Genomic DNA, 52,819 nt, shown 5'->3' on the forward strand with positions numbered 1-52,819 from the left:
GAAAATCGTCTCTCAAAAACGCCTCTGGCGTTGTAAGGTTAAGCCTCACGGGTCATTAGTACCGGTTAGCTCAACGCATCGCTGCGCTTACACACCCGGCCTATCAACGTCGTCGTCTTCAACGTCCCTTCAGGACCCTCAAGGGGTCAGGGAGAACTCATCTCGGGGCAAGTTTCGTGCTTAGATGCTTTCAGCACTTATCTTTTCCGCACTTAGCTACCGGGCAGTGCCATTGGCATGACAACCCGAACACCAGTGGTGCGTTCACTCCGGTCCTCTCGTACTAGGAGCAACCCCCCTCAATTCTCCAGCGCCCACGGCAGATAGGGACCGAACTGTCTCACGACGTTCTAAACCCAGCTCGCGTACCACTTTAAACGGCGAACAGCCGTACCCTTGGGACCTACTTCAGCCCCAGGATGTGATGAGCCGACATCGAGGTGCCAAACACCGCCGTCGATATGAACTCTTGGGCGGTATCAGCCTGTTATCCCCGGAGTACCTTTTATCCGTTGAGCGATGGCCCTTCCATTCAGAACCACCGGATCACTATGACCTGCTTTCGCACCTGCTCGAGCCGTCACTCTCGCAGTCAAGCCAGCTTATGCCATTGCACTAACCTCACGATGTCCGACCGTGATTAGCTGACCTTCGTGCTCCTCCGTTACTCTTTAGGAGGAGACCGCCCCAGTCAAACTACCCACCAGACACTGTCCGCACCCCGGATCACGGGGCCACGTTAGAACATCAAACATTAAAGGGTGGTATTTCAAGGATGGCTCCACGCAGACTGGCGTCCGCGCTTCAAAGCCTCCCACCTATCCTACACATCAAGGCTCAATGTTCAGTGTCAAGCTGTAGTAAAGGTTCACGGGGTCTTTCCGTCTTGCCGCGGGTACACTGCATCTTCACAGCGAGTTCAATTTCACTGAGTCTCGGGTGGAGACAGCCTGGCCATCATTACGCCATTCGTGCAGGTCGGAACTTACCCGACAAGGAATTTCGCTACCTTAGGACCGTTATAGTTACGGCCGCCGTTTACCGGGGCTTCGATCAAGAGCTTCTCCTTGCGGATAACCCCATCAATTAACCTTCCGGCACCGGGCAGGCGTCACACCGTATACGTCCACTTTCGTGTTTGCACAGTGCTGTGTTTTTAATAAACAGTTGCAGCCAGCTGGTATCTTCGACTGGCTTCAGCTCCGGGAGCAAGTCCCTTCACCTACGCGCCAGCGTGCCTTCTCCCGAAGTTACGGCACCATTTTGCCTAGTTCCTTCACCCGAGTTCTCTCAAGCGCCTTGGTATTCTCTACCTGACCACCTGTGTCGGTTTGGGGTACGATTCTGTGTTACCTGATGCTTAGAGGCTTTTCCTGGAAGCAGGGCATTTATCACTTCAGCACCGTAGTGCCTCGTCGTCACGCCTCAGTGTAAAGTGAACCGGATTTGCCTGGAACACACACCTACACGCTTAAACCGGGACAACCGTCGCCCGGCTGATATAGCCTTCTCCGTCCCCCCTTCGCAGTAACACCGAGTACAGGAATATTAACCTGTTTCCCATCGACTACGCCTTTCGGCCTCGCCTTAGGGGTCGACTCACCCTGCTCCGATTAACGTTGAACAGGAACCCTTGGTCTTCCGGCGAGCGGGCTTTTCACCCGCTTTATCGTTACTTATGTCAGCATTCGCACTTCTGATACCTCCAGCATGCCTCACAGCACACCTTCGACGGCTTACAGAACGCTCCCCTACCCAACAGCGCATACGCGCCGCTGCCGCAGCTTCGGTGCATGGTTTAGCCCCGTTACATCTTCCGCGCAGGCCGACTCGACCAGTGAGCTATTACGCTTTCTTTAAATGATGGCTGCTTCTAAGCCAACATCCTGGCTGTCTGTGCCTTCCCACATCGTTTCCCACTTAACCATGACTTTGGGACCTTAGCTGGCGGTCTGGGTTGTTTCCCTCTTCACGACGGACGTTAGCACCCGCCGTGTGTCTCCCGTGATAACATTCTCCGGTATTCGCAGTTTGCATCGGGTTGGTAAGCCGGGATGGCCCCCTAGCCGAAACAGTGCTCTACCCCCGGAGATGAGTTCACGAGGCGCTACCTAAATAGCTTTCGGGGAGAACCAGCTATCTCCCGGTTTGATTGGCCTTTCACCCCCAGCCACAGGTCATCCGCTAATTTTTCAACATTAGTCGGTTCGGTCCTCCAGTTAGTGTTACCCAACCTTCAACCTGCCCATGGCTAGATCACCGGGTTTCGGGTCTATACCCTGCAACTTAACGCCCAGTTAAGACTCGGTTTCCCTGCGGCTCCCCTATACGGTTAACCTTGCTACAGAATATAAGTCGCTGACCCATTATACAAAAGGTACGCAGTCACCCCATAAAGAGGCTCCCACTGCTTGTACGTACACGGTTTCAGGTTCTGTTTCACTCCCCTCGCCGGGGTTCTTTTCGCCTTTCCCTCACGGTACTGGTTCACTATCGGTCAGTCAGGAGTATTTAGCCTTGGAGGATGGTCCCCCCATATTCAGACAGGATACCACGTGTCCCGCCTTACTCATCGAGCTCACAGCCTGTGTGTTTTTGTGTACGGGAGTATCACCCTGTACCCTGCGACTTTCCAGACGCTTCCACTAACACACAAGCTGATTCAGGCTCTGGGCTGCTCCCCGTTCGCTCGCCGCTACTGGGGGAATCTCGGTTGATTTCTTTTCCTCGGGGTACTTAGATGTTTCAGTTCCCCCGGTTCGCCTTGCAGCACTATGTATTCATGCTGCAATGATGCACTGAGTGCACCGGGTTTCCCCATTCGGACATCGACGGCTGTAGCGGTTCATATCACCTTACCGTCGCTTTACGCAGATTAGCACGTCCTTCATCGCCTCTGACTGCCAGGGCATCCACCGTGTACGCTTGGTCGCTTAACCTCACAACCCACAGGCGTTTTTCAACGCTGCAGACTGCAAGCATTTGAGAGACCCGACCGTATCGCCTTGTCACCCCTTATTACGGAGGGATGACGCGCTACGTCGTTTCAATTTTCAGCTTGTTCCGGATTGTTAAAGAGCAAATATCTCAAACGCGCCTCCGCCGCTTACGCAGCCGAACCGGTTTTGAGATACTGTGGAGACACCTTTCACCTGTCACCAAGCAGGTGGCGTCCCCTAGGGGATTCGAACCCCTGTTGCCGCCGTGAAAGGGCGGAGTCCTAACCGCTAGACGAAGGGGACACGATAGTGTCACGACTTCGCAGCCGTCCTGCTCATTACTTTCTATCAGACAATCTGTGTGAGCACTTCGCGGAGAGGTATCTTAAGGTAAGGAGGTGATCCAACCGCAGGTTCCCCTACGGTTACCTTGTTACGACTTCACCCCAGTCATGAATCACAAAGTGGTAAGCGCCCTCCCGAAGGTTAAGCTACCTACTTCTTTTGCAACCCACTCCCATGGTGTGACGGGCGGTGTGTACAAGGCCCGGGAACGTATTCACCGTGGCATTCTGATCCACGATTACTAGCGATTCCGACTTCACGGAGTCGAGTTGCAGACTCCGATCCGGACTACGACGCACTTTGTGAGGTCCGCTTGCTCTCGCGAGGTCGCTTCTCTTTGTATGCGCCATTGTAGCACGTGTGTAGCCCTACTCGTAAGGGCCATGATGACTTGACGTCATCCCCACCTTCCTCCGGTTTATCACCGGCAGTCTCCTTTGAGTTCCCGACCGAATCGCTGGCAACAAAGGATAAGGGTTGCGCTCGTTGCGGGACTTAACCCAACATTTCACAACACGAGCTGACGACAGCCATGCAGCACCTGTCTCAGCGTTCCCGAAGGCACCAAGGCATCTCTGCCAAGTTCGCTGGATGTCAAGAGTAGGTAAGGTTCTTCGCGTTGCATCGAATTAAACCACATGCTCCACCGCTTGTGCGGGCCCCCGTCAATTCATTTGAGTTTTAACCTTGCGGCCGTACTCCCCAGGCGGTCGACTTAACGCGTTAGCTCCGGAAGCCACTCCTCAAGGGAACAACCTCCAAGTCGACATCGTTTACGGCGTGGACTACCAGGGTATCTAATCCTGTTTGCTCCCCACGCTTTCGCACCTGAGCGTCAGTCTTCGTCCAGGGGGCCGCCTTCGCCACCGGTATTCCTCCAGATCTCTACGCATTTCACCGCTACACCTGGAATTCTACCCCCCTCTACGAGACTCAAGCCTGCCAGTTTCAAATGCAGTTCCCAGGTTAAGCCCGGGGATTTCACATCTGACTTAACAGACCGCCTGCGTGCGCTTTACGCCCAGTAATTCCGATTAACGCTTGCACCCTCCGTATTACCGCGGCTGCTGGCACGGAGTTAGCCGGTGCTTCTTCTGCGGGTAACGTCAATCGGCACGGTTATTAACCGCACCGCCTTCCTCCCCGCTGAAAGTACTTTACAACCCGAAGGCCTTCTTCATACACGCGGCATGGCTGCATCAGGCTTGCGCCCATTGTGCAATATTCCCCACTGCTGCCTCCCGTAGGAGTCTGGACCGTGTCTCAGTTCCAGTGTGGCTGGTCATCCTCTCAGACCAGCTAGGGATCGTCGCCTAGGTGGGCCATTACCCCGCCTACTAGCTAATCCCATCTGGGTTCATCCGATAGTGAGAGGCCCGAAGGTCCCCCTCTTTGGTCTTGCGACGTTATGCGGTATTAGCCACCGTTTCCAGTGGTTATCCCCCTCTATCGGGCAGATCCCCAGACATTACTCACCCGTCCGCCACTCGTCACCCGAGAGCAAGCTCTCTGTGCTACCGTCCGACTTGCATGTGTTAGGCCTGCCGCCAGCGTTCAATCTGAGCCATGATCAAACTCTTCAATTTAAAGTTTGATTTGCTGCAACGAGTGCAGCGGTGCTCATCTGTAAAACGTCATAATGAATTTCATTATGTGTTCACTCGTGAGGCTTTGATATTTTTTTGCGTCCAAAGACGCTGATATCAATCCTGCGAGTGCCCACACAGATTGTCTGATAAATTGTTAAAGAGCAGTGCGAACAGTGCGTTAGCGTCCTGTCGCGAGGTGGCGTATATTACGCTTTCCTCCTTCAGAGTCAACCTCTTTTTTCAGAAGTTTTCTCCGGCGGCGCAGTCTCCTGTGCCTTCAACGCGTTTCCCGTTGCCGGTGTGCCGTGTTGATGGAGGCGCATTATAGGGATCCCGTTTCAGAGCACAACCCTTTTTTTGGATCTTTTTTCTGAATGGTTATAAATGATCCAGATTGATGAGATCGCCAGCGATCCAGGCCAGAATTGGCTTGTCAGCTGGCTGAATTCGCATCAGGCTGACCAGAAAACAAGATAAAGGAGAACATAATGACTTCCGCTCTACGTCCCTATAAACATCTTTTTCCGCAAACCGGTCAGCGCGTCATGGTGGATCCCAGCAGCGTTGTCGTCGGCGATGTGGTTATGGCGGATGATGTCAGCATCTGGCCGCTGGTTGCTATCCGGGGTGATGTCAACCAGGTTCGCATTGGCGCCCGCACCAATGTTCAGGATGGCAGTGTTCTGCATGTGACGCACAGGTCCGCGTCTAATCCACAGGGCTTCCCGCTTATTATTGGTGAGGATGTGACGGTCGGGCATAAAGCCATGCTTCACGGCTGCACCATTGGTAATCGTGTGCTGGTCGGTATGGGATCCATTCTTCTCGATGGCGTAATAGTAGAAGATGAGGTGATGATTGGTGCCGGAAGTCTGGTGCCGCCGGGTAAAAGGCTGGAGAGCGGCTATCTCTATCTGGGGAGTCCGGTGAAACAGATCAGGCCGCTGAATGAGAGTGAGAAAGAAGGTTTACGCTACTCCGCTAACAACTACGTTACCTGGAAAGATGATTACCTGGCTGGCGACAGCCAGATCCAGCCCTGATCATCAATACGTTCCTGACGTATCGCCGCTTCTGCTTCATCTTCCAGATCCCAGCGATGGTGCTGAAACAGCGCCATCGCCTCTCCTTCACCAAAACGCGCCACCAGCGACTCAGCGCCAATGGCACAGTTCAGCCGCAAACCATTTACCAGCACCGGGAAACAGATAGCGTCGCGTTCTGCGTTATAGGTTTCCTCATCCGGAAACTGGATAGCCTGATTCACGGCTGCATAGCCTGCTTAAGCTGAACAATGACGGGCGCGATTTCCGGCATCACACCGTGCCACAGATAGAAGGCATGAGCAGCCTGGCCGACCAGCATGCCCACGCCATCGGCAAGGTGCTGTGCGCCGTGCGCCTGGCACCAGCGCAAAAATGGCGTCAGCCCGCTTTGATAGAACATGTCATAGCAGCGCACCCCGGGATGGATCAGTTCCGCAGGTAAAGGCGGCGTCTTGCCCTCTACGCCGCTTGAGGTGGCATTAATGATTAAATCGAAGTGCTGACTGGTCAGCTGGCCGAAATCAGAGGCGTGGATGGTGCCACTCTTATTAAACAGGCTGGCCAGCTCTTCTGCCCGCGCGGCGGTGCGGTTGACCACCGTCAGTGCAACGCCTGATGAAAGCAGCGGCAGAATGACCCCACGCGCCGCGCCGCCAGCGCCCACCAGCAACACACTGTCACCGGTCCTGATCATCCCCAGCCGTTCAAGATCGCTTAACAGGCCAATACCATCTGTATTGTCGCCCTGGATCAGTCCATCGCTGAGCTTCTTCACCGTGTTTACCGCGCCGGACAGCGCGGCACGTTCGGTGAGCCGATCGGCAAATTCAAATGCCTGCTGTTTGAAAGGCAACGTCACGTTAGCGCCACGCCCGCCCTGCTCAAAAAAAGCCGTCAGCGCCTGAGGAAATCCCTCTATCGGCGCGCAGATACGGCCATAGCGGTGTTCGATACCCGTCTGTTCAGCGAAAGCCTGATGGATCAGCGGAGATTTACTGTGGTTGATCGGATTACCGAAAACGGCGAAGTGGTCCATGCATTAACCCTGACGTATAAGTTCGCCGCTGATGACATCGCGGATCTCGGAAGGATTGAGTCGTCCGCCCGTCTTTCCTGACAGCACCGGGAAGTGCTCACCGAACTGGCGCTTCACCTCTTCTGCCGTGCGGCAGGGAGGCAGGCCGGTCAGGTTTGCGCTGGTTGATACCAGCGGCTTGCCAAATGCCCGGCAAATCGCCTGCACATCCGGATGGTCGCTGACGCGGATCGCCAGTGAATCAAACTGTCCGGTCAGCCAGCGCGGCGTCTGAGGGGGAACCGGAACAACAAACGTGACCGGGCCAGGCCAGCATGCAAACATCCGTTCCCGCTGGGTCACAGAGAGTTCGCGTGCGGAGATGTAAGGTTCCAGCTGGCTGTAATCCGCCGCGATCAGGATCAGCCCCTTCTCTACCGGACGCTGTTTCAGCGCCAGCAGGGCCATAACGGCGGATTCACTGTCAGGGTCACAGCCCAGACCAAATACGGCTTCTGTGGGATAGGCGATGACCGCCTGTCGATTCAGCTGCGCTAAGCAGGTCTCCAGGGAATCGGCGAGGTGTTGATTTTCCATGAACGATCAATTCTCTTCTGTAATGGCTTTGCCACAACGCTTACTGGCGCAGAAGCGTTTCACGCCCTGCGCGGTCTTTTTTTCAACTAACAGCGGATACTGGCAATAAGGGCAGACTCCGGCAACAGGCGTCAGGTTTACGACAAACTGGCAGGCCGGATAGCGATCGCATGAGTGAAAGGTTTTGCCATAGCGGGAACGTCGCTGAACCAGGTGGCCTTCATGGCACTGCGGGCAGGCCAGCGTGGTCTCATCCGGTTTGTCGATGGTTTCCGTATATCCGCATTCCGGGTAGTGGCTGCAGCCAATGAACATGCCAAAACGTCCCCGGCGCAGCACTTTATCTGCACCGCATTCAGGGCAGGCATGCCCTTCCAGCACTTTGACCACATGGCCATCAGCCTGACTTTTTAAAGGACGAATGTAGTCGCACGCCGGATAGTTCGCGCAGCCCAGGAAAGGACCGTGTTTACCGGAGCGGATAACCAGTTCTGCCCCGCAAGCGGGGCAGGGATCCTGTTTAGGCACCGTGAAAAGTGCAGCTTTACTCATAGCGATCAGTGCATGAAAGGAAATTTAATGCAGCATACCTTCATTGACGTCGAATAGCAGTTCTTCCATCTGCTGATAGGCGTTCTCACATCCCGGGATGTTGAACAACACCATCAGCACCACCCATTTGAGATCTTCCAGGTCAAACTCAGAAGTATCCAGCGCCATGACACGTTCGATAACCATTTCACGGGTTTCCAGATTCAGTACCTGAATCTGCTCCAGGAAGAGCAGGAAACCGCGGCTGTCAGCATCTAAACGCTTGCCCTCTTCATCGGTATAGATGCGCATAGAGAGCGGATCATTCGTCATTAAAACTGGCGCAACCAGTCCTTCCTGGTAATCCGCCAGTCTTTCCAGCCAGTTCAGCGCACTGTAGATATCTTCCCGATGAAACCCGGCATCCGTCAGGTCGTCTGTCAATCTGTCCTGATCAACACCCATTTCTGCTTCGTTGTGGATATATGTTTCAAACAAATACATCAGTACGTCGAACATGGCATGCCCTCCTCAATCGGACATAGCCGCCGGGTACAGCTGCGATCCATCCTGCTAACTCCAGTTCCAGCAACTGAGCTGAGATAACTGGCACAGATTGGCCGGCACGTTCAGCGACAACGTCAACAGGTGTAACCTCATCACCTACGTTAGCCAACACATCAGCAAATGGCAATGGAGCAGCGTCACTCATCTCAGAATAAATTTCACTGGTCTGGATCTGCGGTAGCCAGTTGAGTGCGCTGGCCAGGTCTTCGAGGATGTTATCAGGGTGGGCCACCAGCAGTGCTCCCTGCTGGATCAGCCAGTTTACGCCTTCACTGAGCGGGTTGCCGAGTGCGCCAGGTAAAGCGTAGACATTGCGGTTCTGCTCCAGCGCATAACGGGCCGTCACCAGCGAGCCACTCCTGAGTGTTGCCTCTGCCACCAGCACCCCATGACTCAGACCACTGATGATACGATTACGGCGCGGAAAGTTAAGCGGATGCGGGATGGCCGTCAGCGGAAACTCCGACACGACTGCCCCACCCTGTTCAACAATCTCTGCGGCCAGCCGGGCATGATTTTTGGGATAGAGCCGCTGCAGGCCACTGCCTAACACCGCCACCGTTTTTCCGCCCGCGCTCAGTGCAGCCCGATGCGCCACACCATCGATCCCCCGCGCCAGCCCGCTGGTGATAGTCAGACCGCTGAGCGACAGATGCCGGGTAAACCAGTCGCACCAGTAGCGGCCACTGTGTGAACCATTGCGGCTCCCTACCACGGCTAACTGAGGGGTACTGATTACGCCGGGATCGCCATGAATATAAAGTAGCGGGGGAAAGTGGCGTATTTCTCTGAGTTGAAGAGGATAGGCGGCGTCCAGCGCGCTCACCAGATGATGAGACGGGCTCTGCGCCAGCCAGGTGAAGACGCCGGCAATCGTCTGATCGCTGACGCCATCATATTGCTGACGCTGATTCGCATCTAAGCCAGCCCGGATCAGATGCTCAGGGTCAGTTGCACCGGCTTCGGTTTTCTGCACCGCATCCACCCAGCGTTTCCCGGTCATTCCACTCACGGCTGCCAGCCGCATATAGTGCGCTAATCTCTCCATCGTCTGCTCCCTGATCGCCCCGGCTTCCTGCCGCACAATGCTGTCAATCAGGCCCTGAAAAGTCTACAATATGGGGTAGTAATCTTTTCATAACCGAATACAGATCTGGATATTTATGTCAGTTTTGCAGGTATTACATTTCCCTGACGAGCGCCTGCGCAAAGTCGCCGCGCCCGTTAAAGAAGTTAACGCAGACATTCAGCGTATCGTTGATGATATGTTCGACACCATGTACGCCGAAGAAGGTATTGGTCTTGCGGCGACGCAGGTCGATATTCATCAGCGCATTATCGTGATTGATGTCTCTGAAAGTCGCGAAGAGCGTTTAGTACTGATTAACCCTGAGCTGCTGGAAAAAAGCGGTGAAACCGGTATCGAAGAGGGTTGCCTCTCTATTCCGGAACAGCGTGCTTTTGTTCCGCGCGCCGAACGGGTGAAGGTACGCGCGCTGGATCGTGACGGTAAAAGTTTCGAACTGGAAGCCAGCGAGTTACTGGCTATCTGTATCCAGCATGAGATCGATCATCTGGAAGGCAAACTGTTTATCGATTATCTGTCGCCGCTGAAGCGTCAACGGATCAAAACGAAGTTAGAGAAGCTGGCGCGACAGAACGCCCAGGCTTCCTGAGAACTTAAGAAGGGATAAACGTGTCTGCCCCGCTAAAAATCATCTTTGCCGGCACACCTGACTTTGCAGCGCGTCATCTTGACGCGCTGCTTGCTTCTGAACATCAGGTTATCGGTGTATTCACCCAGCCCGACCGCCCCGCAGGTCGCGGCAACAAATTAACGCCTGGCCCGGTCAAAACGCTGGCCCTGGCGCATGACATCCCGGTTTTTCAGCCTAAATCTTTGCGACCTGAAGAGAATCAGCAGCTGGTCGCTGATCTGCAGGCCGATGTGATGGTGGTTGTGGCCTATGGTCTGATTCTGCCGAAAGCCGTGCTTGATATGCCCCGCCTGGGCTGTATTAACGTTCATGGTTCACTGCTGCCTCGCTGGCGTGGTGCCGCACCGATTCAGCGCGCACTCTGGGCGGGCGACAGTGAAACCGGTGTCACCATCATGCAGATGGATGTGGGTCTGGATACCGGCGATATGCTCTACAAGCTCGCCTGTCCGATTACCGCTCAGGATACCAGCGCCACCCTTTATGACCGGCTGGCAGAACTCGGGCCGCAGGGGCTGCTGGAGACGCTGACGTTACTGAATACGCAGCAGGCCGCCCCGGAGAAACAGGATGAGACGCAGGTCAGCTACGCTGAAAAACTCAGCAAAGAAGAGGCACGTCTTGACTGGACGCTGTCTGCAGAACAGCTTGAACGTTGCATTCGCGCATTTAACCCCTGGCCGATGAGCTTTTTCACGGTAGGGGATCAACCGGTAAAAGTCTGGCAGGCAAGCGTTCTGCCGCACTGCGATCGTTCGCCAGGTGAAATCATCCATGCTGACAAGCATGGCATCCAGGTCGCAACGGCTCAGGGTGTTCTGAACCTGCTGCAGTTACAGCCCGCCGGTAAAAAACCGATGTCGGCTCAGGATCTTCTCAACTCGCGCCGGGAATGGTTTGAACCTGGAACCCTTCTGGACTGACTCTCTGGCCCGGTGACTCGCCGGGCTTTTTGTTTGATGACAAAACCCTATGACTAAATCAATTAACCTGCGTAGCCTCTCCGCTCAACTCATCGAGCGCGTTGTCGACAAAGGTGAATCCCTGAATACCGTCCTGCCTGCCGCTCAGAAAAAACTCTCCGATAAAGACAGTGCTTTAGTGCAGGAGATCTGTTTCGGCGTCCTGCGCACGTTACCGCAGCTGGAAGCGCTGATAGGCAAACTGATGGAGCGCCCGCTGACCGGTAAACAGCGGGTTCTGCACTATCTGATCATGGTCGGGCTGTACCAGCTGGAGTATACCCGTGTCCCTGCCCATGCTGCGCTGGCAGAAACCGTCGCGGGTGCCGAGGCTCTGAAGCGCACCAGTCTGAAAGGCCTGCTGAATGGCGTACTGCGCCAGTTCCAGCGTCAGCGGGAAACCCTGCTGGCCAGCATTCAGGATGGCCCACAGCGCTATCTGCATCCGGGCTGGCTGCTGAAACGCCTGCAGCACGCCTGGCCAGCGCAGTGGCAGCAGATTGTGGAGGCGAATAATCAGCGTCCGCCGATGTGGCTGCGGGTCAACCGCCAGCACCACAAGCGTGACGCATGGCTGGCTATGCTGGCCGAAAGCGGCCGCAGTGCACAGCCCGCTGATGATGTGCCGGATGCGCTGCGGCTCGATGCCCCGGCGCCGGTCAGCCAGTTACCCGGCTTCGACCAGGGCTGGGTGACCGTGCAGGATCTATCTGCCCAGCGCTGCGCCCTGCTGCTTGAGCCGCGAAATGGCGAACAGATTCTGGATCTGTGCGCGGCACCCGGTGGTAAAACCACCCATATTCTTGAAATCGCGCCCGAAGCCAGCGTGCTGGCGGTCGATGTGGATGCTCAGCGCCTGAAGCGGGTTCATGAGAATCTGACACGACTGGCCATGAAAGCCGAGGTGAAACAGGGTGACGGACGGACGCCACAACAGTGGTGCGGCGAGCGTCAGTTTGACCGTATCCTGCTGGATGCCCCCTGCTCTGCTACTGGCGTTATCCGCCGTCATCCTGACATCAAATGGCTGCGCCGGGATCGTGATATCGCCGAGCTGGCCGCGCTTCAGCGCGAAATTCTGGACGCTATCTGGCCTCACCTGAAACCTGGCGGTACGCTGATCTATGCCACCTGCTCTGTTCTGCCTGAAGAGAATCATCAGCAGATTGACGCTTTTCTCCAGCGTCAGCCTGACGCCCGGGCCGAACCGCTGCAGGGTGCGCCCGCGAACGGGCTACAGGTTTTCCCGCAGGCCGAAGGCGGAGATGGTTTCTTCTACGCGAAGCTGATAAAAAAATCGGGTACAAACTGAGATGAGTATTGATAAGCGATGAAAATAATCATTCTGGGTGCAGGACAGGTTGGCGGCACGCTGGCAGAGAATCTGGTGGGTGAGAACAACGATATCACGGTGGTTGATACCGACGCCTCGCGCCTGCGTCATCTGCAGGATAAGTTCGATCTTCGTGTGGTGCAGGGTCATGGTTCCCATCCGCGCATCCTGCGCGAGGCAGGCGCCGAAGATGCCGACATGCTGGTTGCCGTCACAAACTCCGACGAAACCAATATGATTGCCTGCCAGATTGCCTATTCGCTTTTCAATACGCCTAATCGCATCGCCCGTATTCGCGCTGCCGACTATCTGCGTGACGCAGATAAGCTGTTTATCCCTGAAGCAGTGCCAATCGATCACCTGATCTCACCTGAGCAGCTGGTGATCGAAAATATCTATCGCCTGATCCAGTATCCCGGCGCACTGCAGGTGGTGAACTTTGCGGAGGGGAAAGTGAGCCTGGCCGTGGTGAAGGCTTACTATGGCGGGCCGCTTGTCGGCAATCCGCTGTCGATTATGCGGGAACATATGCCGCATATCGATACGCGCGTCGCCGCTATTTTCCGTCAGGATCGCCCTATCCGTCCGCAGGGCTCTACCATCGTCGAAGCCGGTGATGAGATCTTCTTCATCGCGGCCAGCCAGAACATTCGTGCGGTGATGAGTGAAATGCAGCGGCTGGAGAAACCCTACAAGCGCATTATGCTGGTCGGCGGCGGCAATATCGGGTTTGGCCTGGCGCAGCGACTGGAAAAGCACTACAGCGTGAAGCTGATCGAACGTAATCCTCAGCGCGCCGCCGAACTTGCAGAACACCTGCAGGACACAGTGGTCTTCTATGGCGACGCCTCAGATCAGGAGCTGCTGGCGGAAGAGCATGTCGAGCAGGTCGATCTCTTTATCGCCGTCACCAATGATGATGAAGCCAACATCATGTCTGCGATGCTGGCGAAGAAGATGGGTGCCAAAAAGGTGATGGTACTCATTCAGCGCCGCGCCTATGTCGATCTGGTTCAGGGCAGCGTAATTGATATTGCGATTTCGCCTCAGCAGGCGACGATTTCTGCGCTGCTGGGTCATGTGCGTAAAGCCGACATTGTGGGTGTCTCTTCATTACGACGCGGTATCGCAGAGGCGATCGAAGCGATCGCGCATGGTGATGAATCGACTTCGCGCGTGGTGGGCCGCTCAATTGATGATATCAAGCTGCCACCCGGAACCATTATCGGCGCGGTGGTTCGTGGCGACGACGTGATGATCGCCAACGACAATCTGCGTATTGAACAGGGCGACCATGTCATCATGTTCCTGACCGACAAAAAATTTGTGTCCGATGTGGAACGTCTCTTCCAGCCGAGCCCGTTCTTCCTCTGACATTCTGCAGCATCGGCTGGCAGCATCAGCGGCAGACAAAACTGCCGCTTAATTCGCTGCGTTTATGGCAAAACCAGCCAGGTTTGTTAGACTTTATGGCATTGGCTTAGGCAAGGAGATAAGTATGAGTTTAATCAAAGAGTTTCGTGAGTTTGCAATGCGCGGCAATGTGATAGATCTGGCCGTCGGTGTCATCATTGGCGCCGCTTTCGGTAAGATCGTTTCATCACTGGTCGCCAACATCATCATGCCGCCGCTCGGCTTGCTGATTGGTGGTGTCGATTTTAAATCTTTTCAGTGGGTGCTGAAGCCTGCAACTGGCGATGCGCCAGCCGTGGTCATGCAGTATGGTATTTTCCTGCAGACTATTTTCGATTTCGTGATTATCGCGTTTGCCATCTTTATGGCCATTAAGCTGATGAACCGTCTGTATAAGAAAAAAGAAGTCGAGAAGCCGGTTGCTAAGCCGTCGAACGAAGAAGTGCTGCTGACTGAAATCCGCGACCTGCTGAAACAGCAGAATACCCGCGTATAGTGTCTGAGCCGACAGGGCTTATCTGACGCTTTAAGCAGAAGGGCAGTGATAAGACGCTTTCTTATCACTGCCCTCCCATCCGTTTCCCTTGTTGTGTTTTTCCTTCCGTTTAAAACTTCCCTTACCCTTTTGCTTCTGCTCCACGCGCTGCCTGAAAAGTGGGTCGTGTAACAGAGCCTGGATTGCGTTATCGCGAATCTGCCCTTTGGTATGCTGGTATTTACTCATGACGCCTCCTGTTGAGATGGAGTGATACTTTATGCTTTTGCAGCAAAATAACAATATGCTTATTTGTCCTTTGCCCCGCCGCGCTCCAGAGCCTCCAGAATTGAGCACGAAATGCTACTGTGACTATCACCACAGCAGGCATCGGAAAGGTGCCGAAGCGAACGCTGCATCGTCTCCAGTTCTGCGATCATTTCAGCCACTTCACTGAGCCGCTTTTCAACGATCGCTTTGGACTCCTGGCAGGTGTGATGTGCCGGATCGACCCGGATCGAAAGAAGCTCCCTGATGGCTTCGAGGCTGAACCCCAGTTTGCGGCCATAGCGGATAAACTTCAGGCGCTGAAGGTCGCCCTCACTATAGAGACGAAAACCGCCCTCCGTCCGGCCATCATGTTCCATCATCTGCTGCTTTTCATAAAAGCGGATGGTGTCTGGCGTCACCTCTGCCAGCTTCGCTAACTGTCCGATGCGAAACATTTACTCCTCCTCGCGAAAACGCTTCTCAATCGCCGTGGAATAGGATCCGTGCAGAAAATCGGTGCTCATACCCGCCTGATGTAATCGCAGCGCCAGTATCTGCAGTCGATGACAGTGATCCTGATAGTGACGATCTTCGGGATCGAGCTGACGAATCAGATCGTTGACTTCAACCGCCTCACGTCTCAGCTCAAGTTCAGGTGGCAGAAAACCTGCATTTTTCAGTAACCGGTAGCCAGCTCTTAATTCCGGCGGAACGTGACTGTCATCATCCAGTTGCAGCGGCTTGCCGGCGCCGGGAAGATTGCTCAGCTCGCCTTTTTCCAGTGCTGCTTTGATATGCTGTTCAGCAAGTTCGTCAACCAGCCACATAGCCGACTCCTCTGACGTTAAACGCGTTGCTTCTAAAATAGTAAATTTCAGGCAATAAAAAACCCGCCGGAGCGGGTTTTTTACGTTGCTGCAGATTACTCTGCGGCTGCTTCTGCTTGAGCTTCTGGACGATCAACCAGCTCGATGTAAGCCATCGGAGCGTTGTCACCAGCACGGAAGCCACACTTCAGAATGCGAGTGTAACCACCGGCACGGCTCGCGAAACGCGGGCCCAGCTCGTTAAACAGTTTTGCCACGATCTCGTTATCACGAGTACGGGCGAATGCCAGACGACGATTAGCTACGCTGTCGGTCTTGGCAAGAGTAATCAGCGGCTCAACTACGCGACGCAGTTCTTTGGCTTTCGGCAGAGTCGTTTTGATGATCTCGTGACGAACCAGAGAACCGGCCATGTTGCGGAACATAGCCTGACGATGGCTGCTGTTGCGGTTCAGTTGACGACCACTCTTACGATGGCGCATGACCTTATCCTTCTCAGTGAAACCTTAACCTGTGATCTGATTATTCATCAGCAATGCTTGCTGGCGGCCAGTTCTCAAGGCGCATGCCCAGAGAAAGACCACGCGAAGCCAGCACATCTTTAATCTCAGTAAGAGATTTTTTACCAAGGTTAGGCGTTTTAAGCAGCTCAACCTCGGTACGCTGTACCAGATCACCGATGTAGTGGATAGCTTCTGCCTTGAGGCAGTTAGCAGAGCGGACAGTCAATTCCAGATCGTCAACAGGGCGCAGCAGGATCGGATCGAATTCTGGTTTCTCTTCTTTCACTTCCGGCTGACGAACATCACGTAAGTCAACGAAAGCTTCCAGTTGTTCTGCCAGGATGGTTGCCGCACGACGAATCGCCTCTTCAGGATCGATTGTGCCGTTGGTTTCCATTTCGATGACCAGCTTGTCCAGGTCGGTACGCTGCTCAACACGCGCTGCTTCAACATTGTAGGCGATACGGTCTACAGGGCTGTAGCAGGCGTCAACGAGCAGACGGCCGATTGGGCGCTCATCTTCTTCCGAATGAATTCGGGCAGAAGCCGGCACATAGCCACGACCACGCTGAACTTTGATACGCATGCTGATAGCAGCGTTCTCATCGGTCAGATGGCAAATGACATGCTGAGGCTTGACGATTTCGACATCACCATCATGGGTAATGTCGGCTGCAGTCACAGGGCCAATGCCAGATTTATTCAGGGTCAGAATAACTTCATCTTTACCCTGAACTCTTACCGCCAGCCCTTTCAGGTTGAGCAGGATTTCCAGGATATCTTCCTGTACGCCCTCTTTGGTGCTGTACTCATGAAGTACACCATCAATTTCAACCTCGGTCACCGCGCAACCCGGCATGGATGAAAGCAGAATACGGCGCAGTGCGTTACCAAGAGTATGGCCAAAGCCACGCTCTAAAGGCTCAAGGGTCACCTTGGCGTGCGTCGAACTCACTTGCTCGATATCTACCAGGCGCGGTTTTAGAAACTCTGTCACAGAACCCTGCATTGTGTCCTCTCTTTGGTACTAAGCTTTACTTGGAGTAAAGCTCGACGATCAGGTGTTCGTTAATGTCCGCAGACAGATCAGTACGTTCAGGAATACGCTTGAACACACCTTCCATCTTAGTCGCATCAACTTCCAGCCAGGTTGGCTTTTCACGCTGCTCAGCCAGCTCCAGAGCGGCCTTCACGCGAGATTGCTTTTTGGCTTTCTCACGGATGCTAACAACATCATTCGGAGATACCTGATAAGAAGCGATGTTAACAACGCGACCGTTTACCAGAACAGACTTATGGCTTACCAGCTGACGTGCTTCTGCACGAGTGGCACCAAAGCCCATACGATAAACAACGTTGTCCAGACGACCTTCCAGCAGAGCCAACAGGTTTTCACCGGTGTTGCCTTTCAGACGAGCTGCTTCTTTATAGTAGTTACGGAACTGACGCTCCAGCACGCCGTAGATACGACGAACTTTCTGCTTTTCACGTAACTGACCGCCGTAATCAGACAGACGCGGTTTACGCGCACCATGCTGACCAGGGGCTTGTTCAATCTTACACTTGGAATCGATCGCGCGAACGCCAGACTTAAGGAATAAGTCAGTGCCCTCACGACGGCTCAGCTTGAGCTTAGGACCCAAATATCTTGCCATTTTCTTTCTCCAACTATCCTAAAAAACGGGCGTTATACGCGACGTTTTTTCGGCGGACGACAACCGTTATGAGGGATAGGAGTCACATCAGTAATATTAGTGATGCGGAAACCAGCGGCGTTCAGAGCACGAATAGTAGATTCGCGACCCGGACCCGGACCCTTTACCATAACTTCCAGATTCTTAATTCCGTAATCTTTTACCGCTTCTGCACAGCGCTCTGCAGCGACCTGAGCAGCAAACGGAGTGGATTTACGTGAACCGCGGAAACCGGAACCACCGGCGGTTGCCCAACCCAGTGCGTTACCCTGACGATCAGTAATGGTAACGATGGTGTTGTTAAAAGAAGCATGGACATGAGCCACGCCATCTGAGACTTGTTTTCTTACACGCTTACGTGCACGAACTGGTGCCTTTGCCATTATTTACTCACCCCGATTATTTCTTGATCGGTTTACGCGGACCCTTACGGGTACGTGCGTTGGTCTTGGTACGCTGACCGCGAACCGGAAGACCACGACGATGGCGCAAACCACGGTAGCAACCAAGGTCCATAAGACGCTTGATGCTCAGGGTGATTTCACGGCGCAGATCACCTTCAACAACGAATTTCGCAACTGCATCACGCAGCTGATCAATTTGTTCTTCAGACAGCTCACTGATCTTAACATTTTCAGCAATACCCGTTGAAGCGCAGATGGCTTTTGAACGAGTTTTGCCGATACCGAAGATCGAAGTTAATGCGATAACGGTATGTTTTTGATCAGGAATGTTAATGCCTGCTATACGGGCCACTATGCACTCCTATAATTAAACAAGCACGTCCCATGCTGAAAAGCCCGTTTTCAGGATACTCAAATGGAAACGCACTGACATACAAAAGATTGGCTGGCTAATCTAGCCAGCTCAACCCGACTTTGCAAGAAAAATATGTGACAAAATCAGCCTTGGCGCTGTTTATGCTTTGGCTCGGCGCTGCAGATCACACGTACGACACCGTCGCGACGAATGATTTTGCAGTTACGACATAATCTCTTGACGGAAGCACGAACTTTCATTTTTACTCTCCGTAACTTCTCAACCAACTGAATTAACGGCCGTAGCCTTTCAGGTTAGCTTTCTTCAGTGCCGACTCGTACTGACTTGACATCATCAGAGTTTGCACTTGAGCCATAAAGTCCATGATGACGACAACTACGATAAGCAGCGAAGTACCGCCAAAGTAGAAGGGAACCTTCATCGCATCACGCATGAACTCCGGGATAAGGCAGATAAAAGTAATGTACAGCGCGCCGATTAAGGTCAGACGTGTCATCACTTTATCAATATACTTCGCCGTTTGCTCTCCCGGACGAATTCCCGGTACGAATGCACCAGACTTCTTCAGGTTATCTGCTGTTTCACGTGGGTTGAAAACCAACGCCGTATAGAAGAAACAGAAGAAGATAATTGCAGTCGCATAGAGTAGCACATAAAGCGGCTGTCCTGGCTGCAAATACAGCGAAATTGTTGTCAGCCAGTTCCAACCGGTACCGCCCCCAAACCACGATGCAATCGTTGCCGGGAACAGAATAATGCTGGAAGCAAAGATGGCTGGGATAACACCCGCCATGTTCACTTTCAACGGTAAATGTGTGCTCTGTGCAGCGTAAACGCGACGACCCTGTTGACGTTTTGCGTAGTTCACCACAATGCGGCGCTGACCACGTTCAACGAAGATAACAAAGAAGGTCACTGCGAATACGAGTACTGCAACCAACAGCAACAAGAGGAAGTGCAGGTCGCCTTGCCGCGCTTGCTCGATGGTATGGCCAATGGCCGGCGGAAGACCCGCAACAATACCCGCGAAGATAATGATCGAAATACCGTTACCGATACCCCGTTCAGTAATCTGTTCGCCCAGCCACATCAGGAACATGGTTCCTGAGACCAGACTCACAACAGCGGTAAAGTAGAAGGCAAAGCCTGGATTCATGACCAGACCTTGCATTCCTGGCATATTCGGCAGACCGGTAGCAATACCGATCGACTGGAATATGGCCAATACCAACGTACCGTATCGGGTGTACTGGCTAATCTTACGACGGCCAGCCTCCCCTTCTTTCTTAATTTCCGCTAACGCTGGATGAACCACCGTTAATAACTGGATAATAATCGATGCCGAAATGTACGGCATGATACCCAGTGCGAAAATAGAAGCACGGCTGAGAGCACCACCAGAGAACATGTTAAACATTTCAATGATGGTGCCACGCTGTTGCTCAAGCAGTTTGGCAAGTACAGTGGCATCAATACCAGGGATTGGAATAAAAGAGCCAATTCGGAAGACAATTAGTGCGCCGATAACAAACAGTAGTCTGCGTTTCAGCTCACCAAAGCCGCCTTTGGCGCTTTGAAAATCTAATCCCGGTTGTTTAGCCATCTGCTACTTATTCCTCGATTTTACCGCCAGCAGCTTCGATTGCAGCACGAGCACCTTTGGTGACACGCAGACCGCGAACCGTTACCGGTGTAGAAACTTCACCAGACAGAATTACTTTAACGAATTCAATCTGAACACCGACAATGTTGGCTGCTTTCAGCGCGTTCAGGTCGACGATACCGCCTTCAACTTTCGCCAGATCAGACAGACGAATCTCTGTGGTGATCATCGCTTTGCGAGAGGTGAAACCGAACTTCGGCAGACGACGGTACAGAGGCATCTGACCACCTTCGAAACCGCGACGTACGCCACCGCCAGAACGAGAGTTCTGACCTTTGTGACCACGACCACCGGTTTTTCCGAGGCCAGAACCGATACCACGACCCAGACGCTTGGTAGCGTGCTTAGACCCTTCGGCCGGAGACAGAGTATTTAAACGCATCTCTTACTCCTCCACTTTAACCATATAGGAAACCGCGTTAACCATACCGCGTACTGCAGGCGTGTCTTCACGCTCAACGGTGTGGCCAATACGACGCAGACCCAGGCCAACCAGAGTGGCTTTATGCTTAGGCAAACGGCCAATAGCACTGCGGGTTTGAGTGATTTTAATAGTCTTAGCCATCGTGATTACCCCAGAATTTCTTCAACGGATTTACCACGCTTAGCAGCGACCATTTCCGGAGATTTCATATTGCCCAGGCCGTCGATAGTTGCACGAACCACGTTAATCGGGTTAGTAGAACCATAGGCTTTTGCCAGAACGTTATGAACTCCAGCGACTTCCAGAACGGCGCGCATTGCACCACCGGCGATGATACCGGTACCTTCTGAAGCCGGCTGCATGAACACGCGGGAACCCGTGTGTGCACCTTTAACAGGGTGCTGCAGGGTGCCGTTGGTCAGCGCGACGTTAACCATGTTGCGACGGGCTTTCTCCATCGCTTTCTGGATCGCTGCTGGAACTTCACGCGCTTTACCGTAACCAAAACCTACGCGACCGTTACCATCGCCTACCACAGTCAGTGCTGTGAAGGAGAAAATACGACCACCTTTAACAGTTTTAGAAACACGGTTTACCGCGATCAGTTTTTCCTGCAGTTCGCCAGCTTGTTTCTCGATGTGTGCCATCTTAGACCTCTACCTTAGAACTGAAGGCCAGCTTCACGGGCAGCATCTGCCAGTGCCTGGACGCGACCATGATATTGGAAACCGGAACGGTCGAAAGAAACACCAGTGATGCCTTTTTCGATTGCGCGTTCTGCGATAGCTTTACCTACTGCAGCTGCGGCTTCTTTATTACCGGTATACTTCAGTTGTTCAGTGATAGCTTTTTCTACAGTAGAAGCAGCGACCAGAACTTCGGAACCGTTCGGGGCGATTACCTGTGCGTAAATATGACGCGGGGTACGATGTACCACCAGGCGAGTAGCACCCAGCTCTTTGAGCTTGCGACGTGCACGGGTCGCACGACGGATACGAGCAGATTTCTTATCCATAGTGTTACCTTACTTCTTCTTAGCCTCTTTGGTACGCACGACTTCGTCGGCGTAACGGACACCCTTGCCTTTGTAAGGCTCAGGACGACGGTAGGCGCGCAGGTCCGCTGCAACCTGACCAATCAGCTGCTTATCAGCGCCTTTCAGCACGATCTCAGTCTGAGTAGGACATTCTGCAGTGATTCCCGCGGGCAGCTGGTGATCGACTGGATGAGAAAAGCCCAGAGACAGGTTAACCACGTTGCCTTTGATGGCAGCACGATAACCTACACCAACCAGCTGCAGCTTCTTAGTGAAGCCTTCGGTAACACCGATAACCATTGCGTTCAGCAGCGCGCGAGAAGTACCCGCCTGCGCCCAGCCGTCAACGAAGCCTTCGCGCGGAGCGAAAGTCAGAGCGTTGTCAGCATGCTTAACTTCAACAGCATCATTGATAGTACGAGTCAGCTCGCCGTTTTTACCTTTAATCGAAATTACCTGACCGTCGAGTTTTACCTCTACGCCGGCAGGAACAACGACAGGTGCTTTAGCAACACGAGACATATGTATCCTCCGATTACGCTACGTAGCAGATAATTTCGCCACCAAGACCAGCCTGGCGCGCTGCACGATCAGTCATGACACCTTTGGATGTAGAAACTACAGCGATGCCCATACCAGCCATTACCTTTGGCAGCTCATCTTTTTTCTTATAGATGCGCAGGCCAGGACGGCTTACTCGCTGAATGCTTTCTACAACAGCTTTACCCTGGAAATACTTAAGAGTCAGTTCCAGTTCCAGCTTGATGTCGCCTTCGATTTTGAAATCTTCAATATATCCTTCTTCCTTCAGAACGTTGGCAATTGCCAATTTCAGCTTGGAGGAAGGCATGGTGACCGCAACTTTGTTCGCGGCCTGACCGTTACGGATACGGGTCAGCATATCCGCGATCGGATCTTGCATGCTCATCTGTGTTACTCCCGTGATTCAATTGGTGACAATTACCAGCTAGCCTTTTTCAGACCCGGAATTTCACCGCGCATGGCGGCTTCGCGGACCTTGATACGGCTCAACCCAAACTTCCGCAGGAAACCGTGCGGACGACCTGTTTGACGGCAGCGGTTACGCTGACGTGAAGGGCTGGAATCACGCGGCAGACTCTGCAGCTTCAGAACAGCATCCCAACGATCTTCGTCGGAAGCGTTCACATCAGAGATGATCGCTTTCAGTTCAGCGCGTTTAGCGAAGAATTTGTCTGCTAATTTCGCACGCTTAACTTCGCGTGCTTTCATAGATTGCTTAGCCATTAAGTAACCCTACCTTACTTACGGAACGGGAAGTCAAAGGCAGCCAGCAGAGCACGGCCTTCATCATCAGATTTCGCAGTAGTGGTAATGGTGATATCCAAACCACGAACGCGATCGACTTTGTCGTAGTCGATTTCTGGGAAGATGATCTGTTCACGTACACCCATGCTGTAGTTGCCACGGCCATCGAATGACTTAGCGGACAAGCCACGGAAGTCACGGATACGTGGAACAGCAATGGTGACCAGACGCTCAAAGAACTCCCACATGCGCTCGCCACGCAGAGTTACTTTACAGCCGATCGGATAGCCCTGACGGATTTTGAAGCCTGCAACTGATTTGCGTGCTTTGGTGACCAGCGGTTTTTGACCGGAGATTGCTGCCAGGTCAGCTGCTGCGTTATCCAGCAGTTTCTTGTCAGCGATCGCTTCACCAACACCCATGTTCAGGGTGATCTTCTCGACCCGAGGGACTTGCATGACAGAATTGTAGCCAAACTCTGTCATGAGTTTCCGGACTACTTCGTCTTTGTAGTAATCATGCAGTTTCGCCATCGTACTACTCCAAATTACTTGATAGTTTCGCTATTAGACTTAAAGAAACGGACTTTTTTGCCGTCTTCGAATCTAAAGCCTACACGGTCAGCCTTACCAGTTGCCGCGTTGAACAGTGCAACGTTAGAAACCTGAATAGCAGCTTCTTTTTCAACGATGCCACCTGGCTGGTTCAGAGCCGGAACCGGCTTCTGATGTTTCTTCACCAGGTTGATACCTTCAACGATGACCTTACCAGAAGACAGGACATTCTTAACTTTACCGCGTTTACCTTTATCTTTACCGGTCAACACGATAACTTCGTCGTTACGACGGATTTTAGCTGCCATTGTTCGCTCCTTAGAGTACTTCTGGTGCCAGAGAGATAATTTTCATGAACTTTTCAGTACGAAGTTCACGAGTTACCGGCCCAAAAATACGCGTACCGATAGGCTGCTCACTGTTATTGTTCAGAATAACGCATGCATTACCATCGAAGCGAATGACAGAACCGTCCGGGCGACGAACACCCTTCCTGGTGCGCACCACTACCGCCTTCAGGACATCACCTTTCTTCACTTTACCACGCGGAATTGCTTCCTTGATGGTAACTTTGATGATGTCACCGACGCCTGCGTAGCGACGGTGCGAGCCACCCAGAACCTTGATACACATTACGCGACGTGCACCGGAGTTGTCGGCGACGTTCAGCATAGTCTGTTCTTGGATCATTTTAGTGCTCCGCTAATGTCAACTACTACTTCGGGACCTAAACCTCAGGTCGTTAGAAAGCCCCATAATTGAGGGCGCGGCATTGTAACACCGGTTCTCACAGATGGGTAGAAAAAATAAACGGCTCTCAATCGAGCCGCTGATTTTCCCTGATGACAGGGAGGGCGTATTCTAGGGAATAGTGCGAACAGTAGCAAATGTAATCTGCCTTATTTTTCGTCGATCCCGGAATAAAGTCTATTACAGGTGCCGCCCGCCTCTTTTTCAGCCAGTGCGTTATGCTACGGCATCGCCACTGACCGCGTGATAACTGCCTGTTGTCCGTGAGGCTGCTGACTTATCCGCTGATCATGCTGTAAATGCGCAGCCAGAGGGTATGCGCCTGCCCTGCCCCACTTTTCGGTTGCAGAGAGGCCCGTCCCGCTCCCTGCTGACCCCAGAAGGCCTTTCTCTGTGACCGCACGTTTTGCACCGCGTATAGGTGCGGTGTGCAGACGCTCTCTGGCAGAGCTAAAGATTGCCGGGGCGTTGCGCCTGATCTGTCTGCTGGCTGGAACCGACAGCTGAGCCGGGTATCTGTTTTGCTGACCTTAGGCAGTTACAGGCACTATTGCTGAGAATGAACAGCCGCAGCTGTTATTCGGCATGCGCCAGCGTTTAATCATCCACGGCGTTTCGCTAAAGAGCGTGACACTTCGTTGATCGGCTATTGCGTAACCGGCCCCTGAATGCGTGGAAAGGGTTTCCACTGCCAGCCAGCCGCCTTGTAGATCCGGTTCGCTCCTTCAGGGTGTACGCTGGTTTGACAGCAAAGGCCGTTCGCCGTCTGCCACTGTTCAGAGAGCAGAGCTCAGCCACAGGCAAAAAAAAACCCCCTGCCGAAGCAGAGGGTTTCTCAGAAAAAACGGTTCCTGTTACAGAACAGCTTTCTCGATTACGCGAACCAGGGTCCAGGATTTAGTCTTGGACAGTGGACGGCATTCGCGGATTTCTACCACGTCACCAATTCCACATTCATTGTTCTCGTCATGGATGTGCAGCTTAGTCGTACGCTTAATGAATTTGCCGTAGATCGGGTGTTTCACGAAACGTTCGATAGCAACAACTGCAGATTTCTGCATTTTGTCACTTACTACACGACCCTGCAGAGTACGGATTTTATCGGTCATTACGAACCCGCCTTCTCAGTCAGTAAAGTCTTAACGCGTGCAACATCACGGCGAACCTGTTTCAGCAGATGAGTCTGCTGCAGTTGGCCAGATGCTGCCTGCATGCGCAGGTTAAATTGCTCACGCAGCAGATTAAGCAGCTCAGTGTTCAGCTCTTCAACGCTTTTTTCACGCAGCTCAGTTGCTTTCATTACATCACCGTCTTAGTTACAAAGGTGGTTTTGATAGGCAGTTTTGCTGCTGCCAGCTTGAATGCTTCACGGGCCAGCTCTTCTGGTACGCCGTCCATTTCATACAGGACTTTACCAGGCTGGATCAGGGCAACCCAATACTCTACGTTACCCTTACCTTTACCCATACGCACTTCCAGCGGCTTCTCGGTGATCGGTTTGTCCGGGAATACTCGGATCCAGATCTTACCTTGACGCTTAACTGCACGGGTCATAGCACGACGTGCTGCTTCGATCTGACGAGCAGTCAGACGACCACGGCCAACAGCTTTCAGACCGAAAGTACCGAAGCTGACATCCGTACCCGCAGCCAGACCGCGGTTACGGCCTTTGTGCACTTTACGGAATTTCGTACGCTTTGGTTGTAACATCAGCGACTCTCCTTACTTACGGCCTTTACGCTGCTGCTTTTTAGGTTGAGCAGCCGGTTCCGGTTGTTCAACAGCAGCCATACCACCCAGGATCTCACCTTTGAAGATCCATACCTTAACGCCGATTACACCATAAGTGGTGTGCGCTTCAGAGGTGTTGTAGTCAATGTCAGCACGCAGAGTGTGCAATGGCACGCGACCTTCACGGTACCATTCGGTACGTGCGATCTCAGCGCCACCCAGACGGCCGCTAACTTCAACTTTAATACCCTTCGCGCCAAGACGCATGGCGTTCTGAACTGCACGCTTCATAGCACGACGGAACATCACACGACGCTCCAGCTGTGAAGTGATGCTGTCAGCTACCAGTTTCGCGTCCAGTTCCGGCTTGCGGACTTCGGCGATATTGATCTGTGCAGGAACGCCAGCGATTTTCGCGACGACCGTGCGCAGTTTTTCGACATCTTCACCTTTCTTACCGATAACGATGCCCGGACGAGCGGTGTGAATAGTCACACGGATGCTCTTCGCTGGACGCTCGATAACGATACGAGAGACAGATGCTTTAGCCAGTTCTTTAGTCAGGAACTGACGTACTTTAAAATCGCTGTCCAGGTTGTCAGCGAATTCGTTGGTGTTCGCAAACCAGGTAGAGTTCCATGGTTTTACAATACCCAGGCGAATACCATTAGGATGTACTTTCTGACCCATTGCTAGTCTCCAGAGTCTCAGCGATCGGACACAACCACAGTAATGTGGCTGGTGCGCTTCAGGATGCGATCTGCACGACCTTTGGCACGCGGCATAATGCGTTTCATGGTCGGACCTTCATCAACGAAAATTTTCGTGATTTTCAGATCGTCGATATCAGCGCCATCGTTGTGTTCGGCGTTAGCAATGGCAGATTCCAGAACTTTCTTGACCAGTACAGCCGCTTTCTTGTTGGTGTAGGTCAAAATGTCCAGAGCCTGCGACACTTTCTTACCGCGAATCAGGTCAGCAACAAGGCGAACCTTCTGAGCAGAAGAACGAGCGTGGCGATGTTGAGCAATAGTTTCCATCTCTTCCTCCTACTTATTTCTTCTTGGCTTTTTTATCAGCCGCGTGACCGCGATAAGTACGTGTCGGCGCGAATTCACCCAGTTTGTGACCAACCATTTCGTCGGAAACAAAGACAGGAACGTGCTGACGACCATTATGGACAGCGATGGTCAAACCGATCATGTTAGGAAAGATCGTTGAACGACGGGACCAAGTGCGCAAAGGCTTCTTGTCACCGCTTTCCACCGCTTTCTCTACCTTCTTCAGCAAGTGCAGGTCAATAAAAGGACCTTTCTTGAGAGAACGTGGCATGGCTTATCCTCTAATATTATTTGCTACGGCGACGTACGATAAATTTATCGGTACGCTTGTTGCTACGGGTCTTCTTACCTTTGGTCTGAACGCCCCACGGTGAAACCGGGTGCTTACCAAAGTTACGACCTTCACCACCACCGTGCGGGTGATCAACTGGGTTCATCGCGGTACCACGAACGGTCGGACGAACACCACGCCAACGGGCTGCACCAGCTTTACCCAGAACGCGGAGCATGTGCTCAGCATTACCGACTTCGCCCAGTGTTGCGCGGCAGTCAGACTCGACTTTACGCATTTCACCTGAACGCAGACGCAGGGTAACGTAAGAACCTTCACGCGCAACGATCTGCACGTAAGCACCGGCTGAGCGAGCAATCTGACCGCCTTTGCCTGGTTTCATTTCTACGTTATGCACGGTTGAACCCACCGGGATGTTACGCATCGGCAGAGTGTTACCTGCTTTAATCGCAGCATCAACGCCAGATTGGATCTGGTCGCCGGCTTTCAGGCCTTTAGGGGCCAGGATGTAACGGCGCTCGCCGTCTTTGTACAGAACCAGTGCGATGTTCGCAGAGCGGTTCGGATCGTACTCAAGACGTTCAACAACTGCCGGGATACCGTCTTTGTTGCGTTTGAAGTCAACAATACGATAAGCCTGCTTGTGACCACCACCGATGTGACGGGTAGTGATACGACCATTGTTGTTACGGCCACCGGATTTGCTGTTTTTTTCTACCAGCGGGGCAAATGGTTTGCCCTTGTGCAGCTCCGCGTTTACCACTTTAACTACATGGCGACGACCCGGAGATGTCGGTTTACATTTAACAACTGCCATTGTCTTTCTCCTCCGACTTACTCAGCGCCGCCAGCGAAGTCCAGATTCTGGCCTTCTTTCAGGGTGACGTAAGCTTTTTTCCAGTCGCTACGACGACCGATACGCTGTCCTTGACGCTTAACTTTGCCCTTAACAACCAGGGTGTTTACGTCTTTAACTTCTACTTCGAACAGTTTCTCAACAGCAGCAACGATCTCTGCTTTGGTCGCGTCATTAGCAACTTTGAGAACGATGGTATTGGTTTTTTCCATCGCGCTAGATGCTTTTTCAGATACGTGCGGCGCGCGCAGTACTTTCAGCAGACGTTCTTCACGGATCATGCCAGCATCTCCTCAACTTGCTTAACTGCGTCAGCAGTCATAACGACTTTGTCGAAGGCGATCAGGCTAACTGGGTCGATACCTGATGCATCACGCACGTCAACCTTGTACAGGTTGCGGGCAGCCAGGAACAGATTCTCATCCAGTTCACCGGTGATGATCAGCACGTCTTCCAGCGCCATGTCTTTCAGTTTCTGTACCAGCAGCTTGGTTTTCGGTGCTTCTACAGCAAATGATTCGACAACGATCAGACGATCTTGACGTACCAGCTCGGACAGGATGCTTTTCAGCGCGCCGCGGTACATCTTTTTGTTAACTTTTTGACTGTGGTCCTGCGGCTTCGCAGCAAAGGTCACGCCACCTGAACGCCAGATTGGGCTCTTTACAGAACCTGAACGCGCACGGCCGGTGCCTTTCTGACGCCACGGCTTTTTGCCTGAACCAGTTACTTCGGCGCGAGTTTTCTGCGCACGAGTACCCTGACGGGCGCCTGATGCGTAAGCAACAACAACCTGGTGAACCAGCGCTTCGTTGAAATCACGACCGAAGGTAGTTTCGGAAACAGTCAGCGCGCTCTGCGCGTCTTTCAATACTAATTCCATTGCTATCCCCTTACGCCTTCACAGCTGGTTTAACAATCAGGTCGCTACCGGTAGCACCGGGAACTGCACCTTTAACCAGCAGCAGGTTGCGCTCAGCGTCAACACGTACTACGTCCAGACTCTGAACGGTTACGCGCTCATTACCCAGCTGACCTGCCATTTTCTTGCCTTTGAACACTTTGCCCGGAGTCTGGTTCTGACCGATAGAACCCGGAACGCGGTGAGACAAGGAGTTACCGTGAGTCGCGTCCTGGGTACGGAAGTTCCAGCGCTTAACGGTACCAGCGAAACCTTTACCTTTAGAGGTACCGGTTACGTCAACTTTCTTAACTTCAGCGAAAATCTCAACGCTGATGCTCTGACCTACAGAATATTCTTCACCTTCAGCGGTGCGGAATTCCCACAGACCACGGCCAGCTTCAACGCCAGCTTTAGCAAAATGACCAGCTTCAGGTTTGGTCACACGGTTTGCTTTTTTAGCACCGGTGGTAACCTGAATTGCCTGGTAACCATCGTTCTCCAGGCCTTTGACCTGAGTAACGCGGTTCGCTTCAACTTCGATTACGGTGACGGGGATAGAAACGCCATCTTCAGTGAAGATGCGGGTCATGCCCACTTTTTTACCGACTAAACCAATCATTGTTTCAACCTCTCAATCGCTCGATGACCTGATTAACCCAGGCTGATCTGCACGTCAACACCGGCAGCCAGATCCAGACGCATCAGAGCATCAACGGTTTTTTCAGTTGGCTCAACGATGTCTACCAGACGCTTGTGAGTGCGAATTTCGTACTGATCACGCGCATCTTTGTTGACGTGCGGAGAGATCAGAACGGTAAAACGCTCTTTGCGGGTTGGCAGCGGGATTGGACCACGAACCTGCGCACCAGTGCGCTTGGCGGTCTCAACGATTTCCGCGGTTGATTGATCGATCAGACGATGATCAAACGCTTTAAGACGGATACGGATTCTTTGGTTCTGCATGAGACCAGAGCTCCAAACTTTTTATAGACGAAAAAAATTACTACTCGAACCCATTACGATTGATGGGAGAGTGTAATCGTTCAGCATATAACTCCCCAATTGGGAGTATTGTCAGGCGGCCAATATTTCAGCCGTCTGCGATTCTGCTCGAATCGCGCCTGCAATATCTGCAGGCCCGCGCATTATACGTAAATCTGTTCAGGAAGCAACCCGTGTTGTGGTTTTCGCCGGTAAATAGTGGCACGCCGATGAGATGCGCCTCGCATTCTGCTGTCGCCCGACGGAGAACGCCTCTGGCTGGCTGCGGGCCACTCTCCATTACGCCAGATTCGCTGATGACGCAGAAACCGGAGGCCGCGACACTGTGCCACTCTTTTCTATGCGGAGCCTTATCATGGTCCCTGCTGTTATCACTTATCTCGCCGCGCTGGCAGGTGGAGGCGCACTGGGCAGCTTTCTGTCGCTGGCCCGCTCCCGCTTTACCCCTGCCCTCTCACCCGCTCAGTGGTTTGCCGCCCTTTGCTTTCCCGCCTCACAGTGCCGCTGTTGCCAGCAACGCCTGTTATGGCGCGACACCCTGCCGCTGGTAAGCTGGCCAGTCCTGGGAGGATGCTGTCGCTTCTGCCGGCATCCATTTAGCGCCGGCAGCTTTCTGACAGAGTGGCTGTTTGCTCTGCTCTGTTTGCTGGTGCTGCTCAGCTTTGATAGCGTTTCTGACAGGGTTTACCTGATTGCGGTCGCCAGCCTCCTGTTCCTGCTGGCAGTCATTGATCGTCACTACTTCTGCCTGCCTGACCCGCTTACCTATCTGCTGCTCTGGCTGGGATTGCTCCATGCGACGCAGACCGGCAGCGGAACAACGGCAATTTATGGTGCGGTAGCGGGCTACTGTACGCTATGGCTACTTGCGCAGGGCTATCGCAGGGTGCGGGGTATTGAGGGATTGGGCTACGGTGATATCAAGCTGTTTGCTGCGCTGGGGGCCTGCTGTGGCTGGCTGGCCTTACCCGGCATTGCGCTGGGCGCCACGTTGCTGGCGCTGACGGCCGTATCTTTAGGGCAACGACAGCGTCCAGGCGCGGCTGACACTTTGCTGCCGTTTGGCCCTTTTCTGGCCATTGCAGGCTGGGTCATCCTTGTGCTTCAGACCCGGTTCACTCTTCTTTAATCTGAGCCTGCAGATAGTTCTGGATGCCCATCATCCGGATCAACTCCAGTTCGGTTTCAATCCAGTCGATGTGATGTTCTTCATCGGCCAGGATTTCAATCATCATGTCACGGCTGACATAGTCATGCACTTTGTCAGCGTAGGCGATTGCTTCACGGAGATCCTTGGCACCTTCCAGTTCCAGACTCAGATCTGAACTGAGCATCTCCTCAACGTCCTCGCCGATACGAAGCCGCCCCAGATCCTGAAGGTTCGGGATCCCCTCCAGAAAAAGAATGCGCTCGATATACTTGTCGGCATGCTTCATCTCGTCGATCGATTCGTGATACTCCACGTCGTTCAGACGGGTCAGACCCCAGTTTTTAAACATGCGCGCATGCAGAAAATACTGATTGATGGCAACCAGTTCATTTCCCAGCAGTTTATTCAGATGACTGATGACTTTAATATCGCCCTTCATTGTTAACCCTCCACGTCTGGTTTATTAGAGCGTAGATGCGGTTAAAAAGAAGTCAAAAAACCGTGACAGAAACTGTGGGTATTCCCACAGCAGAGAGGTCAGGCGATCTCTTTGTAGAGCGGGGCGTGCTGCAGTTCGTTATCCATAATCTCTCGCGCAGCGCGGATACACTTGCCGCACTGTTTGCCCACGGGCACAAACTGACGCAACTGCTGGATGGATTTGGGCTGGTAGCGACGCACGACTTCACGAAGGGTTTTATCACTGATGGCATTACACAGACAGACGTACATTGATTCATCACTCGGGTACATTTTGTATACAGTGTAAATGCGAATCGTTTTTATTTCAAACCCACCTTTTGCAGGGTCATCGTGAATGCAGAGCAAAAAAAAGAGCACCGAAGTGCTCTTTTTCTGTGTTGCAGTGGCCGTTTGCACGACCACAGCAGATATCACAATTAAGCGATAACTTTAGCAACAACACCCGCGCCAACGGTACGGCCACCTTCGCGGATTGCGAAGCGCAGACCTTCGTCCATTGCGATTGGGTGGATCAGGGTAACAACCATTTTGATGTTGTCGCCTGGCATAACCATTTCAACGCCTTCTGGCAGCTCTACTGAACCGGTCACGTCAGTGGTACGGAAGTAGAACTGTGGACGATAGCCCTTGAAGAACGGAGTATGGCGGCCACCTTCGTCTTTAGACAGAACGTAAACTTCTGACTCGAACTGGGTGTGTGGCTTGATGGTGCCTGGCTTAGCCAGAACCTGACCACGCTGGATGTCTTCACGCTTGATACCGCGCAGCAGAACACCACAGTTTTCGCCCGCCTGACCCTGGTCCAGCAGCTTACGGAACATCTCAACACCGGTACAGGTTGATTTCGCAGTATCTTTGATACCAACGATTTCAACTTCGTCGCCGACTTTAACGATGCCGCGCTCAACACGACCGGTAACAACGGTACCACGGCCAGAGATTGAGAATACGTCTTCGATTGGCAGCAGGAACGGCATATCGATTGCACGCTGTGGTTCCGGGATGTAGTTGTCCAGGTGTTCAGCCAGCTCGATGATTTTTGCTTCCCACTCAGCGTCGCCTTCCAGCGCTTTCAGCGCAGAACCACGAACGATTGGGGTGTCGTCGCCTGGGAAGTCATAAGCTGACAGCAGGTCACGCACTTCCATCTCAACCAGTTCCAGCAGCTCTTCATCATCAACCATGTCACACTTGTTCAGGAACACGATGATGTAAGGAACGCCAACCTGACGGCCCAGCAGGATGTGCTCACGGGTCTGTGGCATCGGGCCATCAGTCGCAGCAACAACCAGGATCGCGCCGTCCATCTGCGCAGCACCGGTGATCATGTTTTTCACATAGTCGGCGTGGCCTGGGCAGTCAACGTGTGCGTAGTGACGAGTCGGGGTTTCATACTCAACGTGTGAAGTGTTGATGGTGATACCACGAGCTTTCTCTTCTGGTGCGTTATCGATCTGATCGAATGCACGCGCCTGGCCGCCGTAAGTTTTAGACAGTACGGTGGTGATAGCTGCAGTCAGGGTGGTTTTACCGTGGTCAACGTGACCGATGGTGCCCACGTTTACGTGCAGTTTGTTACGCTGAAATTGCTCTTTCGCCATGGCGATAATTCCTTACGTTGTGCCTTCACCCTCGGGTGAAGGCATCAGTTCAAATTTAAACCGTAGCTTATTTGCTACGAGCTTCAATAACGGCCTGCGCTACGTTGTTCGGCGCATCGTCATACTTCAGGAACTCCATGGAGTAAGAAGCACGACCTTTGGTCAGAGAACGCAGCTGAGTTGCGTATCCGAACATTTCAGACAACGGAACTTCAGCGTGAATCTGAACGCCAGTAGCGTTAGATTCCTGCCCTTTAAGCATACCACGACGACGGCTAAGGTCACCGATGACATCACCTGTGTTCTCTTCCGGCGTTTCAACTTCAACCTTCATGATAGGCTCAAGCAGAACAGGTTGCGCTTGTTTAAAGCCCTGTTTGAAGGCGATAGACGCGGCCAGTTTAAACGCCAGTTCTGAGGAGTCGACATCATGGTAAGAACCAAAGTGCAGACGAATACCCAGATCCACAACCGGATAACCAGCCAGTGGGCCTGATTTCAGCTGCTCCTGGATACCTTTATCAACCGCAGGGATGTATTCACCAGGAATCACACCACCTTTGATGTCGTTGATAAATTCGTAACCTTTCGGGTTCGAACCTGGCTCCAGTGGGTACATGTCGATAACAACATGACCATACTGACCACGACCACCAGACTGCTTGGCGTGTTTACCTTCAACATCGGTAACTTTGGTGCGAATTGCTTCACGGTAAGCAACCTGTGGTTTACCCACGTTTGCTTCAACGTTGAACTCACGCTTCATGCGGTCAACGATGATGTCGAGGTGCAATTCACCCATACCGGCGATGATGGTCTGGTTAGATTCTTCATCAGTCCATACGCGGAATGATGGGTCTTCTTTCGCCAGACGGCCCAGAGCCAGACCCATTTTTTCCTGGTCAGCTTTGGTTTTTGGTTCCACGGCGATAGAGATTACCGGCTCCGGGAACTCCATGCGCTCAAGGATGATGACGTTGTCTGGGTCACACAGGGTATCACCAGTGGTCACATCTTTCAGGCCGATCGCAGCTGCGATATCGCCCGCACGGACTTCTTTGATTTCTTCACGCTTGTTAGCGTGCATCTGAACGATACGGCCCAGACGCTCACGGTTTGCCTTAACCGGGTTAAACACGGTGTCACCGGTGTTAACCACACCAGAGTAAACGCGGAAGAAGGTCAGGTTACCTACAAACGGGTCAGTAGCGATTTTGAACGCCAGTGCAGCAAACGGCTCGTTGTCGTCAGAGTGACGAACAGCCGGCGTGTCTTTACCGTCGTCCAGCATACCGTTGATCGCGGTAACGTCAGTTGGTGCTGGCAGATATTCAACCACTGCATCCAGCATCGCCTGAACACCTTTGTTCTTAAATGCAGAACCACAGGTTACCAGGATGATTTCGTTGTTCAGAACACGCTTACGCAGAGATGTTTTGATCTCTTCTTCAGTCAGTTCTTCACCACCGAAGAATTTCTCCATCAGCTCATCAGAGCCTTCAGCAGCGGCTTCAACCAGCTTCGCACGCCATTCTTCAGCCAGTTCCTGCATATCAGCTGGAATATCTTCGTAGTCGAAGGTTACGCCCTGATCGGCGTCGTTCCAGTTGATTGCTTTCATTTTCACCAGGTCAACAACACCGGTGAATTTCTCTTCTGCGCCGATAGCCAGCTGCAGAGGAACTGGAGTTGCACCCAGACGAACTTCCATCTGGTTAACAACTTTCAGGAAGTTAGCACCCATGCGGTCCATTTTGTTAACGAACGCAATGCGTGGAACTTTATATTTGTTAGCCTGACGCCATACGGTCTCAGACTGTGGCTGAACGCCACCAACTGCACAGTAAACCATTACCGCGCCATCAAGCACACGCATAGAACGTTCTACTTCGATGGTGAAGTCAACGTGTCCTGGGGTGTCGATGATGTTGATGTGGTGTGGTTCAAACTGCTTAGCCATACCAGACCAGTAACAGGTGGTCGCAGCGGACGTGATGGTAATACCACGTTCCTGTTCCTGCTCCATCCAGTCCATGGTTGCTGCGCCGTCGTGTACTTCACCGATTTTGTGGTTTACACCGGTGTAGAACAGAACGCGTTCGGTAGTGGTAGTCTTACCGGCGTCGATGTGCGCACTGATACCGATGTTACGGTAGCGAGCAATGGGTGTTTTACGAGCCATTTGATTCCTCTGATTCTCGGACGTTCAAGGTAAGTCGACCCCAGCGGGTTGGCTATCTGAGCGCCCGCTGGTTTAACAACTACGTGGTTATTACCAACGGTAGTGAGCGAACGCCTTGTTGGCTTCTGCCATGCGGTGAACGTCTTCACGTTTCTTAACTGCAGTACCTTTGTTCTCTGCAGCATCAGAAAGTTCGTTCGCCAGGCGAAGAGCCATTGATTTATCACCGCGTTTACGAGCAGCATCTACGATCCAGCGCATTGCCAGGGCATTACGACGAACCGGACGGACTTCAACAGGAACCTGATAAGTAGAACCACCAACGCGACGTGACTTAACTTCGACAGTCGGACGCACGTTTTCCAGTGCTACTTCAAAAGCTTCCAGAGAGTTTTTACCTGAACGCTGAGCCAGGGTCTCAAGCGCGGTATAAACGATAGATTCTGCAGTAGATTTTTTACCATCTACCATCAGGATATTTACAAATTTGGCCAGCAGCTCTGATCCGAACTTAGGATCTGGCAGAATTTTACGCTGACCAATGACGCGACGACGTGGCATGGAAATACTCCGTTGTTAATTCAGGATTGTCCAAAACTCTATGAGTTTATTTTGACATTTAATTTAAAACGTTTGGCCTTACTTAACGGAGAACCATTAAGCCTTTGGCTTCTTCACGCCGTACTTGGAGCGAGCCTGCTTACGGTCTTTAACACCTGAGCAGTCCAGCGCGCCACGAACGGTGTGGTAACGCACACCTGGCAGGTCTTTTACACGACCGCCACGGATCAGGATCACGGAGTGTTCCTGCAGGTTGTGACCTTCACCACCGATGTAGGAGGTGACTTCGAAACCGTTGGTCAGACGCACACGGCAGACTTTACGCAGTGCGGAGTTTGGTTTCTTAGGAGTGGTGGTGTACACACGAGTACAAACGCCACGTTTTTGCGGGCAAGCTTCCAGCGCCGGCACGTTGCTCTTTGCAACTTTGCGGACGCGTGGTTTGCGAACCAGCTGGTTAACTGTTGCCATTAAATAGCTCCTGGATTTGCTTTTGCTTCGTAAACACGTAATAAATCGCCTCGTAGAATTACGAGGAGGCAGAATTTTAGGGCTGCGTCAAAGGGGTGTCAAGAAATAACCAGGTTTTAGCCGATCACCAGACCATTTGTTGCGGATGCCTGATCGTTAGCGTGACAAACCCATTATAGTCTACGGATTGCACGCTGGTCGAAATTTGTCCAGCGAGACCGCGCGCCTGGACGTCCTCCTCCAGCACCCACAGCGTTGCAGGGCTGGCGGCCAGCCGCTGCAGCGCGCGACTGCCCGCCACGGCTGCCAGTACCCCATCCTGCAGTAGCAGCAGGTCATCTCCGGCTTCTGTCATGGATATCAGCGTTTCAAGATCGCTGTGTGACGGAGAGTGCAGTAAAGTGTGCAGCATTCGCGCCTCTTAAAAAGTCAGGATACGGTCGTAACGGGCCAGAGTCTGGCGCAACGCAGGCGCATCCAGCAGCGTAACGTCCAGCAACCGTTCTGCCTCAGCATCCAGCCCCCGCGCCAGCAGCGATGTCCGGCAGAGATAGCACTGATCAATGTCATACAAAGCCAGTACGCCAAAGGTCGCCGCGTAGTGACGGCTCTTAATTGCCTCGGGTTGTTGATGCAGATTGAGCTGCAGTACGCCATCGCCGATAAAGAACAGGCCAATATCTTCACTGAGCGCGCCCGTTGCCAGTGCCGCGTCCAGCCCTTCGCGTCCGGCACTGCTGCCGTGCGGTGCCTGCGTAAAAACAAATGCGATGCGATTCATCAGAACTGCACCAGACGTTCGCAGCGCAGCGCCGCCTCGGCCAGCGCCCCCAGCCCGCTCAGGGTAAAGCCCGGCTGCAGGTTACTCCCCGCCAGCTGAAGCCGTGCCGACTCCTGCGCATCGCTTATGCCACGCCGCAGCGCGGCCGCCACACAGATATTCAGTGCCACGCCCTGCTCCTGATGTAATGTCTGCCACGCCCGGACCAGATCGAACTCATCGCTGGCTGGCGCAGTCAACTGATTCGCGTTCAGTACGCCTTCCCGGTAGAAGAACACGCTCTCCAGCTGATGGCCTGCCGCTAACAGCGCACGGGCAAAGAGCCACGCGCTGGTCGCCTGTTGCGTACCATAGGCCGGGCCGGTGACCAGCAGGGTGTAACGCATTACCGCTCCTGCCCCTGAAAGTCGCCATTTTTAAACTGGCGGATATAGAGATAGACCGTGTGCTTCGAGATGTTCAGGCGATCCGCCACCTGGTTTATCGCATCCTTGATGTCGAAGATCCCCTTCTCATAGAGATTCAGCACAATCTGACGGTTCTTGGCGTTGTTCGAGACATTGCGGTCCGCACTCACCTCTTCGATGGTGAACTCCAGCGTCTGCATCACCAGATCATCTACCGAGCTGGCGAAGTTAACGCTGGAATCGACCTGCTGCATCTCCGGTGGCATAAAGGTCGACATGATCTGCGAGAACGGCACATCAAGGTTCATGTTGATACAGAGCAGGCCAATCACCCGCTGCTGACGGTTACGGATAGCGATAGTGACCGACTTCATCAGCACACCGCTTTTGGCCCGGGTGAAATAGGCGCGCGACACATTACTGTCCGCCCCATGCATATCGTGCAGCATCCGCAGGGCTAAATCGGTAATCGGCGAACCGACTTTACGCCCCGTGTGCTCGCCATTGGCGATGCGCACAGCCGAACACTTAAGGTCTTCAAGCGAATGCAGGACAATCTCGCAATGGGAGCCAATCAGCATGGCAAGGCCATCCACGACAGCCTCGTACGATTTCAGAATATCGTAATCAGTTTGTTCGAACGGGCGCTGCTCAAGCAGATCGAAGTCGCTCAGTTCACCCGGATTGAATGGATTAGACATTGAAGAGTTTCACCCTGAATGGCTGGAGCCTGTCACAGCGGCTTATGGGCAGACTCAATATTGGGATAATTCGGCAGGCATTAGTCTGGCAAATGTCACCGGCTTATGCCAGAGGTTTGTCGTGAAGCGGAAATGAAACCGCCGCCCGGAGGCGGCGGCTGGCAGATTACTGCGCTTTCGGTGCAGCGGCAGCAGGCGCTGGCGCCTGTGCTTTTTCATCGGCCTTTGGTGCCGGTTTGATATCCAGCAGTTCGACATCGAACACCAGAGTGGAGTTAGCCGGGATGCCCGGAACGCCATTTTTACCGTAGGCCAGCTGTGGTGGGATCACCAGCTTGATCTTGCCGCCTTTCTTCACATGCTTCAGACCTTCAGTCCAGCCCGGGATCACGCCATCCAGACGGAACGAAAGTGGCTCGCCACGGGTGTAAGAGTTGTCGAACTCCGTACCGTCGATCAGCGTACCTTTATAGTTCACGACTACGGTGTCGCTGTCTTTAGGTGCGTCGCCGGTGCCCTCTTTCTCGACTTTATAGAGCAGGCCGGTTTCAGATTTCTTCACGCCGCTCTCTTTAGCAAATTTGGTTGCGTAAGCTGCGCCCTTATCGGCGTTCTCTTTCGCATCTTTTTCCATTTTCGCTGAGGCTGCGCCTTTCACGCGACCTTCGAAGGATTGCAGGGTCTGCTCGATCTCTTCATCAGAGAGTTTGCTCTTGCCACCGAATGCATCCTGAACACCTGCGATCAGCTGCTGCTTGTCCAGCTTAATGCCCAGTTTTTCCTGCTCCTTCAGGGAGTTGTCCATGTAGCGACCCAGTGAAGCACCCAGTGCGTAAGCAGACTGCTGGTCTTCATCTTTGAAGGCTGCATTTTTCGGTGCCTGCGGCGCAGACTGGGGTGCCGCGGCTGGTGCAGCCTGTGGCGCCGCAGCCGTCTCTGCCGCCATTGCCAGCGGAGCATTCAGCGCAACAGCCATTGTGGTAGCTAACAATGTGACTTTAAACAGTGATTTCATCCTTTCTCCAAAACCGAAGCGTCTAACCTCGGGAAACATTGCGGACCTGGGAGTCCACACTATAACTTTACGTGGCAGTGTCGAACACTCCCACAATGTAATTACCCGGTCTACCTCCGACCTTTATAACATCGGGAAGTTTCATCAGAGATGATGGCGCGCCCCGTTTTTTCAAGCGCAACGCCGGAGATCGTGAAAAAAACAGGTGATTCCTGGCAGTCAGGTCGTAGAATCACGCCCCGAGTCGCACCTTAACAGAGGAACAGGTCATGCAACAATCTGAGTGGGAACAGCGTCTGGAGACGTTAGAGAGCAAACTGGCCTTTCAGGAGATGACGATTGATCAGCTGAACAATGCGGTCGTCGAGCACGAACTGCAGATGAGCAAGCTGCGGGAGCAGATGCGGATTTTAACCGACAAGCTCAAGGCGAATGCGCCCTCTATGGTCGCCTCGCAATCGGAAGAGACACCCCCGCCGCACTATTAAGCGCAGCCTGTCTGGCGTTTCTCAGATGCGCCGGACCCGATGAGCGCCAAAAGAAAGGCCACCCGGAGGTGGCCTTGAACGGTCTGTTGAGACTTAGTGGCTGCAGCCACAGCCGCCTGTGCCACAACCGCCTTTGCCGTGATCGTGGTCGTGATCATGGCCGTGATCGTGGTCATGATGATGGCCATCAGCACCGTGAACATGGCCATGAGCCAGTTCTTCCGGGGTGGCTTCACGGATAGCAACCACTTCAACGTTGAAGTTCAGGTTCTGACCCGCCAGCATGTGGTTACCATCAACCACAACGTGATCATCTTCCACTTCGGTAATTTCTACCGGTACCGGACCCTGATCGGTTTCTGCCAGGAAGCGCATGCCGACCTGCAGTTCGTCAACGCCCATGAACACGTCTTTAGGAACGCGCTGCACCAGGTTGTCGTCATACTGACCGTAGGCATCGTTTGCCGGGATATGCACGTCAAACTTGTCGCCGGCAATGTGGTTTTCCAGCGCATTTTCCAGACCAGAAATCAGGGAACCATGACCGTGCAGGTAGTCCAACGGTGCACTCACCGGTGACTCGTCAACTAACACGCCGTCTTCTGTACGTACCTGATAGGCCAGGCTTACCACCAGGTCTTTTGCTACTTTCATGATATCTCCTAACCGTTGAGAGCTGAGATCCCGTCTCATTGGTCTATTCTTGCGTGCAATAACACCAACCAGAAAGGTTCGGGGCTGAGTACAAGAGGGGTTTCACTTTCTCTTGCGACTCCAGCCTTAATGGCGTCAATTGTAACGGAATTCAATGCCGCTGTAAGTTTAAGCGTAAAAAAAGCTGGTCGTTTACGCTATTCCGGGTGGAAAATGCCGATCACCTGCTCATTCGTGCGAACCTGATCGCGGGCCTGTTTATCGGCCTCACGCATCTGGTGACCACATTTCACGCACTCCACCACATCGACATTATTTTCACGCCACATCGCCAGCGTGTCCTTCTCCTGGCAGTGCGGGCATGTCGCACCTGCAATAAAACGTTTACGCATCAGCTTCTGCCTGTTTAAAGAGATTATTGATCATCGTCCCAGCCGTCGATCTGCCGCTTCTCGCGCTGCATTTCGCGCTGGAAGATATCTTCCAGTTCACGCCGCGCTTCACGGACGCGTGAAGCCTGGGCGCTTTCAGCCGGATTGGGCATCAGCTCGCGCAGCATCCGCATGTCCAGCCGGCGGAAATGCTGCTGGGCGCGGTGCGCCTGATGCGGATGCATCCCCAGCGACATCAATGTCTTGCGCCCCAGCTCCAGCGCACTGGAGAAGGTTTCGCGCGAGAACTGTGTGACGCCCGCCTGTAACAGCTCATGCGCTTCCACACGACCACGGGCGCGCGCCTGAATCTGCAACTGCGGAAAGTGCTGCTGGCAGAGATGCACGATGGTCATCACATCTTCCGGCTCGCTACAGGTAATCACTATCGACTGGGCGCTGGCCGCACCGGCGGCCCGCAGCAGCTCCAGCTCGGTCGCGTCGCCGTAATAGACCTTATAGCCATATTTCCGCATCAGATTGACCGCACTGATGTCGCGCTCCAGCACGGTGATGCGTTTGTTGTTCGCCATCAGCAGACGACCCACCACCTGCCCGAAGCGGCCAAAGCCCACCACAATCACCTGCGGCTGATCGTCCTCAACGAAGTGCTTTTCCGCCTCGTCGTCCGGCTCATTGAAGCGTCGCGCCAGCAGACGGTCGATGCCCTGCATCAGCAGCGGCGTGGTCATCATCGACAGCGTGACGGTGACCAGCAGCATTGGCAACTGATCGCCAGCGAACAGTTTTGCCGACGACGCGGCGGAAAAGAGCACAAAGGCGAACTCACCGCCCTGACTCAGCACCCCTGCAAACTGCTGCCGCTCGGAGCTGCGCAGACCATAAATGCGGGCCAGCAGATAGAGCACCACCGTTTTCACCGCCACCAGCGTGATCACGCCCAGCAGGATGGTCACAATATGGGTATAGAGCACCCCGAGGTTAAGCGCCATGCCTACCGAGATAAAGAACAGCCCCAGCAGTAACCCCTTAAACGGCTCGATCGCGACTTCCAGCTCGTGACGATATTCGCTCTCCGCCAGCAGGATACCGGCGATAAAGGTGCCCAGCGCCATCGACAGCCCCAGCGCATCCATAAAAAGCGCCGAGCCAAGAACCAGCAGCAGTGACGCCGCCGTAAAGACCTCGCGCACGCCTGATGCGGCGATATAGCGGAAGATGGGCCGCAGCAGATAGCGTCCGCCCACCAGCATCCCGGCGAACGCCACGACCTTCATGCCGACTTTCATCCAGTCGATATGGCCGCTGTCGGTGCCCGCCAGCAGCGGGATCAGCGCCAGCGCAGGGATGACCGCGATATCCTGAAACAGCAGAACCGAAAAGCCCAGCTGCCCCGCTTCGCTGCGGTTCATCCCCTTGTCCATCATCAGCTGCAGCGCCATCGCGGTCGAAGACATCGCCAGCCCGATGCCGCCGATGATCGCCGCCTGCCAGCTAAAGTCCGTCAGCCACAACAACCCGCCGAGGATCGCGGCGGAGAAGATAACCTGCGCCGCGCCGACCCCAAAAATGGAGCGGCGCAGCGCCCACAGCTTTGCCGGGTTCAGCTCCAGCCCGATGATAAACATCAGGAAGACCACGCCCAGCTCCGAGAAATGAAGAATCTCTTCGACGTCACTGATAAAGCCCAATCCCCACGGGCCGATAGCGATACCCGCAACCAGATAGCCCAGCACGGCACCAATCCCGAGACGAGCGGCCACCGGAACCAGCAAGACCGCCGCGACCAGATAGATCACCCCGGCGGTCAGCAGCGTTTGTCCTTCCATCTATACTCCTCCGTTCGGCAGCGGTGCTGCCAGCCAGTCGCCATAGGCGCGGGCGTAGTTTTTCATTAATTCCGGCCCCTGACGACGCGCCCAGTAGACGATCATCGGCGGCATCCAGTGCATCCGGCACATCTGCGCGGTCAGCTCAAAAGGACGCATAATGTCATTGAGCGAGTAGCGGTTCAGCCCCTGCTGTTTAAAGGCACTTTCCGGTTCGCCAGTGGTGACGACGCTGCGCCAGTACTTTCCTTCCAGCGCATTGCCATCCACGCCGTTGGCGAAGCCGCGCGACAATACGCGATCCAGCCACTCTTTCAGCAGGGCCGGACAGCTATAGGTATAGAGCGGATGTTGAAAAATGATGACATCGTGCTCACGCAGCAGCTGCTGTTCGTGATGAATATCGATAAAAAAATCCGGATAGGTCGCGTACAGATCGTGCACGGTGACATGTTCCAGCGCCTGAGCCGGCTGCAGCAGAATCCGGTTAGCCACCGAATCCTGTAATTCCGGATGAGCAAAAAGCAGTAATACCCTGGGTGGCTGCGACATCCTTTCCCTCCAAAGCGTCGTCATTGAGGCGGATTTCCGCTACCATGCACGACGCAGCAAAATCTCATTATGTTGCCAGTAAATTAACATATTCTGACGATACGGCGCTTACATGATTGTCTTCTCTGCCTTACAAATTCGCCGCGGCATCCGCGTCCTGCTCGACAACGCTACCGCCACCATCAATCCGGGTCAGAAGGTCGGGCTGGTGGGAAAAAACGGCTGTGGTAAATCCACGCTGCTGTCGCTGTTAAAAGGTGAAATCACCAGCGATGCCGGCACCGTTACGCTTCCGGCACACTGGGCGCTGGCCTGGGTGAATCAGGAAACCCCGGCGCTCGACAAAGCCGCGCTGGAGTATGTCATCGACGGTGACCGCGTCTATCGCCAGCTGGAGGCGGAACTGGCGGACGCCAATCTGCGTGACGATGGCAACGCCATCGCGCTGCTGCATGGCAAGCTGGATGCGGTGCAGGCGTGGAGTATCCATGCGCGCGCCGCAAGCCTGCTGCACGGTCTGGGCTTCAGCCAGGAGCAGCTGCAACGCCCGGTCAGCGACTTCTCCGGTGGCTGGCGCATGCGACTGAACCTGGCGCAGGCGCTGATTTGCCGCTCCGATCTGCTGCTGCTGGATGAACCGACCAACCACCTGGATCTCGATGCCGTGATCTGGCTGGAGCGCTGGCTGAAGAGTTATGAAGGCACGCTGATCCTGATCTCGCACGATCGCGACTTTCTCGATCCGGTCGTCGACAAAATCATTCATATCGAACAGGCGTCGATGTTCGAATATACCGGCAACTACAGCTCCTTTGAGCGGCAGCGCGTCGCCAAACTGGCGCAGCAGCAGTCGCTGTATGAGAGCCAGCAGCAGAAAGTGGCGCACCTGCACAGCTACATCGATCGCTTCCGCGCCCAGGCGACCAAGGCGAAGCAGGCGCAGAGCCGCATCAAGATGCTGGAGCGTATGGAGATGATCGCGCCCGCCCATGTCGATAACCCGTTCAGCTTCACCTTCCGCAAGCCGGAAAACCTGCCCAATCCGCTGCTGAAGATGGAGAAGGTCACCGCGGGTTATGGCGATCGCATCATTCTGGACGCCATCAAACTTAACCTGGTGCCGGGTTCACGCATCGGCCTGCTGGGGCGCAACGGTGCCGGTAAATCGACGCTGATCAAGCTGCTGGCGGGCGAGCTGGAGGCGATGGAGGGCAGGATCGGGCTGTCAAAAGGGATCAAGCTCGGCTACTTCGCCCAGCATCAGCTGGAATATCTGCGGGCCGATGAATCGCCGCTTCAGCATCTGGCGCGCATTGCGCCCAACGTGCTGGAGCAGCAGCTGCGCGACTATCTGGGCGGTTTCGATTTCCGTGGCGACAAGGTGACTGAAAACACGGAGCGTTTCTCCGGCGGCGAAAAAGCGCGGCTGGTGCTGGCGCTGATTGTCTGGCAGCGCCCTAACCTGCTGCTGCTCGATGAACCGACCAACCACCTCGATCTCGATATGCGTCAGGCGCTGACCGAGGCGCTGATCGACTTTGAAGGTGCGCTGGTGGTGGTCTCGCACGACCGTCATCTGCTGCGCGCCACCACCGACGACCTCTATCTGGTACACGATGGCAAAGTCGATGTGTTTGCCGGCGATCTCGAAGATTATCAGCAGTGGCTGAGCGACCTGCAAAAGCAGCAGGCGCAGCAGGAGGCCGCGCCGAAAGCGGATAATGGCAACAGCGCCCAGGCACGCAAAGATCAGAAACGCCGCGATGCCGAACTGCGCACCCAGACGCAGCCGCTGCGTAAAGAGATCGAGAAGCTGGAAAAGCAGATGAGCAAGTGGCAGAGCCAGCTCGCCGAGGCGGAAGCGCAGCTCTCCGACAGTGCGATTTATGAGCCGGGGCGTAAAGCCGATCTGACCACGGCGCTGCAGCGTCAGGCGGAGAGTAAATCGGCGCTGGAAGAGGTGGAGATGGCGTGGCTCGACGCGCAGGAACAGCTCGAACAGATGATGAGTGCCTGACACGCAGGCGTTCTCCCTGCCCGCAGGGAGAACGCGGCGCGTTTAGCGCGGTCTGTCACCCAGCACCGTCGCCCGCTGCATGACCCGCCGGGCAGGATAGTAGTCAGCATTGGCATAATGCTGTGTCACCCGGTTATCCCAGATAGCCAGATCGTCCGGCTGCCAGCGCCAGCGCACCTGAAACTCCGGTTTGGTGGCGTGGGCAAACAGAAAGCTCAGCACCGCATCGCTCTCCTTCTCGCTAAGATCCACAATCCGCGTGGTAAAGCCCTCATTCACAAACAGCGCTTTCCTGCCGCTGACCGGGTGGGTACGGATCACCGGATGCTGCACCGGCGGGTGCTTCGCCACCGCCTGCTGCCAGCGCCGATGCTCCTCTTCCGTTTTGCGGTATTTAAACTCCTGGAAGGACTTTTTGAAATCATGTTCGGCGTGGAGATTGGCTAGCAGCTGCTTAAAGGGTTCAGAGAGTGCCTCGTAAGCCGCAATCCCGCTGGTCCAGAGCGTGTCGCCACCTGCTTCCGGCAGCACCTTTGAGGCCAGCAGAGCGATGGCCGGAGGCGTGTCGATAAAGGTGACATCGGTGTGCCAGTTGTCGTTGTCCGGCGGATTATCCTGGTGGGTATCCAGCACGATAATCTCCTCGACGCCCTCCGCATGAGGGTAGACCGGATGGATGTGCAGATCGCCAAAGCGGATCGCCAGCGCCCGATGCTGTTCCGGCGTTATTTTCTGGTCGCGCAGAAACAGCACCTGATGACGCAGCAGGCCGTGATAGAGCTGCTCAAACTGCGCATCGCTCAGCGGGCGGGAGAGATCCAAGTTTGACACCTGCGCGCCAATCCAGGGACCAAGCGGGGTAAAACTGAGACGTTCATTCATGACTGTTCTCCACTCCAGGGCGTCAGGCGACGCTGCAACGCGCGCAGCCCGAGTTCTAAACTAAAAGCGATCAGGGCGATCACTGCGATCCCCGCCAGCACCACATCCGTGGCGAGAAACTCTCCTGCTGACTGCACCATAAATCCCAGGCCCCGCGTGGCGGCAATCAGCTCCGCCGCTACCAGGGTGGACCAGCCTACTCCCAGGCCAATACGCAGGCCGGTCAGGATCTCCGGCAGCGCACCGGGCAGAATCACCCAGCGCAGCAGCTGCCAGCGATTCGCCCCCAGTGAACGGGCCGCCCGCAGTCGTACCTGCTGCGTGTTACGCACCCCCGCCAGGGTCGAGAGCGTAACCGGCGCGAAGATGGCCAGATAGATCAGCAGGATCTTCGAGGTTTCCCCGATGCCGAACCAGATCACCATCAGCGGCAGATAGGCGAGCGGTGGAATCGGCCGATAGAGTTCGATCAGCGGATCGAGCAGCCCGCGGGCAACCGGGCTGAGCCCCATCAGGATCCCCACCGGAATACCCATCGCCGCCGCAGCCGTCAGCGCAATCAGCATCCGCGTCAGGCTGGCGGCCAGATGCTGCCACAGCGTGGCATCCATAAAGCCCTGCGCGCTGGCGATCACCAGCAGCTTGCTGAACACCTGCTGCGGCGACGGCAGAAAGAGCGGCGCGATCAGGCCCAGCGCGGTTACGCCCCACCAGATCAGTAGCAGCAGTGAAAGACTCAGCAGGCTTAGCGTAAAGGGGATCGAAAAGGGCCAGCGCAGGCGGCGACGAGCCGGCAGCGACTTGTCGTGCGTGAAGGCGCTCATGCAAACGCCTCCCGCTGGTCGAATACCCGGCTCAGCACATATTCACGCTGAGCGATAAAGTCCGGATCGGATTTGATGCTGCGGCACGACTCGCCCGCGGCAAAGCGCTGACCGAAGCCGGGGCGCAGCCGCTCAACGATGCGGCCCGGCCCCGGCGACAGCAGGATCAGTTCACTGGCGAGAAAGATCGCCTCTTCTATATCGTGGGTAATCAGCAGGATCTGTTTGCCGCTGTCGCGCCACAGCGTCAGCAGCAGGGTCTGCATCTGCTCACGGGTAAAGGCATCCAGCGCGCCGAAGGGTTCATCCAATAGCAGCAGTTGCGGATCGGTGGCCAGCGCACGCGCGATACCGACCCGCTGCCGCTGACCGCCGGAGAGCTGCCAGATGGCGCGCTTTTCTGCACCCTCCAGGCCGACCTGCCTGATAAGCCTCCGTGCGATAGTCTCGCGTGCCTCGCGTGCCATCCCCGCCAGCTGCAGGCCAAAGGCCACGTTCTCCAGCACGTTACGCCACGGCAGCAGACCTTCGTGCTGAAACACCACGCCGCGCTCCGCGCCAGGGCCGGTCACCGGCTGGTTATCCAGCGTGATGCTGCCCGACTCCACCGGCAGAAATCCGGCAACCAGATTGAGCAGGGTCGTTTTGCCGCAGCCGGAGGGGCCGAGCACCACCAGCAGTTCATGGCTCTCCAGCTGCAGGTTGATATCCTGCAATACCGGCTGTCCGGCATAACGAGCATTGAGGTGAGCGATGCGCAGCATGGTGCCTCCTTAAGGTTTCACGAGTGGTGCGACAAAGCGCGAGGTCACGTAGCTGCTGTAGTCGTTGTCCGCCTGCGGCACTCTGCCCTGCGCTTTCAGAAAGTGCGCGGTATCGACGATCGCTTGATTAACTGGTTTGCCCAGCTGCTCAACCTGCTGCTGCGCCGTGAGATAGGTGTTGCCTTTAACCAGGCCCGGCACCTGCGCTTCCGGCACACCGCTCAGACGGGAGAGCTTACTGAGGTTCTCCGGCTGCTTCAGCCAGCTGTCGGGGCTGTTAAGATAGGCCTGCTGAGCCTCGATCGCGCTGCGGGCGAAAGCGGTAACGATCTCAGGATGTTGCTCCGCAAAATCTTTGCGCACCACCCAGACATCCAGCGTTGGCGATCCCCAGCGGCCAACGTCTGCCGAGTCGGTTAACACCCGGCCCTCTTTTTCCAGCTCGTTCACCGCCGGTGCCCAGACGTAGGCGCCATCGATATCGCCCCGCTGCCAGGCCGCGATAATGGCGGGCGGCTGCAGGTTCACCAGCTGGACCTGCGACGGTTTAATGCCCCAGTGTTTCAGGGCCGCCAGCAGGCTGTAATGGGTGGTGGAGATAAAGGGTACGGCGATACGCTTGCCGATGAGATCCTGGGGGTTCGTGATGCTCTTCTTCACCACCAGCGCTTCAGAGTTCCCCAGCTGAGAGGCGAGTAAAAAGGCTTCGATCGGCAGCTTCTGCGCCGCTGCGACCGCCAGCGGGCTGGAGCCGATATTGCCGATCTGCACGTCGCCGGAGGCCAGCGCGCGGAGCACGCCCGCGCCGCTGTCGAATTTGCGCCAGTCAACGCTGGCCCCGCTCGCTTTAGCAAAAGTGTTGTCGGCCTGCGCCACCTTTGCCGGTTCCGCTGAGGTCTGCCAGGCGACGGTGACGTTGACCGCCTCTGCCCTGAAAGCCAGCAGCGCCAGCGCCGCCGCTAAAAATGTTAAACGTGTTGCTGCCATGATCGCGTCCCCCTGTTTTTATCGTGGGGGCAGTGTCTCCGGGCGCTATAATTTCATAAAGGAATTAAAAATTATCCCCTATAGAAATAAGTTCTTAGATCACTATCTGCAAACGTAAGTCGGAAATCGCAATTGCTGAAAAAGGCTAAAGTAAGCAAAAATGTCAGGCGCTCACATTGTCCCTGTGTTATTGATATGCATTCCCAATTACTGCCTGTTAAGGTCTCTGTATCTGATGTCGATCGAGAAAGTCGCTCAGCTGGCTGGCGTCTCTAAAGCCACGGTATCGCGGGTTCTCAACGCGAATCCCGGCGTAAAGCCTCATACGCGTGAAAAAGTTCTGGCGGCCATCTCTGCCTGCGACTATCAGCCTAACCTGCTGGCGCGTCAGCTGCGCACGGCGCAGAGCCACATGCTGCTGGTGCTGATCTCGGATATCACCAACCCCTTCTGTTCGCGCGTGGTTCAGGGCATTGAGGCCGAAGCCGAACTGCATGGCTACCATATCCTGCTCTGCAACTCCGCCTCGCAGCTTCAGCGCGAAGCCGCCTATCTGAGTCTGCTGACCGGCAAAGTGGTGGATGGCGTGATCACGATGGATGCGGCGTCCGGCTTACAGGATCTGCAGGCGCTGATTGCGGGTGCGCCCTGGGTGCAGTGCTGTGAATTCGATCCTGCCATCCCCGCCTCTTCCGTCAGTATCGACCACCTTGAGGCGGCGCGTGACACCGTCCACTACCTCGCGGGCAAAGGGCGACAGCGCATCGGGCTGGTGAATGGCGACATGCGCTACCTCTATTCGCATCATCGGGAAAAGGGTTACCGGCAGGCGATAGAGGAGCTGGGCCATGCGTGGTCTGCCGTCGCCTATACCTATGAAATTACGCCCGAAGCGGGGAGTCAGGCGCTGCGCGAACTGATGGCGCTGCCGCAGCCGCCCGATGCGGTGTTTGCCGTGTCCGATGTGCTGGCAGTAGGCGTGGTTCACGCGGCGCTGGAGGCGGGCCTGCGCGTGCCGGAGGATCTGGCGGTCGTCGGATTCGATGGCGTGCCCTTTACCCGCAGCCTTAACCCGCCGCTGACCACCATCGAGCAGCCGATGAACGAACTGGGCGCACGCAGCGTGCAGTTGCTGCTGCAGAAGATCCGTCAGCCTAACGCGCCAGTGATCCATGAGGTATTGCCCTGGACGCGCGTTGAACGCGCATCCAGCTGACTCAGTGCCAGATTAACAGGACGCAGGCGGCAGTCAGCAGCCCCATCGCCAGATTAAAGATTTTCCAGGCGCGACGGCTGCGCAGGATGCGGCCAATCATCGCGCCAAATCCCATCCAGATGACGCCCGAGACCAGGTTAACCAGAAACATGCCGACGCTAATCGCCATTACAGAGTGACGATAGGCGTCACCAGCCAGGCTGAAGCTGGCGACCGCGCCCAGCGCCATCAGCCAGGCCTTGGGATTGATCAGCTGCAGCAGCCCGCCCTGCCAGAACGGCATAGGCGCATCCGGTGCCTGGTCAGTCTCCAGCTTCTCGTAGCTGGCGGTGGCGATTTTCCACGCCAGCCAGAGCAGATAGAGGCTGCCGGCAATTTTCAGCACCAGATGCAGCGAAGGATAGAGCAGGATCAGCCCCCCCACGCCAAAGGCCACCATCAGCAGCATCACCTGCATCCCGATCATGATGCCAATCATCAATGGAAAGGTGCGCACGAAGCCAAAATTAGCACCCGAGGCGGTGAGTAACATATTATTGGGGCCGGGCGTAATCGCCGCGACCCAGAGAAAGCCCAACATTGAGAAGAAAAGACTCAGTTCCATGACAATCGGGTACTCCCTGCCCCGGTAAGAAAAAACCTCTCGAAGCTAACAGTGTGATATGGAACAGACAAGCTTTTACCACATGAAATTTACCGGACCGGAAAACGAGCAGTTCACGCCGCCTGCCGGGCTGCGTAACGCGCATCTGCAGACGATGCTGCCGCGTCTGTTACGCCGGCGCAGCACGCTGGTTCCCCACTGGCAGCGTCTCGATCTGCCGGATGGCGATTTTGTCGATCTCGCCTGGAGTGAAGATCCGCACTCTGCGCAGCATAAGCCACGCGTGGTGCTGTTTCACGGGCTGGAGGGAAGTTTTCACAGCCCCTATATTCACGGCCTGATGACGATCTGCCGCGCGCGCGGCTGGCTGGCGGTGGTGATGCATTTTCGCGGCTGCAGCGGCGAACCTAACCGGCTGAACCGCATCTATCACTCTGGTGAAACCGACGACGCCCGCTTTTTCCTGCGCTGGCTGCACACCCGCTGGGGCCGCGTGCCTACCGCCGCCGTGGGGTTTTCGCTGGGCGGCAACATGCTGGGCTGTCTGCTGGGTCAGGAGGGCGCCGCCGCAGAGGTCGACGCTGGCGTGATTGTTTCAGCGCCGCTGCTGCTGGAGCCCTGCAGCGTAAAACTGGAACGCGGTTTTTCGCGCTTCTATCAATACTATCTGCTGGCACAGCTCAAGAAGAATGCCCGCCGTAAGCTGCACGCCTGGCCGGATACGCTGCCGGTGAATCTGGCAGAGCTCAAGGGGCTGCGGCGACTGCGCGACTTCGATGATGCGATTACGGCGCGCGCCCACGGTTTTATGGATGCGGCAGATTACTATCATCGGGCCAGCGCCATGCCCTGGCTGAAGCAGATAGAAAAACCGCTGCTGATCCTGCACGCCCGGGACGATCCCTTTATGAGTGATGAGGTGATCCCGCAGAGCAGTCAATTATCTGCCACTATTACGTATCAACTGACATCACACGGCGGCCACGTAGGGTTTGTCGGCGGCACATTACGCCAGCCTGAAATGTGGCTGGAACAGCGCATCCCTCAGTGGATCGCCCCTTTTCTGGATAACTGATCTCGTGATTATTCCCTGGCAACAGGTCTCGCCTGAGACCCTTGAAAACCTGATTGAAACCTTTGTGCTGCGCGAAGGCACAGACTACGGCGAGCAGGAGCGCAGCCTGCTGGACAAAGTGGCGGACGTGCGACGTCAGCTGGAAAGCGGTGAAGTGGTGCTGGTATGGTCAGAACTGCATGAGTCGGTCAATATTATGCCGCGCAACGCCTTTCGTGGCTGATGCACCCGCCGCCATTTCATGCTAACAATGCCTGTTACCCGATCTCACAGGGAGCTTCTCTATGTCTGCACGTCATCCTATTATCGCGGTGACCGGTTCCAGTGGTGCAGGAACCACCACCACCAGCCTGGCGTTTCGCAAAATCTTTCAGCAGCTTGATCTTCATGCGGCGGAGCTGGAGGGCGACAGCTTTCACCGCTTTACCCGTCCTGAGATGGATATGGCGATTCGTAAAGCGCGCGATTTAGGACGCCACGTCAGCTACTTCGGCCCCGAAGCCAATGACTTTGGCCTGCTGGAGCAGAGCTTTAAAGAGTATGGCTATAGCGGACAGGGGCAGTCGCGCAAATATCTGCACACTTACGATGAGGCGGTGCCGTGGAATCAGGTGCCAGGCACCTTTACGCCGTGGCAGCCGCTGCCGCAGAACACCGATATTCTCTTCTATGAAGGGCTGCATGGCGGTGTGGTAACGGCGCAGCACAATGTGGCGGAGCAGGTTGATCTGCTGGTTGGCGTGGTCCCGATTGTAAACCTGGAGTGGATCCAGAAGCTGGTGCGCGACACCGGCGAGCGCGGCCACTCCCGTGAAGCGGTGATGGACTCGGTGGTCCGGTCGATGGAGGATTACATCAACTTCATCACGCCCCAGTTCTCCCGCACCCATATCAACTTTCAGCGTGTCCCGACCGTAGATACCTCCAACCCGTTCGCTGCCCGTGCCATCCCATCGCTGGATGAGAGTTTTGTGGTGATTCATTTCCAGGCGCTGGAGGATATCGACTTCCCCTATCTG

General features: G+C 54.6%; 70 protein-coding genes, 1 tRNA gene and 2 rRNA genes (1 of these 73 cut by a window edge). 13 read left to right on the top strand and 60 right to left on the bottom strand.

Going from position 1 to position 52,819, the window contains the following annotated elements:
• Window positions 1-34 precede the first annotated feature (34 nt).
• The 3 genes from AB1748_RS00005 to AB1748_RS00015 all read right to left on the bottom strand — a co-directional run bounded on the left by AB1748_RS00005 (window position 35) and on the right by AB1748_RS00015 (window position 4,870).
• Window positions 35-2,939 (bottom strand): 23S ribosomal RNA (locus AB1748_RS00005).
• 228 nt (window positions 2,940-3,167) lie between these two features.
• Window positions 3,168-3,242, bottom strand: a tRNA-Glu gene (locus tag AB1748_RS00010).
• 88 nt (window positions 3,243-3,330) lie between these two features.
• A 16S ribosomal RNA gene (locus AB1748_RS00015) occupies window positions 3,331-4,870 on the bottom strand.
• The 16S and 23S rRNA genes sit together here with 1 tRNA gene alongside, the layout of an rRNA operon.
• A gap of 491 nt (window positions 4,871-5,361) precedes the next feature.
• Between AB1748_RS00015 and AB1748_RS00020 the strand changes: the two genes are divergently transcribed.
• Window positions 5,362-5,916, top strand: coding sequence for a gamma carbonic anhydrase family protein (locus AB1748_RS00020; RefSeq protein ID WP_367395871.1), 555 nt, complete (start codon window positions 5,362-5,364; stop codon window positions 5,914-5,916).
• Here AB1748_RS00020 and AB1748_RS00025 read toward each other — a convergent pair.
• The 6 genes from AB1748_RS00025 to dprA are packed head-to-tail and all read right to left on the bottom strand — an operon-like array spanning window position 5,883 to window position 9,677.
• Window positions 5,883-6,140: a DUF1488 domain-containing protein gene (locus AB1748_RS00025; RefSeq protein ID WP_111140912.1), complete on the bottom strand. Its 258-nt coding sequence runs from the start codon at window positions 6,138-6,140 to the stop codon at window positions 5,883-5,885. The two genes, AB1748_RS00020 and AB1748_RS00025, sit on opposite strands and share 34 nt — an antisense overlap.
• Window positions 6,137-6,955, bottom strand: coding sequence for a shikimate dehydrogenase (aroE, locus tag AB1748_RS00030; protein WP_111140913.1), 819 nt, complete (start codon window positions 6,953-6,955; stop codon window positions 6,137-6,139). Before aroE ends, AB1748_RS00025 begins: the two co-directional genes overlap by 4 nt.
• 3 nt (window positions 6,956-6,958) lie before the next feature.
• Window positions 6,959-7,531: an L-threonylcarbamoyladenylate synthase type 1 TsaC gene (gene tsaC / locus AB1748_RS00035; protein ID WP_111140914.1), complete on the bottom strand. Its 573-nt coding sequence runs from the start codon at window positions 7,529-7,531 to the stop codon at window positions 6,959-6,961.
• 6 nt (window positions 7,532-7,537) lie between these two features.
• On the bottom strand, window positions 7,538-8,083 hold the full coding sequence (locus AB1748_RS00040; RefSeq protein ID WP_111140915.1) for a type I DNA topoisomerase: 546 nt from the start codon (window positions 8,081-8,083) through the stop codon (window positions 7,538-7,540).
• Between the two features lie 24 nt (window positions 8,084-8,107).
• Window positions 8,108-8,581, bottom strand: a complete 474-nt coding sequence (gene smg / locus AB1748_RS00045) for a DUF494 family protein Smg (RefSeq protein ID WP_111140916.1) — start codon at window positions 8,579-8,581, stop codon at window positions 8,108-8,110.
• The gene (gene dprA / locus AB1748_RS00050; protein ID WP_367395872.1) at window positions 8,553-9,677 is read right to left on the bottom strand and encodes a DNA-protecting protein DprA; all 1,125 of its coding nucleotides are present in this window, start codon (window positions 9,675-9,677) and stop codon (window positions 8,553-8,555) included. Before dprA ends, smg begins: the two co-directional genes overlap by 29 nt.
• A 115-nt stretch (window positions 9,678-9,792) precedes the next feature.
• On the opposite strand from dprA, the gene def reads away from it, so the two are divergent.
• The 5 genes from def (at window position 9,793) to mscL (ending at window position 14,551) form a co-directional block, all read left to right on the top strand.
• Window positions 9,793-10,305, top strand: a complete 513-nt coding sequence (def, locus tag AB1748_RS00055) for a peptide deformylase (RefSeq protein ID WP_111140918.1) — start codon at window positions 9,793-9,795, stop codon at window positions 10,303-10,305.
• Between the two features lie 20 nt (window positions 10,306-10,325).
• Window positions 10,326-11,270, top strand: coding sequence for a methionyl-tRNA formyltransferase (fmt, locus tag AB1748_RS00060; RefSeq protein ID WP_111140919.1), 945 nt, complete (start codon window positions 10,326-10,328; stop codon window positions 11,268-11,270).
• A gap of 49 nt (window positions 11,271-11,319) precedes the next feature.
• Window positions 11,320-12,621, top strand: coding sequence for a 16S rRNA (cytosine(967)-C(5))-methyltransferase RsmB (rsmB, locus tag AB1748_RS00065; RefSeq protein WP_367395873.1), 1,302 nt, complete (start codon window positions 11,320-11,322; stop codon window positions 12,619-12,621).
• Window positions 12,622-12,639: 18 nt separating this feature from the next.
• Window positions 12,640-14,016, top strand: a complete 1,377-nt coding sequence (gene trkA / locus AB1748_RS00070) for a Trk system potassium transporter TrkA (protein WP_111140921.1) — start codon at window positions 12,640-12,642, stop codon at window positions 14,014-14,016.
• A gap of 124 nt (window positions 14,017-14,140) precedes the next feature.
• Window positions 14,141-14,551: a large-conductance mechanosensitive channel protein MscL gene (mscL, locus tag AB1748_RS00075; protein ID WP_111140922.1), complete on the top strand. Its 411-nt coding sequence runs from the start codon at window positions 14,141-14,143 to the stop codon at window positions 14,549-14,551.
• Between the two features lie 30 nt (window positions 14,552-14,581).
• On the opposite strand, the gene AB1748_RS00080 is transcribed toward mscL, so the two are convergent.
• The 31 genes from AB1748_RS00080 to rpsJ all read right to left on the bottom strand — a co-directional run bounded on the left by AB1748_RS00080 (window position 14,582) and on the right by rpsJ (window position 30,125).
• On the bottom strand, window positions 14,582-14,779 hold the full coding sequence (locus AB1748_RS00080) for an alternative ribosome-rescue factor A (protein WP_111140923.1): 198 nt from the start codon (window positions 14,777-14,779) through the stop codon (window positions 14,582-14,584).
• Between the two features lie 59 nt (window positions 14,780-14,838).
• Entirely contained in the window at window positions 14,839-15,255 is a 417-nt protein-coding gene (gene zntR / locus AB1748_RS00085; protein ID WP_111140924.1) for a Zn(2+)-responsive transcriptional regulator, read from the bottom strand.
• Window positions 15,256-15,627 carry a DUF1992 domain-containing protein gene (locus tag AB1748_RS00090; RefSeq protein WP_111140925.1) on the bottom strand — a complete coding sequence of 124 codons (372 nt, stop codon included), beginning with the start codon at window positions 15,625-15,627 and terminating at the stop codon, window positions 15,256-15,258.
• A gap of 95 nt (window positions 15,628-15,722) precedes the next feature.
• A complete protein-coding gene (gene rplQ, locus AB1748_RS00095) occupies window positions 15,723-16,109 on the bottom strand; it encodes a 50S ribosomal protein L17 (RefSeq protein WP_003850180.1) in 387 nt (128 codons plus the stop codon).
• Window positions 16,110-16,149: 40 nt separating this feature from the next.
• On the bottom strand, window positions 16,150-17,139 hold the full coding sequence (gene rpoA / locus AB1748_RS00100) for a DNA-directed RNA polymerase subunit alpha (RefSeq protein WP_003850179.1): 990 nt from the start codon (window positions 17,137-17,139) through the stop codon (window positions 16,150-16,152).
• A gap of 25 nt (window positions 17,140-17,164) precedes the next feature.
• Window positions 17,165-17,785 carry a 30S ribosomal protein S4 gene (rpsD, locus tag AB1748_RS00105; protein WP_008927131.1) on the bottom strand — a complete coding sequence of 207 codons (621 nt, stop codon included), beginning with the start codon at window positions 17,783-17,785 and terminating at the stop codon, window positions 17,165-17,167.
• Between the two features lie 32 nt (window positions 17,786-17,817).
• On the bottom strand, window positions 17,818-18,207 hold the full coding sequence (rpsK, locus tag AB1748_RS00110) for a 30S ribosomal protein S11 (RefSeq protein WP_004160563.1): 390 nt from the start codon (window positions 18,205-18,207) through the stop codon (window positions 17,818-17,820).
• Window positions 18,208-18,223: 16 nt separating this feature from the next.
• On the bottom strand, window positions 18,224-18,580 hold the full coding sequence (rpsM, locus tag AB1748_RS00115; RefSeq protein WP_003850176.1) for a 30S ribosomal protein S13: 357 nt from the start codon (window positions 18,578-18,580) through the stop codon (window positions 18,224-18,226).
• A gap of 146 nt (window positions 18,581-18,726) precedes the next feature.
• Window positions 18,727-18,843, bottom strand: coding sequence for a 50S ribosomal protein L36 (gene rpmJ, locus AB1748_RS00120; RefSeq protein ID WP_010252805.1), 117 nt, complete (start codon window positions 18,841-18,843; stop codon window positions 18,727-18,729).
• Between the two features lie 32 nt (window positions 18,844-18,875).
• Window positions 18,876-20,207, bottom strand: coding sequence for a preprotein translocase subunit SecY (gene secY, locus AB1748_RS00125; RefSeq protein WP_003850175.1), 1,332 nt, complete (start codon window positions 20,205-20,207; stop codon window positions 18,876-18,878).
• A gap of 7 nt (window positions 20,208-20,214) precedes the next feature.
• Complete coding sequence (gene rplO, locus AB1748_RS00130; RefSeq protein ID WP_003850168.1) at window positions 20,215-20,649, bottom strand: 50S ribosomal protein L15; 435 nt, start codon at window positions 20,647-20,649, stop codon at window positions 20,215-20,217.
• 3 nt (window positions 20,650-20,652) lie between these two features.
• The gene (gene rpmD, locus AB1748_RS00135; RefSeq protein WP_031376672.1) at window positions 20,653-20,832 is read right to left on the bottom strand and encodes a 50S ribosomal protein L30; all 180 of its coding nucleotides are present in this window, start codon (window positions 20,830-20,832) and stop codon (window positions 20,653-20,655) included.
• 5 nt (window positions 20,833-20,837) lie between these two features.
• On the bottom strand, window positions 20,838-21,338 hold the full coding sequence (rpsE, locus tag AB1748_RS00140; protein ID WP_003850164.1) for a 30S ribosomal protein S5: 501 nt from the start codon (window positions 21,336-21,338) through the stop codon (window positions 20,838-20,840).
• Window positions 21,339-21,352: 14 nt separating this feature from the next.
• Window positions 21,353-21,706, bottom strand: a complete 354-nt coding sequence (rplR, locus tag AB1748_RS00145; RefSeq protein WP_003850163.1) for a 50S ribosomal protein L18 — start codon at window positions 21,704-21,706, stop codon at window positions 21,353-21,355.
• Window positions 21,707-21,715: 9 nt separating this feature from the next.
• On the bottom strand, window positions 21,716-22,249 hold the full coding sequence (rplF, locus tag AB1748_RS00150) for a 50S ribosomal protein L6 (protein ID WP_111140926.1): 534 nt from the start codon (window positions 22,247-22,249) through the stop codon (window positions 21,716-21,718).
• A 13-nt stretch (window positions 22,250-22,262) separates the two neighbouring features.
• Window positions 22,263-22,655, bottom strand: a complete 393-nt coding sequence (gene rpsH / locus AB1748_RS00155; protein ID WP_003850158.1) for a 30S ribosomal protein S8 — start codon at window positions 22,653-22,655, stop codon at window positions 22,263-22,265.
• A 32-nt stretch (window positions 22,656-22,687) separates the two neighbouring features.
• A complete protein-coding gene (rpsN, locus tag AB1748_RS00160; RefSeq protein WP_008927132.1) occupies window positions 22,688-22,993 on the bottom strand; it encodes a 30S ribosomal protein S14 in 306 nt (101 codons plus the stop codon).
• A 14-nt stretch (window positions 22,994-23,007) separates the two neighbouring features.
• Entirely contained in the window at window positions 23,008-23,547 is a 540-nt protein-coding gene (gene rplE, locus AB1748_RS00165; protein ID WP_111140927.1) for a 50S ribosomal protein L5, read from the bottom strand.
• Window positions 23,548-23,561: 14 nt separating this feature from the next.
• Window positions 23,562-23,876 (bottom strand): 50S ribosomal protein L24, encoded by a 315-nt coding sequence (gene rplX / locus AB1748_RS00170; protein WP_003850150.1) that lies wholly within the window; start codon window positions 23,874-23,876, stop codon window positions 23,562-23,564.
• A 10-nt stretch (window positions 23,877-23,886) separates the two neighbouring features.
• Window positions 23,887-24,258, bottom strand: a complete 372-nt coding sequence (gene rplN, locus AB1748_RS00175) for a 50S ribosomal protein L14 (RefSeq protein ID WP_006120590.1) — start codon at window positions 24,256-24,258, stop codon at window positions 23,887-23,889.
• Window positions 24,259-25,172: 914 nt separating this feature from the next.
• On the bottom strand, window positions 25,173-25,427 hold the full coding sequence (rpsQ, locus tag AB1748_RS00180; protein WP_003850147.1) for a 30S ribosomal protein S17: 255 nt from the start codon (window positions 25,425-25,427) through the stop codon (window positions 25,173-25,175).
• Window positions 25,427-25,618 (bottom strand): 50S ribosomal protein L29, encoded by a 192-nt coding sequence (gene rpmC, locus AB1748_RS00185; RefSeq protein WP_003850146.1) that lies wholly within the window; start codon window positions 25,616-25,618, stop codon window positions 25,427-25,429. The genes rpsQ and rpmC overlap by 1 nt, the downstream gene beginning before the upstream one ends.
• Complete coding sequence (rplP, locus tag AB1748_RS00190) at window positions 25,618-26,028, bottom strand: 50S ribosomal protein L16 (RefSeq protein WP_008927134.1); 411 nt, start codon at window positions 26,026-26,028, stop codon at window positions 25,618-25,620. Before rplP ends, rpmC begins: the two co-directional genes overlap by 1 nt.
• 12 nt (window positions 26,029-26,040) lie before the next feature.
• The gene (rpsC, locus tag AB1748_RS00195; RefSeq protein ID WP_008927135.1) at window positions 26,041-26,739 is read right to left on the bottom strand and encodes a 30S ribosomal protein S3; all 699 of its coding nucleotides are present in this window, start codon (window positions 26,737-26,739) and stop codon (window positions 26,041-26,043) included.
• Window positions 26,740-26,756: 17 nt separating this feature from the next.
• Complete coding sequence (gene rplV, locus AB1748_RS00200; protein ID WP_046289651.1) at window positions 26,757-27,089, bottom strand: 50S ribosomal protein L22; 333 nt, start codon at window positions 27,087-27,089, stop codon at window positions 26,757-26,759.
• 13 nt (window positions 27,090-27,102) lie between these two features.
• The gene (gene rpsS, locus AB1748_RS00205) at window positions 27,103-27,381 is read right to left on the bottom strand and encodes a 30S ribosomal protein S19 (protein WP_001138115.1); all 279 of its coding nucleotides are present in this window, start codon (window positions 27,379-27,381) and stop codon (window positions 27,103-27,105) included.
• 16 nt (window positions 27,382-27,397) lie between these two features.
• A complete protein-coding gene (gene rplB, locus AB1748_RS00210; protein WP_009087588.1) occupies window positions 27,398-28,219 on the bottom strand; it encodes a 50S ribosomal protein L2 in 822 nt (273 codons plus the stop codon).
• Window positions 28,220-28,236: 17 nt separating this feature from the next.
• Window positions 28,237-28,539, bottom strand: a complete 303-nt coding sequence (gene rplW / locus AB1748_RS00215; RefSeq protein ID WP_003850708.1) for a 50S ribosomal protein L23 — start codon at window positions 28,537-28,539, stop codon at window positions 28,237-28,239.
• Window positions 28,536-29,141 (bottom strand): 50S ribosomal protein L4, encoded by a 606-nt coding sequence (rplD, locus tag AB1748_RS00220; RefSeq protein ID WP_009087590.1) that lies wholly within the window; start codon window positions 29,139-29,141, stop codon window positions 28,536-28,538. Before rplD ends, rplW begins: the two co-directional genes overlap by 4 nt.
• Window positions 29,142-29,151: 10 nt before the next feature.
• Complete coding sequence (gene rplC, locus AB1748_RS00225; RefSeq protein WP_003850712.1) at window positions 29,152-29,781, bottom strand: 50S ribosomal protein L3; 630 nt, start codon at window positions 29,779-29,781, stop codon at window positions 29,152-29,154.
• Window positions 29,782-29,813: 32 nt separating this feature from the next.
• On the bottom strand, window positions 29,814-30,125 hold the full coding sequence (gene rpsJ / locus AB1748_RS00230; RefSeq protein WP_001181005.1) for a 30S ribosomal protein S10: 312 nt from the start codon (window positions 30,123-30,125) through the stop codon (window positions 29,814-29,816).
• Window positions 30,126-30,519: 394 nt separating this feature from the next.
• Here rpsJ and AB1748_RS00235 point away from each other — a divergent pair, with 394 nt between their 5' ends.
• The gene (locus AB1748_RS00235; RefSeq protein ID WP_367395874.1) at window positions 30,520-31,293 is read left to right on the top strand and encodes an A24 family peptidase; all 774 of its coding nucleotides are present in this window, start codon (window positions 30,520-30,522) and stop codon (window positions 31,291-31,293) included.
• Here the strand turns inward: AB1748_RS00235 and bfr are convergent.
• The 11 genes from bfr to fkpA all read right to left on the bottom strand — a co-directional run bounded on the left by bfr (window position 31,280) and on the right by fkpA (window position 39,516).
• The gene (gene bfr, locus AB1748_RS00240; RefSeq protein ID WP_111140929.1) at window positions 31,280-31,753 is read right to left on the bottom strand and encodes a bacterioferritin; all 474 of its coding nucleotides are present in this window, start codon (window positions 31,751-31,753) and stop codon (window positions 31,280-31,282) included. The genes AB1748_RS00235 and bfr overlap by 14 nt on opposite strands.
• A gap of 98 nt (window positions 31,754-31,851) precedes the next feature.
• A complete protein-coding gene (gene bfd / locus AB1748_RS00245) occupies window positions 31,852-32,046 on the bottom strand; it encodes a bacterioferritin-associated ferredoxin (protein WP_111140930.1) in 195 nt (64 codons plus the stop codon).
• A 167-nt stretch (window positions 32,047-32,213) separates the two neighbouring features.
• On the bottom strand, window positions 32,214-33,398 hold the full coding sequence (gene tuf / locus AB1748_RS00250; protein ID WP_009087599.1) for an elongation factor Tu: 1,185 nt from the start codon (window positions 33,396-33,398) through the stop codon (window positions 32,214-32,216).
• A gap of 67 nt (window positions 33,399-33,465) precedes the next feature.
• Window positions 33,466-35,580 (bottom strand): elongation factor G, encoded by a 2,115-nt coding sequence (gene fusA, locus AB1748_RS00255; protein ID WP_367395875.1) that lies wholly within the window; start codon window positions 35,578-35,580, stop codon window positions 33,466-33,468.
• Window positions 35,581-35,670: 90 nt separating this feature from the next.
• Window positions 35,671-36,141 (bottom strand): 30S ribosomal protein S7, encoded by a 471-nt coding sequence (gene rpsG / locus AB1748_RS00260; RefSeq protein ID WP_009087603.1) that lies wholly within the window; start codon window positions 36,139-36,141, stop codon window positions 35,671-35,673.
• Between the two features lie 96 nt (window positions 36,142-36,237).
• Window positions 36,238-36,612, bottom strand: coding sequence for a 30S ribosomal protein S12 (gene rpsL / locus AB1748_RS00265; RefSeq protein ID WP_003852912.1), 375 nt, complete (start codon window positions 36,610-36,612; stop codon window positions 36,238-36,240).
• A gap of 124 nt (window positions 36,613-36,736) precedes the next feature.
• Window positions 36,737-37,024 (bottom strand): sulfurtransferase complex subunit TusB, encoded by a 288-nt coding sequence (gene tusB, locus AB1748_RS00270; protein ID WP_111139692.1) that lies wholly within the window; start codon window positions 37,022-37,024, stop codon window positions 36,737-36,739.
• 9 nt (window positions 37,025-37,033) lie between these two features.
• Window positions 37,034-37,393: a sulfurtransferase complex subunit TusC gene (tusC, locus tag AB1748_RS00275; protein WP_111139693.1), complete on the bottom strand. Its 360-nt coding sequence runs from the start codon at window positions 37,391-37,393 to the stop codon at window positions 37,034-37,036.
• On the bottom strand, window positions 37,393-37,779 hold the full coding sequence (gene tusD, locus AB1748_RS00280) for a sulfurtransferase complex subunit TusD (RefSeq protein WP_111139694.1): 387 nt from the start codon (window positions 37,777-37,779) through the stop codon (window positions 37,393-37,395). Before tusD ends, tusC begins: the two co-directional genes overlap by 1 nt.
• Entirely contained in the window at window positions 37,779-38,501 is a 723-nt protein-coding gene (locus tag AB1748_RS00285) for a transcriptional regulator (RefSeq protein ID WP_111139695.1), read from the bottom strand. Before AB1748_RS00285 ends, tusD begins: the two co-directional genes overlap by 1 nt.
• A gap of 166 nt (window positions 38,502-38,667) precedes the next feature.
• Window positions 38,668-39,516: an FKBP-type peptidyl-prolyl cis-trans isomerase gene (gene fkpA / locus AB1748_RS00290; RefSeq protein WP_111139696.1), complete on the bottom strand. Its 849-nt coding sequence runs from the start codon at window positions 39,514-39,516 to the stop codon at window positions 38,668-38,670.
• A gap of 269 nt (window positions 39,517-39,785) precedes the next feature.
• Between fkpA and AB1748_RS00295 the strand changes: the two genes are divergently transcribed.
• On the top strand, window positions 39,786-40,004 hold the full coding sequence (locus AB1748_RS00295) for a SlyX family protein (RefSeq protein WP_111139697.1): 219 nt from the start codon (window positions 39,786-39,788) through the stop codon (window positions 40,002-40,004).
• A 93-nt stretch (window positions 40,005-40,097) separates the two neighbouring features.
• Here the strand turns inward: AB1748_RS00295 and slyD are convergent, their stop codons facing one another.
• The 4 genes from slyD to kefG all read right to left on the bottom strand — a co-directional run bounded on the left by slyD (window position 40,098) and on the right by kefG (window position 43,431).
• Entirely contained in the window at window positions 40,098-40,658 is a 561-nt protein-coding gene (gene slyD / locus AB1748_RS00300; RefSeq protein ID WP_111139698.1) for a peptidylprolyl isomerase, read from the bottom strand.
• 197 nt (window positions 40,659-40,855) lie between these two features.
• Window positions 40,856-41,050 carry a YheV family putative zinc ribbon protein gene (locus tag AB1748_RS00305; protein ID WP_010253033.1) on the bottom strand — a complete coding sequence of 65 codons (195 nt, stop codon included), beginning with the start codon at window positions 41,048-41,050 and terminating at the stop codon, window positions 40,856-40,858.
• Between the two features lie 23 nt (window positions 41,051-41,073).
• Window positions 41,074-42,879: a glutathione-regulated potassium-efflux system protein KefB gene (kefB, locus tag AB1748_RS00310; RefSeq protein ID WP_111139699.1), complete on the bottom strand. Its 1,806-nt coding sequence runs from the start codon at window positions 42,877-42,879 to the stop codon at window positions 41,074-41,076.
• The gene (gene kefG / locus AB1748_RS00315; RefSeq protein WP_111139700.1) at window positions 42,880-43,431 is read right to left on the bottom strand and encodes a glutathione-regulated potassium-efflux system ancillary protein KefG; all 552 of its coding nucleotides are present in this window, start codon (window positions 43,429-43,431) and stop codon (window positions 42,880-42,882) included.
• A gap of 112 nt (window positions 43,432-43,543) precedes the next feature.
• On the opposite strand from kefG, the gene AB1748_RS00320 reads away from it, so the two are divergent.
• Complete coding sequence (locus AB1748_RS00320) at window positions 43,544-45,448, top strand: ABC transporter ATP-binding protein (RefSeq protein ID WP_111139701.1); 1,905 nt, start codon at window positions 43,544-43,546, stop codon at window positions 45,446-45,448.
• A gap of 42 nt (window positions 45,449-45,490) precedes the next feature.
• On the opposite strand, the gene tauD is transcribed toward AB1748_RS00320, so the two are convergent.
• From tauD to tauA, 4 genes are read right to left on the bottom strand one after another with little or no spacing between them, the layout of a single operon-like run.
• Window positions 45,491-46,330, bottom strand: a complete 840-nt coding sequence (tauD, locus tag AB1748_RS00325; protein ID WP_111139702.1) for a taurine dioxygenase — start codon at window positions 46,328-46,330, stop codon at window positions 45,491-45,493.
• Window positions 46,327-47,154, bottom strand: coding sequence for a taurine ABC transporter permease TauC (tauC, locus tag AB1748_RS00330; RefSeq protein WP_293773439.1), 828 nt, complete (start codon window positions 47,152-47,154; stop codon window positions 46,327-46,329). Before tauC ends, tauD begins: the two co-directional genes overlap by 4 nt.
• Window positions 47,151-47,918 carry a taurine ABC transporter ATP-binding subunit gene (gene tauB, locus AB1748_RS00335; RefSeq protein ID WP_111139704.1) on the bottom strand — a complete coding sequence of 256 codons (768 nt, stop codon included), beginning with the start codon at window positions 47,916-47,918 and terminating at the stop codon, window positions 47,151-47,153. The genes tauC and tauB overlap by 4 nt, the downstream gene beginning before the upstream one ends.
• 9 nt (window positions 47,919-47,927) lie before the next feature.
• Window positions 47,928-48,905: a taurine ABC transporter substrate-binding protein gene (gene tauA, locus AB1748_RS00340; RefSeq protein WP_367395876.1), complete on the bottom strand. Its 978-nt coding sequence runs from the start codon at window positions 48,903-48,905 to the stop codon at window positions 47,928-47,930.
• Window positions 48,906-49,140: 235 nt separating this feature from the next.
• Between tauA and AB1748_RS00345 the strand changes: the two genes are divergently transcribed.
• Complete coding sequence (locus tag AB1748_RS00345; protein ID WP_111139706.1) at window positions 49,141-50,121, top strand: LacI family DNA-binding transcriptional regulator; 981 nt, start codon at window positions 49,141-49,143, stop codon at window positions 50,119-50,121.
• 1 nt (window position 50,122) lies between these two features.
• Here the strand turns inward: AB1748_RS00345 and AB1748_RS00350 are convergent, their stop codons facing one another.
• Entirely contained in the window at window positions 50,123-50,725 is a 603-nt protein-coding gene (locus AB1748_RS00350) for a LysE family translocator (protein WP_111139707.1), read from the bottom strand.
• Window positions 50,726-50,783: 58 nt separating this feature from the next.
• Here AB1748_RS00350 and AB1748_RS00355 point away from each other — a divergent pair, with 58 nt between their 5' ends.
• From AB1748_RS00355 to AB1748_RS00365, 3 genes are all read left to right on the top strand, one after another.
• Window positions 50,784-51,800 (top strand): hydrolase, encoded by a 1,017-nt coding sequence (locus AB1748_RS00355; protein WP_111139708.1) that lies wholly within the window; start codon window positions 50,784-50,786, stop codon window positions 51,798-51,800.
• Window positions 51,801-51,804: 4 nt separating this feature from the next.
• Entirely contained in the window at window positions 51,805-52,023 is a 219-nt protein-coding gene (locus tag AB1748_RS00360) for a YheU family protein (RefSeq protein WP_111139709.1), read from the top strand.
• A 61-nt stretch (window positions 52,024-52,084) separates the two neighbouring features.
• Window positions 52,085-52,819 carry the 5' portion of a phosphoribulokinase gene (locus AB1748_RS00365; RefSeq protein ID WP_111139710.1) on the top strand. 135 nt of this gene lie beyond the right edge of the window, so only the first 735 of its 870 coding nucleotides appear in the window; the start codon lies at window positions 52,085-52,087; its stop codon lies beyond the right edge, outside the window.

This window comes from Pantoea sp. Ep11b (assembly GCF_040783975.1).
Classification (GTDB): domain Bacteria; phylum Pseudomonadota; class Gammaproteobacteria; order Enterobacterales; family Enterobacteriaceae; genus Pantoea.

Excerpts from the sequence above, each read along its gene's own strand:
- AB1748_RS00020 (WP_367395871.1), top strand. The coding sequence starts at position 5,362 with ATGACTTCCGCTCTACGTCCCTATAAACATCTTTTTCCGCAAACCGGT.
- aroE (WP_111140913.1), bottom strand. The coding sequence starts at position 6,955 with ATGGACCACTTCGCCGTTTTCGGTAATCCGATCAACCACAGTAAATCT.
- tsaC (WP_111140914.1), bottom strand. The coding sequence starts at position 7,531 with ATGGAAAATCAACACCTCGCCGATTCCCTGGAGACCTGCTTAGCGCAG.
- AB1748_RS00040 (WP_111140915.1), bottom strand. The coding sequence starts at position 8,083 with ATGAGTAAAGCTGCACTTTTCACGGTGCCTAAACAGGATCCCTGCCCC.
- smg (WP_111140916.1), bottom strand. The coding sequence starts at position 8,581 with ATGTTCGACGTACTGATGTATTTGTTTGAAACATATATCCACAACGAA.
- dprA (WP_367395872.1), bottom strand. The coding sequence starts at position 9,677 with ATGGAGAGATTAGCGCACTATATGCGGCTGGCAGCCGTGAGTGGAATG.
- def (WP_111140918.1), top strand. The coding sequence starts at position 9,793 with ATGTCAGTTTTGCAGGTATTACATTTCCCTGACGAGCGCCTGCGCAAA.
- rsmB (WP_367395873.1), top strand. The coding sequence starts at position 11,320 with ATGACTAAATCAATTAACCTGCGTAGCCTCTCCGCTCAACTCATCGAG.
- trkA (WP_111140921.1), top strand. The coding sequence starts at position 12,640 with ATGAAAATAATCATTCTGGGTGCAGGACAGGTTGGCGGCACGCTGGCA.
- mscL (WP_111140922.1), top strand. The coding sequence starts at position 14,141 with ATGAGTTTAATCAAAGAGTTTCGTGAGTTTGCAATGCGCGGCAATGTG.
- AB1748_RS00080 (WP_111140923.1), bottom strand. The coding sequence starts at position 14,779 with ATGAGTAAATACCAGCATACCAAAGGGCAGATTCGCGATAACGCAATC.
- zntR (WP_111140924.1), bottom strand. The coding sequence starts at position 15,255 with ATGTTTCGCATCGGACAGTTAGCGAAGCTGGCAGAGGTGACGCCAGAC.
- AB1748_RS00090 (WP_111140925.1), bottom strand. The coding sequence starts at position 15,627 with ATGTGGCTGGTTGACGAACTTGCTGAACAGCATATCAAAGCAGCACTG.
- rplQ (WP_003850180.1), bottom strand. The coding sequence starts at position 16,109 with ATGCGCCATCGTAAGAGTGGTCGTCAACTGAACCGCAACAGCAGCCAT.
- rpoA (WP_003850179.1), bottom strand. The coding sequence starts at position 17,139 with ATGCAGGGTTCTGTGACAGAGTTTCTAAAACCGCGCCTGGTAGATATC.
- rpsD (WP_008927131.1), bottom strand. The coding sequence starts at position 17,785 with ATGGCAAGATATTTGGGTCCTAAGCTCAAGCTGAGCCGTCGTGAGGGC.
- rpsK (WP_004160563.1), bottom strand. The coding sequence starts at position 18,207 with ATGGCAAAGGCACCAGTTCGTGCACGTAAGCGTGTAAGAAAACAAGTC.
- rpmJ (WP_010252805.1), bottom strand. The coding sequence starts at position 18,843 with ATGAAAGTTCGTGCTTCCGTCAAGAGATTATGTCGTAACTGCAAAATC.
- secY (WP_003850175.1), bottom strand. The coding sequence starts at position 20,207 with ATGGCTAAACAACCGGGATTAGATTTTCAAAGCGCCAAAGGCGGCTTT.
- rplO (WP_003850168.1), bottom strand. The coding sequence starts at position 20,649 with ATGCGTTTAAATACTCTGTCTCCGGCCGAAGGGTCTAAGCACGCTACC.
- rpmD (WP_031376672.1), bottom strand. The coding sequence starts at position 20,832 with ATGGCTAAGACTATTAAAATCACTCAAACCCGCAGTGCTATTGGCCGT.
- rpsE (WP_003850164.1), bottom strand. The coding sequence starts at position 21,338 with ATGGCACACATCGAGAAACAAGCTGGCGAACTGCAGGAAAAACTGATC.
- rplR (WP_003850163.1), bottom strand. The coding sequence starts at position 21,706 with ATGGATAAGAAATCTGCTCGTATCCGTCGTGCGACCCGTGCACGTCGC.
- rplF (WP_111140926.1), bottom strand. The coding sequence starts at position 22,249 with ATGTCTCGTGTTGCTAAAGCACCTGTCGTTGTTCCTGCCGGCGTAGAG.
- rpsH (WP_003850158.1), bottom strand. The coding sequence starts at position 22,655 with ATGAGCATGCAAGATCCGATCGCGGATATGCTGACCCGTATCCGTAAC.
- rpsN (WP_008927132.1), bottom strand. The coding sequence starts at position 22,993 with ATGGCTAAGCAATCTATGAAAGCACGCGAAGTTAAGCGTGCGAAATTA.
- rplE (WP_111140927.1), bottom strand. The coding sequence starts at position 23,547 with ATGGCGAAACTGCATGATTACTACAAAGACGAAGTAGTCCGGAAACTC.
- rplX (WP_003850150.1), bottom strand. The coding sequence starts at position 23,876 with ATGGCAGCTAAAATCCGTCGTAACGACGAAGTTATCGTGTTGACCGGT.
- rplN (WP_006120590.1), bottom strand. The coding sequence starts at position 24,258 with ATGATCCAAGAACAGACTATGCTGAACGTCGCCGACAACTCCGGTGCA.
- rpsQ (WP_003850147.1), bottom strand. The coding sequence starts at position 25,427 with ATGACCGATAAAATCCGTACTCTGCAGGGTCGTGTAGTAAGTGACAAA.
- rpmC (WP_003850146.1), bottom strand. The coding sequence starts at position 25,618 with ATGAAAGCAACTGAGCTGCGTGAAAAAAGCGTTGAAGAGCTGAACACT.
- rplP (WP_008927134.1), bottom strand. The coding sequence starts at position 26,028 with ATGTTACAACCAAAGCGTACGAAATTCCGTAAAGTGCACAAAGGCCGT.
- rpsC (WP_008927135.1), bottom strand. The coding sequence starts at position 26,739 with ATGGGTCAGAAAGTACATCCTAATGGTATTCGCCTGGGTATTGTAAAA.
- rplV (WP_046289651.1), bottom strand. The coding sequence starts at position 27,089 with ATGGAAACTATTGCTCAACATCGCCACGCTCGTTCTTCTGCTCAGAAG.
- rpsS (WP_001138115.1), bottom strand. The coding sequence starts at position 27,381 with ATGCCACGTTCTCTCAAGAAAGGTCCTTTTATTGACCTGCACTTGCTG.
- rplB (WP_009087588.1), bottom strand. The coding sequence starts at position 28,219 with ATGGCAGTTGTTAAATGTAAACCGACATCTCCGGGTCGTCGCCATGTA.
- rplW (WP_003850708.1), bottom strand. The coding sequence starts at position 28,539 with ATGATCCGTGAAGAACGTCTGCTGAAAGTACTGCGCGCGCCGCACGTA.
- rplD (WP_009087590.1), bottom strand. The coding sequence starts at position 29,141 with ATGGAATTAGTATTGAAAGACGCGCAGAGCGCGCTGACTGTTTCCGAA.
- rplC (WP_003850712.1), bottom strand. The coding sequence starts at position 29,781 with ATGATTGGTTTAGTCGGTAAAAAAGTGGGCATGACCCGCATCTTCACT.
- rpsJ (WP_001181005.1), bottom strand. The coding sequence starts at position 30,125 with ATGCAGAACCAAAGAATCCGTATCCGTCTTAAAGCGTTTGATCATCGT.
- AB1748_RS00235 (WP_367395874.1), top strand. The coding sequence starts at position 30,520 with ATGGTCCCTGCTGTTATCACTTATCTCGCCGCGCTGGCAGGTGGAGGC.
- bfr (WP_111140929.1), bottom strand. The coding sequence starts at position 31,753 with ATGAAGGGCGATATTAAAGTCATCAGTCATCTGAATAAACTGCTGGGA.
- bfd (WP_111140930.1), bottom strand. The coding sequence starts at position 32,046 with ATGTACGTCTGTCTGTGTAATGCCATCAGTGATAAAACCCTTCGTGAA.
- tuf (WP_009087599.1), bottom strand. The coding sequence starts at position 33,398 with ATGGCGAAAGAGCAATTTCAGCGTAACAAACTGCACGTAAACGTGGGC.
- fusA (WP_367395875.1), bottom strand. The coding sequence starts at position 35,580 with ATGGCTCGTAAAACACCCATTGCTCGCTACCGTAACATCGGTATCAGT.
- rpsG (WP_009087603.1), bottom strand. The coding sequence starts at position 36,141 with ATGCCACGTCGTCGCGTCATTGGTCAGCGTAAAATTCTGCCAGATCCT.
- rpsL (WP_003852912.1), bottom strand. The coding sequence starts at position 36,612 with ATGGCAACAGTTAACCAGCTGGTTCGCAAACCACGCGTCCGCAAAGTT.
- tusB (WP_111139692.1), bottom strand. The coding sequence starts at position 37,024 with ATGCTGCACACTTTACTGCACTCTCCGTCACACAGCGATCTTGAAACG.
- tusC (WP_111139693.1), bottom strand. The coding sequence starts at position 37,393 with ATGAATCGCATCGCATTTGTTTTTACGCAGGCACCGCACGGCAGCAGT.
- tusD (WP_111139694.1), bottom strand. The coding sequence starts at position 37,779 with ATGCGTTACACCCTGCTGGTCACCGGCCCGGCCTATGGTACGCAACAG.
- AB1748_RS00285 (WP_111139695.1), bottom strand. The coding sequence starts at position 38,501 with ATGTCTAATCCATTCAATCCGGGTGAACTGAGCGACTTCGATCTGCTT.
- fkpA (WP_111139696.1), bottom strand. The coding sequence starts at position 39,516 with ATGAAATCACTGTTTAAAGTCACATTGTTAGCTACCACAATGGCTGTT.
- AB1748_RS00295 (WP_111139697.1), top strand. The coding sequence starts at position 39,786 with ATGCAACAATCTGAGTGGGAACAGCGTCTGGAGACGTTAGAGAGCAAA.
- slyD (WP_111139698.1), bottom strand. The coding sequence starts at position 40,658 with ATGAAAGTAGCAAAAGACCTGGTGGTAAGCCTGGCCTATCAGGTACGT.
- AB1748_RS00305 (WP_010253033.1), bottom strand. The coding sequence starts at position 41,050 with ATGCGTAAACGTTTTATTGCAGGTGCGACATGCCCGCACTGCCAGGAG.
- kefB (WP_111139699.1), bottom strand. The coding sequence starts at position 42,879 with ATGGAAGGACAAACGCTGCTGACCGCCGGGGTGATCTATCTGGTCGCG.
- kefG (WP_111139700.1), bottom strand. The coding sequence starts at position 43,431 with ATGTCGCAGCCACCCAGGGTATTACTGCTTTTTGCTCATCCGGAATTA.
- AB1748_RS00320 (WP_111139701.1), top strand. The coding sequence starts at position 43,544 with ATGATTGTCTTCTCTGCCTTACAAATTCGCCGCGGCATCCGCGTCCTG.
- tauD (WP_111139702.1), bottom strand. The coding sequence starts at position 46,330 with ATGAATGAACGTCTCAGTTTTACCCCGCTTGGTCCCTGGATTGGCGCG.
- tauC (WP_293773439.1), bottom strand. The coding sequence starts at position 47,154 with ATGAGCGCCTTCACGCACGACAAGTCGCTGCCGGCTCGTCGCCGCCTG.
- tauB (WP_111139704.1), bottom strand. The coding sequence starts at position 47,918 with ATGCTGCGCATCGCTCACCTCAATGCTCGTTATGCCGGACAGCCGGTA.
- tauA (WP_367395876.1), bottom strand. The coding sequence starts at position 48,905 with ATGGCAGCAACACGTTTAACATTTTTAGCGGCGGCGCTGGCGCTGCTG.
- AB1748_RS00345 (WP_111139706.1), top strand. The coding sequence starts at position 49,141 with ATGTCGATCGAGAAAGTCGCTCAGCTGGCTGGCGTCTCTAAAGCCACG.
- AB1748_RS00350 (WP_111139707.1), bottom strand. The coding sequence starts at position 50,725 with ATGGAACTGAGTCTTTTCTTCTCAATGTTGGGCTTTCTCTGGGTCGCG.
- AB1748_RS00355 (WP_111139708.1), top strand. The coding sequence starts at position 50,784 with ATGGAACAGACAAGCTTTTACCACATGAAATTTACCGGACCGGAAAAC.